47 protein-coding genes (1 of these 47 cut by a window edge) are annotated in these 56,181 nt (G+C 71.6%); 27 read left to right on the top strand and 20 right to left on the bottom strand.

Annotation, left to right across the window (positions count from 1 at the left end; all coding sequences use genetic code 11):
- Positions 1-2,366 carry the 5' portion of an AMP-binding protein gene (locus ACWGKJ_RS06395; RefSeq protein ID WP_385033370.1) on the bottom strand. Its footprint begins 652 nt before the window's first position, so 2,366 of the gene's 3,018 nt are visible here — the first part of the coding sequence; its start codon is at positions 2,364-2,366; its stop codon lies off the left edge, out of view.
- A 1,150-nt stretch (positions 2,367-3,516) separates the two neighbouring features.
- Between ACWGKJ_RS06395 and ACWGKJ_RS06390 the strand changes: the two genes are divergently transcribed.
- On the top strand, positions 3,517-4,404 hold the full coding sequence (locus tag ACWGKJ_RS06390) for a GNAT family N-acetyltransferase (RefSeq protein WP_385033367.1): 888 nt from the start codon (positions 3,517-3,519) through the stop codon (positions 4,402-4,404).
- A 132-nt stretch (positions 4,405-4,536) separates the two neighbouring features.
- Here the strand turns inward: ACWGKJ_RS06390 and ACWGKJ_RS06385 are convergent, their stop codons facing one another.
- Positions 4,537-5,766 carry an MDR family MFS transporter gene (locus ACWGKJ_RS06385; RefSeq protein WP_385033364.1) on the bottom strand — a complete coding sequence of 410 codons (1,230 nt, stop codon included), beginning with the start codon at positions 5,764-5,766 and terminating at the stop codon, positions 4,537-4,539.
- A 553-nt stretch (positions 5,767-6,319) separates the two neighbouring features.
- Here ACWGKJ_RS06385 and ACWGKJ_RS06380 point away from each other — a divergent pair.
- On the top strand, positions 6,320-6,553 hold the full coding sequence (locus ACWGKJ_RS06380; protein ID WP_385033361.1) for a hypothetical protein: 234 nt from the start codon (positions 6,320-6,322) through the stop codon (positions 6,551-6,553).
- A 155-nt stretch (positions 6,554-6,708) separates the two neighbouring features.
- On the opposite strand, the gene ACWGKJ_RS06375 is transcribed toward ACWGKJ_RS06380, so the two are convergent.
- The gene (locus ACWGKJ_RS06375) at positions 6,709-7,899 is read right to left on the bottom strand and encodes a lipid-transfer protein (protein WP_385033358.1); all 1,191 of its coding nucleotides are present in this window, start codon (positions 7,897-7,899) and stop codon (positions 6,709-6,711) included.
- A 344-nt stretch (positions 7,900-8,243) separates the two neighbouring features.
- Between ACWGKJ_RS06375 and ACWGKJ_RS06370 the strand changes: the two genes are divergently transcribed.
- Positions 8,244-9,389 carry a hypothetical protein gene (locus ACWGKJ_RS06370; RefSeq protein WP_385033355.1) on the top strand — a complete coding sequence of 382 codons (1,146 nt, stop codon included), beginning with the start codon at positions 8,244-8,246 and terminating at the stop codon, positions 9,387-9,389.
- A 15-nt stretch (positions 9,390-9,404) separates the two neighbouring features.
- Here ACWGKJ_RS06370 and ACWGKJ_RS06365 read toward each other — a convergent pair whose 3' ends face one another.
- Entirely contained in the window at positions 9,405-11,720 is a 2,316-nt protein-coding gene (locus ACWGKJ_RS06365; protein ID WP_453315676.1) for an acyl-CoA dehydrogenase, read from the bottom strand.
- Between the two features lie 192 nt (positions 11,721-11,912).
- Between ACWGKJ_RS06365 and ACWGKJ_RS06360 the strand changes: the two genes are divergently transcribed.
- The 4 genes from ACWGKJ_RS06360 (at position 11,913) to ACWGKJ_RS06345 (ending at position 16,519) form a co-directional block, all read left to right on the top strand.
- Complete coding sequence (locus ACWGKJ_RS06360) at positions 11,913-13,733, top strand: MFS transporter (RefSeq protein WP_385032278.1); 1,821 nt, start codon at positions 11,913-11,915, stop codon at positions 13,731-13,733.
- A 210-nt stretch (positions 13,734-13,943) separates the two neighbouring features.
- Complete coding sequence (locus ACWGKJ_RS06355; protein ID WP_385032281.1) at positions 13,944-14,585, top strand: class I SAM-dependent methyltransferase; 642 nt, start codon at positions 13,944-13,946, stop codon at positions 14,583-14,585.
- Between the two features lie 38 nt (positions 14,586-14,623).
- Positions 14,624-15,538, top strand: coding sequence for an N-acetylmuramoyl-L-alanine amidase (locus ACWGKJ_RS06350; RefSeq protein WP_385032285.1), 915 nt, complete (start codon positions 14,624-14,626; stop codon positions 15,536-15,538).
- 111 nt (positions 15,539-15,649) lie between these two features.
- The gene (locus tag ACWGKJ_RS06345) at positions 15,650-16,519 is read left to right on the top strand and encodes a DUF5336 domain-containing protein (protein WP_385032289.1); all 870 of its coding nucleotides are present in this window, start codon (positions 15,650-15,652) and stop codon (positions 16,517-16,519) included.
- Positions 16,520-16,733: 214 nt separating this feature from the next.
- Here ACWGKJ_RS06345 and ACWGKJ_RS06340 read toward each other — a convergent pair whose 3' ends face one another.
- Positions 16,734-18,137 carry a DUF7507 domain-containing protein gene (locus ACWGKJ_RS06340; protein WP_385032292.1) on the bottom strand — a complete coding sequence of 468 codons (1,404 nt, stop codon included), beginning with the start codon at positions 18,135-18,137 and terminating at the stop codon, positions 16,734-16,736.
- A 448-nt stretch (positions 18,138-18,585) separates the two neighbouring features.
- Here ACWGKJ_RS06340 and ACWGKJ_RS06335 point away from each other — a divergent pair, with 448 nt between their 5' ends.
- Complete coding sequence (locus ACWGKJ_RS06335) at positions 18,586-19,596, top strand: LLM class F420-dependent oxidoreductase (protein ID WP_385032295.1); 1,011 nt, start codon at positions 18,586-18,588, stop codon at positions 19,594-19,596.
- A gap of 112 nt (positions 19,597-19,708) precedes the next feature.
- Here ACWGKJ_RS06335 and ACWGKJ_RS06330 read toward each other — a convergent pair whose 3' ends face one another.
- Both ACWGKJ_RS06330 and ACWGKJ_RS06325 read right to left on the bottom strand, forming a co-directional pair.
- Complete coding sequence (locus tag ACWGKJ_RS06330; protein ID WP_385032298.1) at positions 19,709-20,485, bottom strand: maleylpyruvate isomerase family mycothiol-dependent enzyme; 777 nt, start codon at positions 20,483-20,485, stop codon at positions 19,709-19,711.
- 112 nt (positions 20,486-20,597) lie between these two features.
- Positions 20,598-21,425 carry an SCO6745 family protein gene (locus ACWGKJ_RS06325; RefSeq protein ID WP_385032301.1) on the bottom strand — a complete coding sequence of 276 codons (828 nt, stop codon included), beginning with the start codon at positions 21,423-21,425 and terminating at the stop codon, positions 20,598-20,600.
- Between the two features lie 148 nt (positions 21,426-21,573).
- Between ACWGKJ_RS06325 and ACWGKJ_RS06320 the strand changes: the two genes are divergently transcribed.
- Positions 21,574-21,864 (top strand): hypothetical protein, encoded by a 291-nt coding sequence (locus ACWGKJ_RS06320; RefSeq protein ID WP_385032304.1) that lies wholly within the window; start codon positions 21,574-21,576, stop codon positions 21,862-21,864.
- Positions 21,865-21,907: 43 nt separating this feature from the next.
- Here ACWGKJ_RS06320 and ACWGKJ_RS06315 read toward each other — a convergent pair whose 3' ends face one another.
- Genes ACWGKJ_RS06315 through ACWGKJ_RS06305 form a run of 3 tightly spaced genes read right to left on the bottom strand, consistent with a single transcriptional unit; the run spans position 21,908 to position 25,089 of the window.
- Entirely contained in the window at positions 21,908-22,987 is a 1,080-nt protein-coding gene (locus tag ACWGKJ_RS06315; RefSeq protein WP_385032307.1) for a prenyltransferase/squalene oxidase repeat-containing protein, read from the bottom strand.
- A complete protein-coding gene (locus tag ACWGKJ_RS06310; protein WP_385032310.1) occupies positions 22,984-23,715 on the bottom strand; it encodes a class I SAM-dependent methyltransferase in 732 nt (243 codons plus the stop codon). The genes ACWGKJ_RS06315 and ACWGKJ_RS06310 overlap by 4 nt, the downstream gene beginning before the upstream one ends.
- A gap of 51 nt (positions 23,716-23,766) precedes the next feature.
- Positions 23,767-25,089, bottom strand: coding sequence for a glycosyltransferase family 4 protein (locus tag ACWGKJ_RS06305; protein WP_385032313.1), 1,323 nt, complete (start codon positions 25,087-25,089; stop codon positions 23,767-23,769).
- Positions 25,090-25,366: 277 nt separating this feature from the next.
- On the opposite strand from ACWGKJ_RS06305, the gene ACWGKJ_RS06300 reads away from it, so the two are divergent.
- Positions 25,367-26,020: a TetR family transcriptional regulator gene (locus ACWGKJ_RS06300; RefSeq protein WP_385032316.1), complete on the top strand. Its 654-nt coding sequence runs from the start codon at positions 25,367-25,369 to the stop codon at positions 26,018-26,020.
- Between the two features lie 67 nt (positions 26,021-26,087).
- Here ACWGKJ_RS06300 and ACWGKJ_RS06295 read toward each other — a convergent pair whose 3' ends face one another.
- Positions 26,088-26,321 (bottom strand): ferredoxin, encoded by a 234-nt coding sequence (locus ACWGKJ_RS06295; RefSeq protein WP_385032319.1) that lies wholly within the window; start codon positions 26,319-26,321, stop codon positions 26,088-26,090.
- Positions 26,321-27,796 (bottom strand): aldehyde dehydrogenase, encoded by a 1,476-nt coding sequence (locus ACWGKJ_RS06290; RefSeq protein ID WP_385032322.1) that lies wholly within the window; start codon positions 27,794-27,796, stop codon positions 26,321-26,323. The genes ACWGKJ_RS06295 and ACWGKJ_RS06290 overlap by 1 nt, the downstream gene beginning before the upstream one ends.
- Positions 27,797-28,013: 217 nt before the next feature.
- Here ACWGKJ_RS06290 and ACWGKJ_RS06285 point away from each other — a divergent pair, with 217 nt between their 5' ends.
- The 8 genes from ACWGKJ_RS06285 (at position 28,014) to ACWGKJ_RS06250 (ending at position 36,776) form a co-directional block, all read left to right on the top strand.
- Positions 28,014-29,051: an MBL fold metallo-hydrolase gene (locus ACWGKJ_RS06285; protein WP_385032325.1), complete on the top strand. Its 1,038-nt coding sequence runs from the start codon at positions 28,014-28,016 to the stop codon at positions 29,049-29,051.
- 192 nt (positions 29,052-29,243) lie between these two features.
- On the top strand, positions 29,244-29,504 hold the full coding sequence (locus ACWGKJ_RS06280; protein WP_385032328.1) for a hypothetical protein: 261 nt from the start codon (positions 29,244-29,246) through the stop codon (positions 29,502-29,504).
- Positions 29,505-29,515: 11 nt separating this feature from the next.
- Positions 29,516-30,709: an SPFH domain-containing protein gene (locus ACWGKJ_RS06275; RefSeq protein WP_385032331.1), complete on the top strand. Its 1,194-nt coding sequence runs from the start codon at positions 29,516-29,518 to the stop codon at positions 30,707-30,709.
- Positions 30,710-31,089: 380 nt separating this feature from the next.
- Positions 31,090-32,289 carry a prenyltransferase/squalene oxidase repeat-containing protein gene (locus ACWGKJ_RS06270; RefSeq protein ID WP_385024127.1) on the top strand — a complete coding sequence of 400 codons (1,200 nt, stop codon included), beginning with the start codon at positions 31,090-31,092 and terminating at the stop codon, positions 32,287-32,289.
- On the top strand, positions 32,289-33,035 hold the full coding sequence (locus ACWGKJ_RS06265; protein ID WP_385024125.1) for an SCO2322 family protein: 747 nt from the start codon (positions 32,289-32,291) through the stop codon (positions 33,033-33,035). Before ACWGKJ_RS06270 ends, ACWGKJ_RS06265 begins: the two co-directional genes overlap by 1 nt.
- A complete protein-coding gene (locus ACWGKJ_RS06260) occupies positions 33,032-34,195 on the top strand; it encodes an energy-coupling factor transporter transmembrane component T (protein ID WP_385024123.1) in 1,164 nt (387 codons plus the stop codon). The genes ACWGKJ_RS06265 and ACWGKJ_RS06260 overlap by 4 nt, the downstream gene beginning before the upstream one ends.
- Positions 34,192-35,793: an ABC transporter ATP-binding protein gene (locus ACWGKJ_RS06255; protein WP_385024121.1), complete on the top strand. Its 1,602-nt coding sequence runs from the start codon at positions 34,192-34,194 to the stop codon at positions 35,791-35,793. The genes ACWGKJ_RS06260 and ACWGKJ_RS06255 overlap by 4 nt, the downstream gene beginning before the upstream one ends.
- Positions 35,757-36,776 carry an ECF transporter S component gene (locus ACWGKJ_RS06250; protein WP_385024137.1) on the top strand — a complete coding sequence of 340 codons (1,020 nt, stop codon included), beginning with the start codon at positions 35,757-35,759 and terminating at the stop codon, positions 36,774-36,776. The genes ACWGKJ_RS06255 and ACWGKJ_RS06250 overlap by 37 nt, the downstream gene beginning before the upstream one ends.
- Here the strand turns inward: ACWGKJ_RS06250 and ACWGKJ_RS06245 are convergent.
- Complete coding sequence (locus ACWGKJ_RS06245; protein WP_385024119.1) at positions 36,760-37,929, bottom strand: steroid 3-ketoacyl-CoA thiolase; 1,170 nt, start codon at positions 37,927-37,929, stop codon at positions 36,760-36,762. The two genes, ACWGKJ_RS06250 and ACWGKJ_RS06245, sit on opposite strands and share 17 nt — an antisense overlap.
- Before the next feature lie 307 nt (positions 37,930-38,236).
- Between ACWGKJ_RS06245 and ACWGKJ_RS06240 the strand changes: the two genes are divergently transcribed.
- The gene (locus ACWGKJ_RS06240) at positions 38,237-39,481 is read left to right on the top strand and encodes a cytochrome P450 (RefSeq protein WP_385024117.1); all 1,245 of its coding nucleotides are present in this window, start codon (positions 38,237-38,239) and stop codon (positions 39,479-39,481) included.
- A gap of 94 nt (positions 39,482-39,575) precedes the next feature.
- Here the strand turns inward: ACWGKJ_RS06240 and ACWGKJ_RS06235 are convergent, their stop codons facing one another.
- Both ACWGKJ_RS06235 and ACWGKJ_RS06230 read right to left on the bottom strand, forming a co-directional pair.
- A complete protein-coding gene (locus ACWGKJ_RS06235) occupies positions 39,576-40,214 on the bottom strand; it encodes an NAD(P)-dependent oxidoreductase (RefSeq protein ID WP_453315675.1) in 639 nt (212 codons plus the stop codon).
- Complete coding sequence (locus ACWGKJ_RS06230) at positions 40,214-41,233, bottom strand: EamA family transporter (RefSeq protein WP_385024113.1); 1,020 nt, start codon at positions 41,231-41,233, stop codon at positions 40,214-40,216. Before ACWGKJ_RS06230 ends, ACWGKJ_RS06235 begins: the two co-directional genes overlap by 1 nt.
- Positions 41,234-41,467: 234 nt before the next feature.
- Between ACWGKJ_RS06230 and ACWGKJ_RS06225 the strand changes: the two genes are divergently transcribed.
- Complete coding sequence (locus tag ACWGKJ_RS06225; RefSeq protein ID WP_385024111.1) at positions 41,468-42,001, top strand: MarR family winged helix-turn-helix transcriptional regulator; 534 nt, start codon at positions 41,468-41,470, stop codon at positions 41,999-42,001.
- Positions 42,002-42,070: 69 nt separating this feature from the next.
- Here the strand turns inward: ACWGKJ_RS06225 and ACWGKJ_RS06220 are convergent, their stop codons facing one another.
- Entirely contained in the window at positions 42,071-44,221 is a 2,151-nt protein-coding gene (locus ACWGKJ_RS06220) for a phosphatase PAP2 family protein (RefSeq protein WP_385024135.1), read from the bottom strand.
- A gap of 671 nt (positions 44,222-44,892) precedes the next feature.
- Here ACWGKJ_RS06220 and ACWGKJ_RS06215 point away from each other — a divergent pair.
- The 3 genes from ACWGKJ_RS06215 (at position 44,893) to ACWGKJ_RS06205 (ending at position 47,124) form a co-directional block, all read left to right on the top strand.
- Positions 44,893-45,906: a DUF2330 domain-containing protein gene (locus ACWGKJ_RS06215; protein ID WP_385024133.1), complete on the top strand. Its 1,014-nt coding sequence runs from the start codon at positions 44,893-44,895 to the stop codon at positions 45,904-45,906.
- Between the two features lie 160 nt (positions 45,907-46,066).
- Positions 46,067-46,753, top strand: coding sequence for an O-methyltransferase (locus ACWGKJ_RS06210; protein WP_385024109.1), 687 nt, complete (start codon positions 46,067-46,069; stop codon positions 46,751-46,753).
- Positions 46,754-46,797: 44 nt separating this feature from the next.
- Positions 46,798-47,124 (top strand): antibiotic biosynthesis monooxygenase family protein, encoded by a 327-nt coding sequence (locus ACWGKJ_RS06205; protein ID WP_385024107.1) that lies wholly within the window; start codon positions 46,798-46,800, stop codon positions 47,122-47,124.
- Positions 47,125-47,229: 105 nt separating this feature from the next.
- Here ACWGKJ_RS06205 and ACWGKJ_RS06200 read toward each other — a convergent pair whose 3' ends face one another.
- Together ACWGKJ_RS06200 and ACWGKJ_RS06195 are read right to left on the bottom strand one after the other, a co-directional pair.
- Entirely contained in the window at positions 47,230-47,886 is a 657-nt protein-coding gene (locus ACWGKJ_RS06200) for a hypothetical protein (protein WP_385024105.1), read from the bottom strand.
- Complete coding sequence (locus tag ACWGKJ_RS06195; RefSeq protein ID WP_385024103.1) at positions 47,886-48,509, bottom strand: hypothetical protein; 624 nt, start codon at positions 48,507-48,509, stop codon at positions 47,886-47,888. The genes ACWGKJ_RS06200 and ACWGKJ_RS06195 overlap by 1 nt, the downstream gene beginning before the upstream one ends.
- A 101-nt stretch (positions 48,510-48,610) precedes the next feature.
- Here ACWGKJ_RS06195 and ACWGKJ_RS06190 point away from each other — a divergent pair, with 101 nt between their 5' ends.
- Positions 48,611-49,087, top strand: a complete 477-nt coding sequence (locus tag ACWGKJ_RS06190; protein ID WP_385024101.1) for a GNAT family N-acetyltransferase — start codon at positions 48,611-48,613, stop codon at positions 49,085-49,087.
- Positions 49,088-49,128: 41 nt separating this feature from the next.
- Here ACWGKJ_RS06190 and ACWGKJ_RS06185 read toward each other — a convergent pair whose 3' ends face one another.
- Positions 49,129-51,174 (bottom strand): MDR family MFS transporter, encoded by a 2,046-nt coding sequence (locus tag ACWGKJ_RS06185; RefSeq protein ID WP_385024099.1) that lies wholly within the window; start codon positions 51,172-51,174, stop codon positions 49,129-49,131.
- A 242-nt stretch (positions 51,175-51,416) separates the two neighbouring features.
- On the opposite strand from ACWGKJ_RS06185, the gene ACWGKJ_RS06180 reads away from it, so the two are divergent.
- The gene (locus ACWGKJ_RS06180; RefSeq protein WP_385024097.1) at positions 51,417-52,070 is read left to right on the top strand and encodes an HAD-IA family hydrolase; all 654 of its coding nucleotides are present in this window, start codon (positions 51,417-51,419) and stop codon (positions 52,068-52,070) included.
- A 226-nt stretch (positions 52,071-52,296) separates the two neighbouring features.
- On the opposite strand, the gene ACWGKJ_RS06175 is transcribed toward ACWGKJ_RS06180, so the two are convergent.
- Entirely contained in the window at positions 52,297-52,878 is a 582-nt protein-coding gene (locus ACWGKJ_RS06175) for a TMEM165/GDT1 family protein (protein WP_385024095.1), read from the bottom strand.
- Between the two features lie 767 nt (positions 52,879-53,645).
- Here ACWGKJ_RS06175 and ACWGKJ_RS06170 point away from each other — a divergent pair.
- Positions 53,646-54,305 carry an HNH endonuclease family protein gene (locus ACWGKJ_RS06170; protein WP_385024093.1) on the top strand — a complete coding sequence of 220 codons (660 nt, stop codon included), beginning with the start codon at positions 53,646-53,648 and terminating at the stop codon, positions 54,303-54,305.
- 132 nt (positions 54,306-54,437) lie between these two features.
- The gene (locus ACWGKJ_RS06165) at positions 54,438-56,171 is read left to right on the top strand and encodes an alkaline phosphatase D family protein (protein WP_385024091.1); all 1,734 of its coding nucleotides are present in this window, start codon (positions 54,438-54,440) and stop codon (positions 56,169-56,171) included.
- Positions 56,172-56,181: the final 10 nt, after the last annotated feature.

Below are 56,181 nucleotides of genomic sequence, written 5' to 3'. Positions count from 1 at the left end.
TGCCGGTTGTTCCCGGCTCCGGACCGCCAGGGGAGGCGCATCCCGGTCAGCCGCCGCAGGCGTTCGTCCCAGTAACCTGACCGGTCCGGCCACAGCGGCCGCTGTTCTGCCTCCCAGGCCGCGTAGGCCGAGAACCGCAGCGCCTCGACCGGCTCCTCACCCGCGTAGACCGCGCAGACCTGCCGGAGGTACCGCTCCTTCGTCCAGCCGTCCGAGGCCAGGACGTGGTTGACGAGCACCAGTGCCGTCTCGTCGGGCCCGAGGGGGTAGATGCGTACCCGCATGAGGGGTTCGGTGCCGAAGGCGAAGGGGCGGACGGCGGTCCGTTCGGCGTCGGTCCTGCACCAGCTGTGCGGATCGGCGCCCTCCGGGGGCCGTACGACCTCGACCGCGGGGTGCGGCCCGAACGAGGACTGGCGTACCCGGGTTCCGGAGCCGGAGAAGGCCAGCCACTGGCCGTCGGCGCCGCGCAGTACGGTGTCGGCGGCTTCCGCCAGCCGTGCGGTGTCCACCGGCCCGCTGAGCCGGGCCGCCCACAGGAACTGGAACCGGACCGGTTCCTCGTCGCGTCCGATCCACTCCCAGAACCGCTCCTGTGCGCCGGTGAGCGGCTGGGGGCCGGTGGCCGGGAGGGAGCCGAGCCGTGTCCTGGACGGTCGTGGACCCCCCTGGACCGCGGCGATCCGGGCGGCGATCCGGTACGGCGTCTGGAGGTCGAGAAGGTCACGGAGTCCGAGGGCGGCACCGAACTCGTCCTCGATCCGGTTGAGCGCCTGGACGGCTTCGATGGACTGGCCTCCCGCGTCGGTGAAGGAGGAGTGCGCGCCGAGTCCCGGCGCCAGTGGCATGACCTCTCGCCAGATACCCAGGAGGGTGCGCACCGAAGGGTCCTGGTCCGCCGTGTCGTCCGTGGTCGCTTCGCCGGCGGTCAGGGCGGGCAGGGCGTTCCGTTCCAGCTTGCCGGAGTGGGTCCTGGGCAGTTCTGACACGGCTCTCCAGGCGCCGGGCCTGGGGCCTTGCAGATCCGTGGGCAGCTCGTGGGCGATGTCCTGCACCGGCCGGTCGGTGACCACGTAGGCGGCGATGACAGCCGGACCGGTGGGCGGGGTCGCCACGTTGACCCCGGCGTCCCGCACGCCCGGCACCCGCCGGATCGCGTCCTCGATGAGGCCGAGGTCGACGCGGACACCGCGGAACTTGTACTCGGCGTCGAGCCTGCCCTCGACGACCAGCCTGCCGTCGGGGAGTTGATAACCGAGGTCACGGGTCCGGAAGACACGCACCGGATCCTCCGGCGCGAAGGGGTTCCGGACGAACCGCGCCTCGTTCAGATCCGGCATGTCCCAGTAGCCGTTGGAGGCGTGCGGCGTACGGATCAGCACCTCCCCCACCTCGTACGGGGCACATCTGCGGTCTCCGTCGGCCACGAGGATCCCGCACTCCGGGAGCGGTGGCCCCACGACGGCCTTGCCTTCGGACACGGCCTCCTTGATGAGGGTCAGATCGATGCGCTGTGCGCACTTGGCCAGCGTCGTCTCGGAGGGGCCGTAGAGGTTGTAGAGGGTGGCGCCGGTCCCGAAGCGGTCCGCCCAGGCGTACAGGTCGCCTTCGTACAGTGGCTCGCCTGCCAGGAGGAGGGCACGCAGCGAGGGCAGTCCGGTCCGCGAGTTCCCCGAGCACCACAGCCGGGCGAGCGTGGGAACGGCGTGTACGAGGGTCACTCCCGTACGGGCCAGCCAGTCCAGCGCGGCCGGTGAGCGTACGAGTCCGGCCCGGTCCTCGGGAACGGCGAGGCGGGCGCCCGCGACGAGCGGCACCAGCACCTCGCGCAGAACGGGGTCGAACGTCGGTGCCGTGAGCTGGGCGCAGATGTCATCCGGGCCCGCCCGCAGTTCCTCGATCTCCCAGGCGACGAAGTGGTCCAGGCCGTGCAAGGTGCCCTGGATCCACTTGGAACGGCCGGTGCTGCCGGAGGTGGGCAGCAGATAGGCGGTCCCGTCCGTGAGCCGGGTCGCATCAGCTTCTGCCCGGCCCGCCACGGCCGGCCCTCCGGGTGCTGAACAGTGCACCGTCAGGCGTGGCCAGGGGGCGTGCTGTGCCGGGTCGGGGGTGGTCTGCGGCAGGAAGATCCCGCCCGAGCGCCAGATGCCGAGCATGACGGCGATCCACTGCCAGTCGTCGCAGTCGCGCACCGCGACGACGTCCCCCTGCCGCAGGCCCGAGTCCGAGAGCTGCTCGGCGACGCGGCGGACGAGTGCGGCGAATTCCCCCCGGGACACGGTCTTTTCACCGAACTCGACGACCGGGGTGCTGTCCTCGTACCAGTCGTGGATTCCCGCGACCAGCGCACTGACCGGGCCGCCCATCAGAGTCCTCCCGCCGTGCGGCGTGCCGGCACGTCACAGGGGTCGAAAGGGCGATCCGGCAGAGGGAAGAAGCTGAATAAATCGGAGCCGGGCCATTCATCAATGACTATCGAAGCGGAACGGTTCAAAGTCGGTTCGTCGCGCCATGCACCGAATAATTTCCTCAGGCACATACATTCTCTCAACTCGACCGAGTGCGGACCTGTGTGATCTCGATGAGATCCCTCTCAAGTTCGCACACGGAATGCGGTAAGTCCAACGTGACGAAGACCATGCCAATCCGCCCTTCCATCCCCGACACGACCGCGCTACGCGCGCGTCTTCTCATTCTGGCTGGTCACCATGGACGGCCTCGCACGGCCACGATTCGTCACGCGCAAGGAAAGGAACCACGCCAACAAGCCAGCCGACGCGTTGTTTGAGCCACCGAGACTCATTTCTATCGATGGCTCGAATCAGTCGGCTTAGCACACGTCAACAATTACCAACTGGTCAGTACATGCACGGCCGGTACACATTTCACCGGCCGAACCGGGGTACAGAGGGCGGGGTAGAGACGGAACGGCCCCCGGGGGCGTCGGTGAAGAGCCGATACGGAGACGCATGGACAGCACCGAGCGGAACCGGACACGGGGCCCTCCCCGGGCACCGGATCCTCGCGGGAGATCCCCCCCTGCATCCTGCACATTGGATATTTCACCGTGGTAACGTCCACAGCCGACCGCGGAACTCGCAACGTGAACGTCGCTACATGAACGTCGGCGAAACGGGTTCCGAAATCGCGAAGGCATCCACACAGGCGGCGCGGATTCCGGAGCAATGGCGTTTCAGCGATTCCTGGCCGGGCAATGACGGTTACTTGCTGGTTTTGTTCACCGTCCATCCCTGCTGTCACCGCGATATTCGGACCTGCCCTCACCTCTTTTCGGCCACGGATCCAACTCCGCGCACGCGCGGCCCGTCTCTTCCCGAGCGGTGCCGACGCGGTATCCACCCGTACGGACGGGCCGTCGTCAACTGCGGAGTGGCCGATCCTTTCCAGCCGTCAGGGGTACGGAAGCCGTCCGGCCCATTCGGGCGCCCCCGGCCGGCCGCACCTGCGCACAACCGAAATCAACCAGCCAATCCAGCCAATACGTAAGGAGAGAACATGTCCATGCAAGCGGGAGTCGTTCTGACGGTGGACCTCGCGGTACTGGCCCCCGGCGCCGACGGGTGGGAGGTACTGCTGGTCGAAAGGGGCAGGGAACCCTACCGAGGAGACTGGGCGCTGCCCGGTGGCAAGGTCGAGCGCCACGAGTCGCCCGAGGACGCGGCCTGCCGGGAACTGGCCGAGGAGGCAGGGCTGCCCCTGGAGCGCTTCGACCTGACTCCACTGTCCTGGTACGCGGCTCCGGACCGCGACCCGCGTGGCCGGTATGTGAGCCTCGCCTACGCCTGCCTGCTGCCGGAGCGCCCCGCCGTGAAGGGCGGCAGCGACGCGACGGAGGCCCGCTGGTGGCCCCTTGCTCTCTCCGGACTGCCTGAGCTCGCGTTCGACCACGGTACGATCCTCGGCGCCGTGCGCCGGATCGCGCCGAACGGCTGCACCGGTCCCCTGACGTTGCGCAGGCCCGTACCCGCCGACATCCCCGGGATCGCCGGCCTGCGTGACACCGCGCCCGGCACCGGCACCGGCCCCCGCGATGAGGACCTGGAGAACTTCTCCGCCCGCTGTCTGCACGACGGGAGCGATGCGGTCATTGGCTCACTCGGCGGGTTCCTCCTGGCCGCGGGAGCCGTGCGCCCCGCCGCGGGCGACGCCGGGAGGATCGAACAGATACGGGTCCACCCCCGGTGGCGGGGCCGGGGCTTCGGCGGCAGGGCACTGGAGCACCTGGAGCGACGGGGTTCCGAACTCGGGTACCGCCGACTGGTCCTGGAGACCAGCGCGGACCAGCCTGCCGCTCTCGCCCTCTGCCGGCGCCACGGCTACCGGCAGACCGGCACGAGTGCCGACGCGGGCCGGTCTGCACTGCTCTTCGAGAAGCAGTTGTAGCGGCTCCTCCACATCGGTTCGGGACCTCGGCGGTGCCGGACCTCGGCGTCATCGCTCTCCCCCGGAGGCGGCGGGCACTGCCCGCCGCCTCCGCCGTGTCCCGGCAGCGGCGGACCGGGCGGGCCGGCCGCTTCACGAGCTTTTGGTCAGAGGGTCCAGCGCGGTCTCCTCCCGGGGGAGTTGGCCTTCGGCCGGTACGCGGCGCAGAAGCAGCCAGTATCCGGCGCCCGCCACGGTGCCGACGACAGCACAGGCCGCCCACAGCACCTGGGGCCCGTAGCCGTCGATCACCAGGCCGCCCAGCAACGGGGCCACCAGCGAGGCGGTCGCCCAGGACAGTGTGTAGACACCCTGATAGCGGCCCTTGGCGTGGGCGGGAGAGAGCCTGGTGACCAGGTCCATGTTCACCGGCGCGTGCAGGACCTCGGCCAGCGTCCACACCACAAGGGCCAGCGAGTACCCGACAGCGGAACTCGCGAACGCGTTAAGCCCGAATCCGTAACCGCACAGCAGGGTGGCGAGCACCAGCAGGCGCATCCGGTCCGGGCGGGCCAGCAGCCGGGTGACCGGGATCTGCAGCACCACGATCAGGAGCCCGTTCCCGCTGATGACCCACCCGTACTGGGCGGCTGACAGCCCGTCACGGGTCATGGCGATGGGCAGCGCGGTGGCCGACTGCTGGGTAATGGTGATCACGAGGAAGGTCAGGCCCGCCACGGCCATGAACCGCCCGTCGCGCAGGACGCTGCCGAGCCCGGTGCCTCCCCGTGTCTCCTCGTCCTCCGCGGCCGGTCCGGGTCTGGTCTCCGGCAGCTTCCGGAAGACGATCAGAGCGCAGGCCAGTGTCGCCGCGGCCTCACCGAGGAAGAGCCACAGGTATCCGTGCGCGACGATGAGCCCGGCCGAGGCCGAGGCGACCGCGAAACCGATGTTGATCGCCCAGTAGTTCAGCGAGAACGCCCGGCTGCGGTCCTCCGCCGGCACCATGTCGGCGATCATCGCCTGGATTACGGGTCTGGAGGCACCGGAGGCGGCGCCGAGCAGGCACGACAGCACGGCGATCATCAGTGGCTGGGAGGCCAGTCCCAGGGCGACGGTCAGGGTGGCCGTGGCGAGTTGCGCCAGCAGCAGCGTCGGGCGCCGCCCCACCCGGTCCGCGAGGACTCCGGCGATCACCGATGCGACGGCGCCCCCGGTCCCGTACGACGCGACGACCAGCCCGGCGAAACTGGCCGAGTATCCCTTGACCGCGGTGAGATACAGGGCCAGGAAGGTGGCCACGAACGAGCCGAGGCGGTTGACCAGCGTGCTCGTCCACAGCCACCAGAAGGCTCGTGGCAGACCCGAGAGCGCGCCCTTCACCGCATGACGGAGGGGGCGGGCGGCCTGATGGACAGATACAGGGGCACGAAGCATCCTTCCCGGGATCGGACTGGAACAGGGCGGTGTCGCCGGGGCCGCTGCGTGCGCGTGGGGGAACACCCCTGTTCACTGGGCAGCAGGCCCGGAACCGGAATCAATTCTCCCGCGCGTCACCCCGGCACCACGCCCCTACTATCGGCCAACTCTTCTCCGCCCGGCGCCCCTCCGCTTACGTATCTGTGGCTGCGGGTCTTCCCGCTACGCGTAGACGGTGTACTTGCGGGAGCACCACGTAACACTTTGCGGATGGTCAGCCTGGGGCTGTTGATTGATGTCGTCAGCGAATTCACTTGTGCAGCAACGGAGTTGTGGCCCACGACCATGAGCCACCTCTCTTGACGTCGCAGGGGGGATCTGCTGACTCCCCCTGCTGGAAAAACGCTAGGGACCCCCGCCAACAGAACGCCAACAGCCGCGGCGTGCGCCCGCCGTCCCCCGAGGCGCGGAGACCGGGCAGGCCGCCGGCGTCGCAGGACCGGGCAGACTGGTGACCATGAAGAGGCGCAGCACACGGCAGACGCTGGTGGTTGACGGGGAGAAGTTCGAGGTGGTCAAACGCCCCGGGCAGCGGGGCACGTACGACTTCACGTGGCTCACCGGGCCCAACCCCGGATACGGCTTCACTTCTGCGGTGCAGCCGGCCAGAGCCTTGAGCGCATCGGAATGGGAAAAGTCAGCACGGGACTTCCTGAACCAGGTGGATCCGACTACCGGGTATATCGAATAGAGCGCCCCTCGGCGCAGGGGCGCATCCGAGAGGCAGCGCACACCAGCGGACCAAGGGCTGTCCCGCTCCGCCAGTGCCGTCCCGGCCGGACAGAACACACGGAAGCCGTCGCCGTTCAGCTCGCCGCTGCCGGTCCAGGGCCGCCCAGTCCCGCCTCACCCCCTCCGCAGCACCGTCACCACCGCCGCCCCGCCCAGTCCGATGTTGTGCGCGAGGCCGACCCGGGCCCCGGGTACCTGCCGGGCTCCGGCCTCGCCGCGCAGTTGCCAGACCAGTTCGGCCGCCTGGGCCAGGCCGGTCGCGCCCAGTGGGTGGCCCTTGGAGATCAGACCGCCCGACGGGTTCACCACCCACCGGCCGCCGTAGGTGGTCGCCCCGCTCTCCACGAGCTTGCCCGACTCCCCTTCGGCGCACATGCCCAGCGCCTCGTACGTCAGCAGTTCGTTGACCGAGAAGCAGTCGTGCAGTTCGACGACGTCCACGTCCTCGATACCGAGCCCGGACCGGCCGTACGCCTGCCGGGCCGCCTCGCGTGACATCGGCCGGCCCACCACGTCGATGCAGGACCCGGAGGCGAAGCTCTCCTCGGTGTCCGTCGTCATGGCCTGTCCCGCGATCTCCACCGCCTTGCCGTGCAGACCGTGCTCGATGACGAACCGCTCCGACACGACGACCGCCGCCGCTGAGCCGTCCGATGTCGGTGAGCACTGGAGTTTGGTGAGCGGCCGGTGGATGGTCTTCGCCGCCAGGATCTCGTCCACCGTGTAGACGTCCTGGAACTGGGCGCGCGGGTTCTGTGCCGAGTGCCGGTGGTTCTTGGCGCCGACCGCGGCCAGCTGGGCGGCGGTCGTCCCGTAGCGCTCCATGTGCTCGCGGGCCGCGTTGCCGAAGATCTGCGCGGTGGGCGGTGTCATCTCGAAGCCGTGTCCGGCCGCCATGACCCCGTAGTGCCTGGCCACCGGCGATGTCTTGAAGTCCCCGCTGTCCGCGCCGCCGCCGAGTGCGCCGCGCTGCATCTTCTCGAAGCCGAGGGCGAGCACACAGTCCGCGACACCGCCCTCCACGAACTGCCGTGCCATCATCAGCGCCGTCGATCCGGTGGCGCAGTTGTTGTTGACGTTGTAGACGGGTATCCCGGTGAGCCCCAGTTCGTATGCGGCGCGCTGGCCGGCCGTGGAGGGCTGGAAGCAGTAGCCCACGGGGAGTTGCTGCACCTGTCCGTAGGTGACCCCGGCATCGGCGAGCGCCTGGGTGCCCGCCTCCTTCGCCATGTCCCAGTACTGCCAGTCGCGGCTCTCCGGCTTCTCGAACCTGGTCATCCCGACGCCGACGATGTACGCCTTCATGGTCCTGTCCCGCCTCCCGGGTCCGCTGCCCCGGTCGCACGCCCGGCAGCACCGCCGGGCGCCCGTGTCCGGTCTCGCGTCCCACGCTCGTATCCGACACTCATATCGGCACGCGTACTCCGACACTCACATCCGACACCTCACACCTGACACACCGTCAGATAAATGCATAGTGGCAGCGGGAAGCGGTCAGCGGAAGGCCGCGGGCCCGGATGTCCAGGAACCCAGCCACCGGGACCTGCCTCTTCAGGCGGCAGCCGCTGCCCCTGCGCCCCTGGCGCCGCCACCCCCGCGCGGGGTATGCAGGAAGGGTTATCCGCGTCCCGCTGCCGGAAGAGCCCCCCATGCGTCCCCGAGAGACCGCCAGGACACCCGAGAGCGCGCACGCCGGCCGGGCGCCGGCCCGTCCGCCCGCCGCCCGGCCGTCCGCCTCCGCATCCGCCGAGGGCCCCGGCTCCCCGCAGCGGCTGGCCGCCCTGCAGCGCAGCGCGGGCAACGCGGCAGTCGTCCGGATGCTGCGCGGGACCGGCCGGTCCGGCGGGAGCGGGGAGCAGGCCGGGGCGGGCGGCCCGCGCGAGGCGGCCGGGGCGGACGTACAGCGTGCGGTGTCCTCGGCGCCCACGGTGCAGCGGATGCGGGTGGCCAGCGGCACCGTCGCGTTCACCAACGTGTCGGCCAAGTACCCGGAGTACCACGAGAAGGCCACCCGGATCATCCAGCTCCTCACGTCACACACCGAGATCATGCGGTACGTGGGTGGCCGCCCCTGCGAGATCACCCTGGAGAAGCGCACCACGGAGACCCCGGCCGAGGTGAGCGACAAGGGCGAGCGGGGGGTCTTCGTCACCCTGGCCTCCTACTACTTCGAGAACTACGGCATCGGGCACATCGCCGGAATGCTCTGCCACGAGTTCGGCATCCACCCTCTGGCGGAGAGCAAGCCGGGCCTGCGGGGCGAGGAGGAGGGCTTCCGGGGTCTGCCGATGCCGGTACCCGGGCTGGAGCAGGAGGAGCGGGGAACGCCCGGCGAGATGCCCACGATGAACTCGGACAAGGCCAAGCAGCCGGACCATGTGCTCGGGGCGATCCCCGGCAGCCCGCGCTTCAACATCTACCGCGATGTCACCCTGGAGATGGCGGACCTGCTGCTGAGGGATGTACAGAACCGGCAGCCGGGCGCCCGGGAGCAGGACGTCACGGACCTCATCGACTGCTTCCTGATGGACATCGCCTCCATCGCCGCGACCAATGACGCCCGCACGCGCGGCCTGCCCATCGTCGGCAACTCGGAGGGCGGGCAGGTACGGAGCGACATCGCGAAGGTCTACAACCGGTACAAGCAGCGGCTGTCCGGCGAGGCGCTCGGCCGGCAGCGGCTCCTGCCGCTGTTTCCGCAGGACAAGACACCGCAGACCGTCAAGGACGACTTCAACCGGCTCCTCAAGGCCATCGCGAAGGGGAAGCTCTGGGCCTGGAGCATCGCGGGGTAGCCCCGCCCGCGGGTCTCACGGATCGCGCGGCAGACCGAGCAGGCGCTCCGCGACGACATTGAGCTGCACCTGTGTGGTCCCGCCCGCGATGGTCAGACAGCGCGACATCAGAAAGCCGTGCACGGCCTGCTCCCCCGCCCCTTCGCGGAGCGCACCGGCCGGGCCGAGCAGTTCGAGCGCCAGCTCGGCGACCTTCTGCTGGTGCGGGGTCTGCACCAGCTTCCGTACGGAGGCGCCCGCGCCCGGTTCGACTCCGGAGACCTGCTGGAGCGTGGTGCGCAGCCCGATGCAGGCGAGGGCGTGCGCCTCGGCGGCGAGCGCTCCGATCCGGACCCGCTGGGCGCCGTCGAGCCCTTCGGACCGGGCGATCAGCGCTTCGAGACCGGTGGGGAAGGTCAGCTGGTCGGCCATGTGGACGCGTTCGTTGCCGAGCGTGTTGCGGGCCACCCGCCAGCCGTCGTCGACCGCGCCGAGTACCGCGTCGTCGGGCAGCAGTACGTCGTCGAAGTACACCTCGTTGAAGAGCGAGTCGCCGGTGATCTCCTTCAGCGGCCTGATGTCGATCCCCGAGGTCTGCTTCATGTCCACCAGGAAGTAGGTGAGCCCCTGGTGCCGGGGTGCCTCCTGGTCCGTACGGGCGAGCAGGATTCCGTGGTCGGCCCACTGTGCGGCCGATGTCCAGAGTTTCTGGCCGTTGACCAGCCAGCCGCCTTCGACCCGGTCCGCGCGGGTGCGCAGCGAGGCGAGGTCGGATCCGGCGCCGGGCTCCGAGAAGAGCTGGCACCAGAGCAGATCGCCGCGGAGCGTCGGGGCCAGATACCGGGCGCGCTGCTCGTCCGTCCCGTATGTGAGCAGCGAGGGCACCACCCAGGTGGCGATCCCGAGGTCGCTGATCCGCACCCCGGCGGCGGCCATCTCCTGCTGTACGGCGAGCTGTTGGACCGGCCCCGCGCCCAGACCGTACGGCTCCGCCAGGTGCGGCGCGGCGTATCCGGTGGGGGCGAGGGCGCGGCGGGCCCCTGCGGGATCGAGGCCGCGGGCCGCCCCCAGCGCCTCACGGGCCCGCTCCCGGTACGGCTTCGCATCGGCCGGCAGCTCCAGGCGCAGTTCCCGGCGCGCACCGGATGCGGCGTACCGCACGGCCCGCGCGCGGTGGGTGTCGCCTGGGCCGAGCAGCTGCCGGGCGACGACGGCGCGGCGCAGATGGAGATGGGCGTCGTGTTCCCAGGTGAAGCCGGTGCCGCCGAGGATCTGGATGCAGTCCTTGGCGCAGCTGTACGCGGCGTCCAGCGCGGTGGCAGCGGCGAGCGCGGCGACCAGCCCGCGCACGCCCGCCGAGGTGGCAGCGGCCACGGACCCGCCCGCGCACGCCGCCCCGCCGCCGGGGACGCCCGCCGTTCCTCCGTCGGGGACGTCCGCCGTTCCTTCGTCCGGGACGTGCGCGGTCCCCCTCTCGGGCGCGGGCGTCCCCGGCGGCGGGACGCCCGCGTCCGCCGCTTCCGTGCCCGCCGTATCCGCGCCCTCTCCGGCGGCCCGCGCCGCGTCCCAGGTCAGCGCCCTGGCCTGCTCGACCCGTAGCAGCATGTCCGCGCAGAGGTGCTTGACCGCCTGGAACTGGCCGATGGGCCGCCCGAACTGCTCGCGTACTTTGGCGTGTTCGGTGGCGGTGTGCAGCGCCCAGGCCGCGGTGCCGCAGGCGTCGGCGGCGAAGAGGACGGCCGCCAGATCGGTGACGAGTGTGGCGTCGAGCGTCAGCAGCCGGTCGGCGGGGATCTCTCCCCGCAGCCGTACCCCGGCGGTCGGCCGGGTCGGGTCCACGCTCTGCTGGGGGCGCACATCGAGCCCGTCGGCGTCCACGGCGGCCCAGCGCCCCTCGTGGCGCAGCAGGACCAGATCGGCCTCCGCACCGCCGAGCACCGGATCGTCCGGGTTTCCCAGAGCCACCGCGCCGGTACGGCGGCCGTCCGCGAGCGGCGCCGCGAGATCGGGGCGGCCCGCCCGGTGCAGTACGGCGGAGGCCAGCACGGTCGGCAGATACGGGCCGGGGAGCGCCGCCCGGGCCGCCTCCTCCAGGATGACGGCCTGCTCGACGAGGCCGCCGCCCCCTCCCCCGTACTCCTCGGGGAGGTGCGCGCCCAGCAGCCCCTGCCCGGCGAGCACGTCCCAGTGGGCCGGCCGCGCACCCGGGCGGCCCCCGGTACCGCCACCACCGTCACCGCCGGGTGGCGCGTCGAGCCGTGCGCGGGCCTTCCCCGGCGGCACCTCGCGCGCCAGCAGCCCCCGTACGGCTTCGGCCAACTCCCTCTGCTCCTGCGTGATTCCGATGCCCATGCGCAACGAGACTAGAACACGTTACATTCTGACGGAAGGTCAGATACCGAGGCGGGGCCGGGTGATACAGATCACGCGGCACTTATATGGCGTTTACCGGAATACACGGCCGCCTCCGGAAGCTTTCACGATGCAACCACCTGGACGCCCGGCCCGCTGCCGGCCCGTCTTACGCCCCCGGAGGCTTCACGTATGACACAGGCCGCTGCCTTGCTGCCCGAGACAATCGCCGAGGATCCGCGCTCCCCCCGTGGCAGGGGCGGCATCGTCCCCGTACTCGCCTTCGCAGGCATCGTCGTGGCCGTCATGCAGACGCTGCTCGTCCCGGTCATCAAAGATCTGCCGACGCTGCTGAGCACCGCCCCGTCGAACGCCACCTGGGTCATGACCGCCACGCTGCTCGCGGGTGCGATAGCCACGCCGATCATGGGACGGCTCGGCGATCTCTACGGCAAGCGGCGGATGCTGCTCGTCAGCCTCTCCGTCATGGTGATCGGCTCGCTGATCTGCGGGTTCACCGAGAACCTGCTGGTCATGATCGTCGGCCGTGCGCTCCAGGGCTTCGCCATGGGCGCCATCCCGCTCGGCATCGGGATCATGCGCGACGAACTCCCGCGCGAGAAGCTCGGCTCGGCGATGGCCCTGATGAGCTCCTCCATCGGCGTCGGCGGCGGACTCGCGCTGCCGGCCGCCGCCCTGGTGGCCCAGCACGCCGACTGGCACGCCCTGTTCTTCGGCGCCGCCGGGCTCGGTGTCCTCTCGATGGCGCTCACTCTCGTCTTCGTACCGGAGTCGTCGACCCGTGCCCCGGGCAGCTTCGACACCTTCGGCGCGCTCGGCCTCTCGGCCGGTCTGGTCTGCCTGCTGCTGCCGATCACCAAGGGCTCCGACTGGGGCTGGACCTCGGGCACCACGCTCGGGCTCTTCGGCGGGGCGCTCGCCATCCTGCTGCTGTGGGGCGTGATGGAGCTGCGGATCGCCGCACCCCTGGTGGACCTGCGCACCACGGCCCGCCGTGAGGTGCTGCTCACCAACCTGGCGTCGATCATGGTCGGTGTCGCCTTCTACGCCATCTCGCTGGTCCTGCCGCAGCTGCTCCAGCTGCCGAAGGCGACCGGTTACGGCCTCGGGCAGTCGATGGTGGTCGCCGGCCTGTGTGTGGCGCCGCTCGGCCTCACGATGATGCTCACCGCACCGGTCTACGCCAGGATCGCCGCGAAGTTCGGCCCCAAGGTCTCGCTGATGATCGGCATGCTGATCATCGCGGTCGGTTACGGGGCCGGGCTCGCCCTGATGAGCGCGCCCTGGCAGACCATCATCATCTCGGTCGTCGTCGGCGCGGGCATCGGTCTCGCCTACTCCTCGCTCCCCGCGCTGATCATCGGCGCGGTCGACCCCTCCGAGACGGGCGCGGCCAACGGACTGAACACGCTGATGCGCTCCATCGGTACCTCGGTGTCGAGTGCGGTGATCGGCATGGTGCTCGCGCACTCGTCGGTCGCGATGGGCCCGGTGTCCGTACCGAGCATGAGCGGCTTCCGCACCTCGTTCATGATCGCCACGGGTGCCGTGGTCATCGGCCTGGTGTTCGCGGTCTTCCTGCCCTCGCGCAGGCGCACGGCCGCGCTGCCGCAACCCCCCCGGCCTCTCGCCACCAGTGAGGGGATCACGGCGCCGGTCGCCGAGGCGGCCGAGGCCGTCAACGGCGCCCACGGCATCGCGGACTTCCGGGGGTTCCGGGGCCGGGTGCTCGACGCCGACGGCACTCCGGTACCGCGCGCCACGGTGACGCTGATCGACCACCGCGGCCGGCAGTCGGGGATCGTGGTCGCGGACGGCGCGGGCGCCTTCGCCCTCGCGGTGCGGTCGGCCGGTACGTACATCCTGGCCGCCACCGCACCCGGCCGGCCGCCGCTCGCCACCCATGTCGCGTACACGAGCGTGGACGAACGGGTGACGGTGGACCTGAGGCTGGGAGCGGCCGTACCGGAGAGGGAGAACGCGAACCGGTAGGCGGCGGCCCTGGCCCCGGACGCCTGGCGGCCGGTTGCGGGGCCACGCGCGGCAGGCGGGCGGTTGCGCGGGCGGGCGGTTGCGGGGCCCCTGCGCAACCCCCCGGCCTCCGCATCTACCATGAGCCGCCCGGCCGCCCGGCCGGGCAAGCACCCGTCCCACCCGCCCGGTTCCGCACAGCTCCGTTCCATTCCGTACAGGAGGATCCCCATGGCCGCCCCCACGCCAGCGACCCTGGCCGCGTTCGAGGCCGCCAAGGGGTTCATGCCCGTGGACGAAGGGCTCGCGCTGTACGACGCGGCGGCGCTGGCGGCCGGGCTCGGCCTGCCGCTCCTGGAGGTCGGCACCTACTGCGGCCGCTCCACCCTCCTCATCGCCGACGCGGCGCGCGCGGCCGGGGTGCCCGCGATCACCGTCGACCACCACCGCGGCAGCGAGGAGCAGCAGCCCGGCTGGGAGTACCACGACCCCTCCGTCGTGGACCCCGATGTCGGCCTGATGGACACCCTCCCCACCTTCCGCCGCACCCTGCACAAGGCGGGTCTCGAAGACCATGTGATCGCGATGGTCGGACGTTCCCCGCAGATCGCGAGGGCCTGGAGCGGGCCGCTCGGCCTGGTGTTCATCGACGGCGGCCACACCGACGAGCACGCGAGCGGCGACTACGAGGGCTGGGCCCCGCACCTCGCGGACGGCGGACTGCTGCTCGTCCACGACGTCTTCCCCGACCCGGCCGACGGCGGCCAGGCCCCGTACCGCGTCTACCTCAGGGCCCTCGCGTCCGGCGCCTTCACCGAGGTCTCCGTGACCGGCTCGCTCCGGGTCCTGCGCCGCACCGGAAGCGGAATCTGAGCCACCCGGCGCACCACGACAGCGCTTAAGCTCGGGTGGTGCTGTACGACGATGACGACCACCGCCCCGCCCGCTCACGCCGCCTCCGCACCTCCCCGGGGGTGATCACAGCCGCCGCCCTGGTGCCCGCCTGTCTGGCGGGCTGGCTGGTCTGGCATGCCGTGGGCCCGGACGACAGCACATCGACGAAGCCCCCGGCGCCGGTGAGCCAGTCCCCCGGCGGAGCCGCACACTCCCAGGACGACAAGCCGGGCGGCGGTGCTCCCGCCGGTCACCGGTCGATCGCCGGGAAGGTCGTCGTACTCGACCCCGGGCACAACCCGAACAATTACCGTCACCCGACCGAAATCAACCGTCCGGTGAATATCGGTAACGGCACAACAGAATGCGACACCACCGGCACTTCGACCAATAGCGGTTATGCGGAGGCCCGGTTCACCCTCGATGTCGCGCACCGGGCGCGCACCCTGCTGGAAAAGCAAGGGGTAAAGGTCAGACTGACCCAGAACGACGACCACAGTTTCGGCCCCTGTGTGCCCGAACGGGCCGCCGCCGGCAACAAGGCGAAAGCGGACGCCGCCGTCTCCGTGCACGCCGACGGTTCGTCAGTCGGCCACCGCGGCTTCCATGTGATCCTTCCCGCCCTGTTGAAAGCGGGCGCGGCCAACACCACTGACATCGTGGCCCCGTCGCGCGGTCTCGGAACCCGTATCGAGAAAAAGTTCGCCCGGGACACCGGAACCGCGCCCTCCAACTACATCGGCAACGGTACGGGGTTGGACACCCGGAGCGATCTCGGCGGGCTCAATCTCTCCACCGTGCCCAAAGTGTTCATCGAATGCGGCAATATGCGTGATCCCAAGGACGCCGCTCTGCTGACGAGTCGGAGCTGGCGCCAGAAGGCCGCACAGGGGATCGCGGACGGCATCAGCAGCTTTCTCCACGCGGAGTGACGAGACCCGACACACGACCCGCCCGGGCAGACGATAGATTCACCCCTACGATGGGGAGCCGCCCCCGAGCTCCACGCCGCCCCGACGAGCCGACCTACTAAGGACTCCTACGTGAACTTCCGCTCCCTCACACGAGGCGACGGCGTGGTGATCGGAGCAGCGGTGGTGCTGTTCATCGCCTCGTTCCTCGATCTCACCTCTTACGGCAAGCAGTGCAGCGGTTCCTACTGCGCCAATCTGAACAACCCCAGCGCATGGGACTCACTGGGCACACTGATGGCCATCTATCTGGCCGGCGTCATCGGGGCCGCCCTGATCACCGTGGCGCGCACCCTGCCGCAGCCTCGCAAGGTCGCCGGACTCGACATGGCCCAGTTCGGTGTCGCGTTCACCGTCTTCGCCGCGTGGACCGCTTTCTGGACCCTCATCGACGCGTCGAGCCGGGGGGCCGGTCTGATCCTCGGGTTCATCGCCTCGCTGGTGCTCGCGGGTGCGGCCGTGGCCGGTCCGCTCGTCCCGGCGCTCCAGGGCCCGCTGCTGAGTGCGCCGAAGCCGGCCGCCGTGACGCCGTCGCCGTACGGGGTGCAGGCGGCCGGTGTACCGGGCCAGGGGTACGGATACCCGGGCGCCCAGGGCCAGCAGCCCTACGGTGCGCAGCCGGGGCAGCCGCAGCCCGCGGCGTTCGGAGGCCAGGCCGGGCACCCCGGCCAGCCGCACGACACCCAGCAGCCCGCGGCCACCCAGCACTCCCAGCCGCAGCCCTCGGCCGAGGCCCCCGCCGGGGAGTTCGCCCCGTTCTGGTTCGCGGTTCCGGTGGCCCGCCCGCTGTACGCGGAGGACGGCTCACCGGCCCCCATCGCCGAACTGGCCCCGGGCACCTGGTATCTCGCGGTCGAGCAGCGCGGCCCTGGCCTGATCGCACAGACGCAGGACGGCCGGCGCGGCGTGCTCCAGGACACCACGGGTATCCAGCGCGGCTGAGGCCGTTCGCCCCCTCCGGGGCGGCATCTCCTCCCGTACGCTCCTCCCTTCGAACTTTCGAACCTTCGAACCTTCGAACAGGACACCGCAGGCGGGCCTTCCGGGTCACCGCAGGCGAAATCCGGGCCGCCGAGCTCTGCTCGGCGGCCCGGAGGTCTGTCCGGCGGGCCGGATCCGGCGTCGCCGACCGTGGCCCCGTGACACCCGCCCGGGGCTACTTCCGTGGCGGGCAGGGGTCGCAGCAGGACGGGGCCGGTTCGACACAGACGCTGACGGTGCCGGTGTTGTTGGTGGGGTCGGGATCCTTCTCGTTGGCGGCGGCGGTGGCGGTGTTGCCGATCAGGCCGGTCCTGGTCGCCCTGCCCCGCAGTACGAGGGTGGCCGTCGCGCCGTCGGCCAGGTCGCCCACGGCCCACCGCCCGGTGGCCGGGTCGTAGCTTCCGGTCGTGCCGTCGGCGGACAGGAAGGCGAGGCCGTCCGGGAGCCGGTCGGTGACGGTGACACCGGTGGCTCCGTTCGGGCCGGTGTTGTGGACGGCGATGCGGTAGGTCACCGTCTGGCCGACGGTGACGGTGGTGGCGTCGGCCGCCTTCGTCACGGCCAGATCGGCAGCCGGCCTGACCTGCGTGACCTGCTCGTTGGATGTGGCCGTCAAGGGCTCCGGCGTGTCACCCAGCCGGTTTTCGTAGGAGGCGGTCGCGGTGTTGCTGAGCTGCCTGCCGCCACTGGCCCGGTCGATGACGACCCGGTACTCCACCGTGGTCCCGGCCGGCAGGGTCCCGGTGTTGGGCAGACTGCCGCCCTTCGCCCCGGAGGCGCCGTCGCCGAGATGGAAGACGGCCTTGTTCGCGACGGCGTCGTAGTACGCCTGGTCGTCGCCCTGCGCGTCGCTCTTCACCCCGGCGTTCGGGCCGTCGACGATCCGCAGGGAGCCGGGCAGATACGTCGTGCCCTGCGGAAGGACGTCGGTCAGGACGAGGTTCTCGGCCGCGCCGCCGCCCTCGTTCCTGGCCGTGATGCGGTAGGTGATGACGTCGCCCACCTCCAACGGCCCCATGGGAACGGCGGTCTTGGCGAGCTCCACGGAGGGGGCGGTGCCGAAGAAGACACCGTCCAGGAAGTTGCCGATGCTCTGGTTGCCTCCGGCGGCGGAGACGGAACGGAAGGCGAAGCGGGTCAGCGTCTGCCCCGCCGGGACGGTGTAGGTGCCCGTGTAGTAGCCCCAGGCGGTGTTGCCGTCGGTGCAGCGCCTCTGCTCCACCGTGGATGCCGGGCCACCGATGTCCAGCGCCATGGTGTCGTCCCCCAGACGGCCACGGTGGTACAGCCGCCAGTACAGCTTCGTGCCGGGGGTGGTCGGCAGGTCCTGGTAGAGGGTGGAGACCTGATTCGCGTTGAGTTCCGCGAACTGGACGCCATCGGCGGCCGGTACACCGTTGAAGCCCGAGTGCCACAGCTCGATCCTGTGGTCGGTGGCGGTGGTGAGCCAGCCCGGGACCCGCTTGGACGCCTGCGTCTGCGAGGCGTCGGGCAGGATCTCCACACCGGTCACGGTGGGCTGTTCGAAGCTGCCGTTGGCCAGGGCGACCCGGAGTGGAGCAACAGGAGGTGTGGCCATGGTTCTTCCCCTTGAGTCGACGTTGCCTGCATGCGCCGTCCGGCAGACCGCACCTCTGCGCGCCGTGGCGGGGAGCCGGAACGCCGACAGCCCACCGCATCCACTCGAACACGTAAAGTGACGGTCGCGCGGGTTCGGCCAATCCCGCGCGACGGGTTTGCGGGGCCCGTCCCGGCGCCGCCCCGCCGCGCCGCCCCGCACGGCCCCGGAGGTGCGTCGCTCCCGGCGCACCCGCCTCCAAGCCCCCTTCCGTCCAGCGCGTCACGACCGAAAACCCCCGCCGCATCCCTTGGGTGCACCCTTACTCAGGGTGAATCGGCCGCCGGTGAAGTTGACGCCTCCGGAACGGCGGACCCGGTTCGTCCGCGACTCCCCTTCCGGGCGGGCACCCTTACGCCTACAGTCATCTGACAGACCGTCAGGATTCGTACGCCCGGGAGGCTTTGCGATGCGGCTAGGACTCGCCCTCGGCTACTGGGGCCGCGGCCCGACCCCCGGTCATCTCGAACTCGCCCAGGAGGCAGAGCGTCTCGGCTACGCGTCCGTCTGGACCTCCGAGGCCTGGGGCTCCGACGCCTTCACCCCCCTGGCCTGGATCGCCGCCCACACCTCCCGTATCCGGCTGGGCACGGCGATCGTGCAGATGGCCGCCCGCACCCCCACCGCCACCGCGATGCACGCCCTCACCCTGGACCACCTCTCCGGCGGCCGGATGATGCTAGGTCTCGGGCTCTCGGGCCCACAAGTGGTGGAGGGCTGGTACGGACGCCCGTTCCCGAGCAGCCCGCTCACCGCGACCCGTGAGTACGTCGACGTCATCCGCCAGGTCCTCAGGCGGGAGGCCCCGGTCGAGCTGGACGGACGCTTCCACCAGCATCCGTACCGGGGGGCGGACGGCACCGGGATCGGCAAACCGCTCAAGCCGATCACGCATCCGCTGCGCGCCGGGCTGCCCGTGCTGCTGGGGGCGGAGGGACCCAAGAACATCGCCCAGACCACCCGCATCGCGGACGGCTGGCTCCCCCTGTACTGGTCCCCGACCCGCTCCGACGTGTACGAGGCGTCGCTCACCGGCCTCCCCGAGGACTTCATGATCGCGCCGATGGCCCGAGCGCACGTCTGCGACAGCGTGACGGACGGGCTGCTCCCGGTGAAGGCGATGCTCGGCTTCTACATCGGCGGCATGGGCCACGCGGCCCGCAACTTCCACGCGGATCTGATGGCGCGGATGGGGTTCGAGGCCGAGGCCCACCGGATCCAGGAACTGTTCCTGGCGGGCCGCAAGGAAGAAGCGGTGCTGGCGGTCCCGGACGCCTTCGCCGACGAGATATCCCTGGTGGGGCCACGCCAACGGATCGCCGAGCGGCTGGAGTTGTGGCGCAAGGGGCCGGTGACGGACCTGCTGGTCACGGCACCGGACCCCACGACACTGCGGGTGCTGGCAGAGCTGAACAGCTGAGCGGCGTCCACGGCCCTGCCGCGCCGGCCCGGGACCGCGGGCGGGGACGGGCCGGCGCAGGGCGGTGTGCCGGCCGTCCGGGCCCGGCACCCTGGAACGACGCCCGCTCCCGCTAGAACGACGCCCGCTCCAGCCAGAAGTCCAGCAGTTCCCGGTCCCCCAGCACCTCCACCCGGTCGCTCCCCGCGGGCAGCCGCCGGTAGAAGACCTGGAGGACGTCCGTGAGCGGACCCCGCAACGCCACCGTCGCCTTCTCGTGCCCACGGCGCCAGCTGAACCCGTCCTCGCCGAACTCGATCAGCCACTCCGCATCGGCCGCGTCCGTGGCGTGCAGATGGATCGAACGGCCCGCGCCGCGCAGACCGGCCACGTCCTCGTCGCCGGACGCCTGGGCGAAGGCCAGGATCTCCAGCCACTCGTCGATGGTGTCCGCTGCGACCTCCGGCTCCACCTCGAACGGCACACCGGCCGTCAGGGCCGCGTCCGCCCGGTGCACGGCCGTCTCATGGACCATCCGGCGCGCCCAGAACCCGGCGTGCTGATCGTCCATCCACGTCCAGACCCCGGCGTCCGGACCGGCCGCCCGCAGGGTCGCGGCGAGCCGCGCGGCGCCGGCGGCCAGCCAGGCGTCCAGAGCCGCCGGATCGTCGTCGCCCGCCCCGGCGCTGTCCGGCACCTGCCCGCTCGGGACCCTCTCGGTGGCCTTCGTCCGTACGATCGTCTCGACCCAGCGGTGTGCACGGCCCAGATGGCGGGTCAGCTCCCCCAGGGTCCACTCCGGGCAGGTCGGCACCGTGGCCGTCAGATCCGCCCCGGCCAGCGCCTCCCTGAACAGGCTTGTCTGCCGCAGCAGTTCATCGCAGTAGCGGTCGTGTCCCAGTGACGTCATGCCCCCACTCTAGGGAGGACCGGCGCCGCGGAGACCACCCATTCCGGCGGGCATCCGGGCCGGCCGGTACTCCCCCGTACCGGCCGGGCCCCGTCCCGTCAGCCGCCGCCCGTCACCGCGATCCCGCGGCCACAACCGTCGCGGTGAGGGGTTCGAGGACGGCGGCCAACTCGTCGAGCTCGGCGGGGGACAGGGCGTCGTACGGCGCGGCGGCCAGCTCGTCCGTGGCGTCCTCGATGCGTTGCTTGGTCGCGCGGCCCTCGTCGGTGAACCGACCGCCGGTGTCGACGAGTCCGCGCTCGCGCAAGCCGTCCATGACCGCGGCCAGCCGCTCCTTCGGCAGATGATGGACGCGTCCGAACGACTCCGGCGGGTGGATGCCCCGGGCCAGCGCGTCGAGGATGTGGGCTTCCGTGCCGCCGACGCGCGCGCCGACCAGAGCGGCGACATGTCCGTCGCAGCGGTGCTCGCGCAGCATGGTCGCGGAGTGCCACAGCCGGGCGACCGGGTCGTCCGGCACCGGCAGGGTGCGCATCCCGGCGTACATCACCCGGCCTTCCGTGGGGGCGTTCACCGCGGCCCTGGTGGTGAGGTCTGCGGCGCGCACCAGGCCCGGGGAGCCGGCCCGCTCGTCACCGAGGATCCGCCGCAGGGAGGCCGCGCTGCCCCGCTCCCGCGCGGCGGCCGACGCCTCGGGCGGGATCGTCTCCCACGCGCTCGGGATGTGTCGCGCGACCTCCCCTTCGGCGAAGCTGTAGAAGGCTGCGTGCACCACCTCCGCCGGTACCCGCCCCAGCGGCGCGGCCCGGCTGGCGAAGTAGCCGTCCCAGTAGGTGCGGTGGCCGAGCGCGGCCAGCTCCTGATTGCTCTCGTCGGCGAGGAAGGTGACCAGGCAGATCGGCTCCAGGAGCTCGAACATGCGGCGGGAGGTGTGAGCCATGGCCGCCATCATGCCCGCGGACGCCCCGGGGAGGGGTAAGGACCGCAGCGGCGCGTATCGAAAACACGGGCGGGCCGGGGTCAGGTCAGGCCCCCGGGTTCCATGTGCCGAGGGTTTCACGCAAGCACAAGCGGCAACACGTTCGACCATGTCCAGATATTCGAACGGAAGCAGCCCCGCGGCGAACATCATCATGGTCATCGCCGATGTCATGGCCTTCATCCTGGGCCTGTGGATCCTGATGTACCTCCTGGACGCGAACCGGGCCAATGACCTGGTGACGTTCGTCCACCACGCGGCGGACTGGCTGGCCGGCTGGTCCCGCGACCTGTTCACCTTCGACGAGGCGTGGGCCCGGGTCGTCGCGGGCTACGGTCTCGCGGCTGTCGTGTACCTCTTCATCGGGCACCTCCTCGCGGGCCGGGTCCGCAGGCACTGAGCCGCCACCGGCCACCGGCCGCGGCGGCCGTACAGGCCAACTGTCAGCGGCAGCAGTCCGGTTCGAGCCCGGACGGCAGCCGCTCCGCCCCGAAGACCGCGGTGGTCGCCTCGTCCCCCCCGAGCGCGGCCACCGCGAGCAGCAGCGACCCCGCGGTCCAGCTGGTGCGCTCCAGCGGCCACAGCACCCGGTCGTCGAAGACGTACCCCGTCCAGTACATGCCGTCGTCGGCCCGCAGATGCCCGATCGACTGGAGGATCTCCAGCGCCCGGTCGGACTCCCCCATCACCCAGAGCGTCAGGGCGAGTTCACAGCTCTCGCCGCCGGTCACCCAGTTGTTGGGCAGCACACAGCGCACTCCGAGGTCCGGCACGACGAAGCGGTCCCACTCCGCGTCGATCCGCTCCTTCGCCGCCGCCCCGCCGAGCGCACCGCCGAGGACCGGGTAGTACCAGTCCATCGAATAGCGGCTCTTGTCCAGGAAGCGCTCGGGGTGGCTGCGGATCGCGTGCCCCAGCGCTCCGGCCGCCAACTCCCAGTCGGGCTGCGGCTCTTCGCGCTCATCGGCGAGCGCGAGCGCACAGCGCAACGCCTGGTAGACGGACGAGGAACCGGTCAGCAGCGCGTCCTTGACATCCGCCCCGCCCTCGTCGGCGGGCTCCCTCTTCCAGCCGATCTCGCCGCCCGGCTGCTGGAGTTGGAGCACGAACTCGACGGCGGCGTACACGACGGGCCACATCCGGTCGGCGAACGTGTCGTCGCCGGTGGCCAGAGTGTGGTGCCAGACGCCGACAGCGACATACGCGCAGAAGTTGGTCTCCCGGCCGCGGTCGGTGACCCGGGCCGCGTCGCCGTCCTGGTAGGCGGCGTACCAGGAGCCGTCCGCGTTCTGGTGCCGGGCGAGCCAGTCGTACGCGCGCTCCGCGGCCTCGTGCTCCCCGGCGGCGTCCAGCGCCATGGCTGCCTCGGTGTGGTCCCACGGGTCGAGGTGGTGCCCGCGGAACCACGGGATCGCACCGTCCTCGCGCTGCACGGCGAGGATTCCGGCGACCGTGCGTGCGGCCTGCTCGGCGGTGAGGACCCCGGGCAGGACCAGATGTTCCGTACGGCCCGGTGAGGTCACGCGCCCACCCGCGGCGTGTGCGGCTTGGTCGCGTACGCCACGAAGCTCTTGCCGACGACCGGGTTGAGCGCGCGTTCGGCGAGCCGGGTGGCCAGCGGCTTCTTCATGATGTCCCAGACGAGGAGCTGGTGGTAGGCGCGGACCGGCAGCGCCTTGTCGTTGTCGACGCCGAAGGCGCACTTGAGCCACCAGTACGGGGCGTGCAGCGCGTGCGCGTGGTGGCTGCCGTACGGGCGCAGCCCCGCCTCCCGGATCCTGCCGAGGAGTTCGTCGGCCTTGTAGATCCGGATGTGGCCGCCCTCCACCTCGTGGTAGGCGTCGGAGAGCGCCCAGCAGACCTTCTCGGGTCCGTACCGGGGCACGGTGATCGCGATCCGGCCGCCGGGCTTGAGCACCCGCACCATCTCGGCGAGCACGCCCTTGTCGTCCGGGATGTGCTCCATCACCTCGGAGATGATCACGACGTCGAAGGAGGCGTCGGGGAACGGCAGGTTGAGCGCGTCGCCCTGCATGGCGGTGGCGGTGGCGCCCGCGGGGGCCTCGCCCTCCTGCTTCATGGCCGCGAACCACTTGGCGACCTCGCGGATCTCCTCGCCGTTCTGGTCGAGCGCCACCACCTGCGCACCACGCCGGTAGCACTCGAAGGCATGCCGGCCCGCGCCGCAGCCGAGGTCGAGCACACGGTCGCCCGGAGCGAGCGGGAAGCGGGTGAAGTCCACGGTCAGCACGGGGGTCTGCCTTCTTCGCTAGGAGGATGGGAGGGGTACGGCGGTACGGGCCTACGCCGGCACGGACGGGGCGCCGGGACCGCGGGCGGCGATGGCTTCGCGGTAGCGCTCGGCGGTGCCGATGGCGGCCTGCTTCCAGGTGAAGCGGGCCAGGACGCGTTCCCGTCCGGCCGCGCCGATGCGGGTGCGGAGTACGGGGTCGTCGAGCAGCCGGGACAGCGCGCCGGCCAGCGCGCCCGCGTTGCCCGGTGGCACCGCGAGGCAGGTCTCGCCGTCGGCGCCGGTGACCTCGGGGATGGCTCCGCCGGTCGTCGCGACCAGCGGGGTGCCGGTGGCCATGGCCTCGGCTGCGGGCAGCGAGAAGCCTTCGTAGAGCGAGGGGACACAGGCGATCTGGGCGCCGCGCACCAGGTCGACCAGCTCCTGGTCGCTGACGCCCTTGACGAACCGGACCGCGCCGTCGAGTCCGTACCGCTCGATGGCCTGCGCGACCGGCCCGTCCTCGGCCCGTTTCCCGACGACGACGAGATGGGCTTCGGGATGCTCGGTACGGAGTTTGGCGAGCGCCTCGATCAGGTGGACCAGGCCCTTGAGCGGTACGTCGGCGCTCGACGTCGTCACGATCCGGCCGGGCACCTCGGCCACCGACGGGTCGGGCGACCAGAGTCCGGTGTCGGCCCCGATGTGTACGACATGGATACGGTCCTCGCGCACCCCGAGGTCCTCGATGATCTCCTGCTGCGATGAGCCGGAGACGGTGAGGACCGATGGCAGCCTGCGGGCGACCCGCTTCTGCATCCGGGTGAAGCCGTACCAGCGGCGCACGGAGGCGCGGCGGCGCCAGCCGTCGGCGGCCGCCAGGTCGAGCCGCCGGTCGACCGTGATGGGGTGGTGGACGGTGGTGACCAGCGGCGCCCCGAGGTCGCCGAGCAGCCCGTATCCGAGGGTCTGGTTGTCGTGGATGACGTCGAACTGGCCGCGTCTGGCGAGGAGATGGCGCCGGGCGCGCAGCGAGAAGGTCAGCGGCTCCGGGAAGCCGCCGGTCCACATGGTGCCCACCTCGACGGCGTCGATCCAGTCGCGGTACTCGTCGCGTTTGGGGGTACGGAAGGGGTCCGGGCTGCGGTAGAGGTCGAGGCTGGGCAGCTCGGTGAGGGGGACGCCCTCGTCCAGCACCGGGAAGGGCTGGGCGCCGATCACCTCGACGCTGTGGCCGAGCCGGGCCAGTTCCCGCGAGAGGTGGCGGGCGTAGACGCCCTGACCTCCGCAGAAAGGATTGCCCTTGTACGTGAGGAGCGCGATGCGCAGCGGGCCCCGGGGGCCGGCGGCGGATCCGCCGGCCAGGGGGTCCGCTTCTATGGCCTCAGCGGTCACACTCGGCCCCCTTCTCGCAGCAGTCCCGGCGGAGCGTAGTCGCTCACGCTAATCTAGAACAAGTTCTCGCAAGCCTGGGGCCCGAGGGCACCCCTGGAGGACTCAGCCAGACCTGATCGTTCAATGCGCGTCGTTCAATGAGCATCGTTCGATGAACATTGCTCCATGCGCATCGTTCAATGAGTTTCGTTCAATGAGCTTCGAATCTACCGGCAGGTAGCACCGTCGTAACAGCCGGATCGGGTGATTCGCGCCACGGCGGGATCGGATGGGACAGATGACTGTGGAAGCCAGACCGGCATCGCCACCCCTGACGGAGCGGCAGGAGGCGCGCCGCCGCAGGATCCTGCACGCGAGCGCCCAGCTGGCGAGCCGCGGCGGGTTCGACGCGGTGCAGATGCGGGAGGTCGCCGAGGACTCGTCGGTGGCGCTCGGCACGCTCTACCGGTACTTCCCATCGAAGGTCCATCTGCTGGTCGCCACCATGCAGGACCAGCTCCAGCATCTGCACACCGCCCTCCGTAAACGCCCGCCCGCGGGCGACACCGCGGCCGAGCGCGTCTCCTCGACCCTGATGGGAGCCTTCCGCGCGCTCCAGCGCGAGCCGCACCTGGCGGACGCGATGGTGCGGGCGCTGACCTTCGCGGACCGCAGCGTCAGCCCCGAGGTGGACACCGTCTCCCGGCAGACGACGGCGATCATCCTGGACGCCACGGGGCTTGAACACCCCACGCCCGAGCAGCTGTCGGCGGTCCGGGTCATCGAGCACACCTGGCACTCCGCCCTGATCACCTGGCTGTCCGGGCGGGCCTCGATCGCCCAGGTGAAGATCGACATCGAGCTGGTCTGCCGGCTGATCGACCTGACCGGCGCGGACGGCACCCCGGACGGCGGCCCTGACCGCGCCCCGGGCCGGACCGCGTCGTCCTGACCACACCCCGGGCCGGACCGCGTCGTCCTAGGACCACCGGGTCGCGAGGCACCGCACCGCACCGGCGCTACTCGTCGGGCGGGAAGACCGTCTCGCCGCTCTCCAGGAGTGTGATCGTGATGGCCTCGACCGGGCAGCCCTCGGCGGCGGCCAGCACCTGCTCGTTGGCGTCGGTCTCCGGCGACCGCGGATGGGACTGGCGTGCCGTGTCGAGCGCGAAGCCGTCCGGGGCGTGGTTCACACACATCCCGGAGCCGATGCAGACGGACCGGTCGACCTCCACACGCCAGCGGTCCCCCATTACTCCGCCTCGCTCACGGCCGGTTCGTACCCGGCGGGGAGGTGGATCATCTTGTGCTCGAAGTACTCGCCGTACCCCTCGGGCCCGAACTCCCGGCCCACCCCGGAGTTCTTGTAGCCGCCGAACGGCCCGAGCATGTCCAGGCTGAACGTGTTCACGCTGTACGTCCCGGTCCTGATCCGGCGGGCGATCTCGATGCCGTGCCCGGTGTCCGCCGTCCACACACTGCCGCTGAGCCCGTAGTCGGAGTCGTTGGCGATCTTCACGGCCTCCTCCTCGTCGCCGTAGGGCAGCAGGCAGATGACCGGGCCGAAGATCTCCTCGCGGGCGATCCGCATGGAGTTGTCGACATCCCCGAAGAGGGTCGGCTCCACGTACCAGCCGCTGTCCAGGGCGGCCGGGCGGCCGCCGCCGGTGAGGATCTTGGCGCCCTCCTCCTGGCCGATCCGGATGTACTCCAGTGAGCGCTGCTGCTGACGGCGGGCCACCAGCGGGCCGACCTCGGTCGCCGGGTCCAGCGGGTCGCCGACCTTGAGCGCGCCCGCCGCGGCGGCGAACGCTTCGGCGATCTCGTCGTACCGGCTGCGCGGGACCAGGATCCGGGTCTGGGCCACGCACGCCTGCCCGTTGATCATCCAGGCGAACGGCACGATGCCCGCGACCGCCGCCTCCAGGTCGGCGTCGGGCAGGATGACCGCCGCCGACTTGCCGCCGAGCTCCAGGGTCACCCGGGTCAGATTGCGCGCCGCCACCTCCATCACGCGCTTGCCCGCCGCGACCGATCCGGTGAACGACACCTTGTCGACGCCGGGGTGCCCCACCAGGTGCTCGCTGACCTCGCGGTCGGCCGGGAGGATCGAGAGGACGCCCTTGGGGAGCCCGGCCTCGCTGACGATGTCGGCGAGCAGATAGGCGTCCAGCGGGGTCTCGGGCGAGACCTTGAGGATCGCGGGGCAGCCCGCGAGCAGTGCCGGGGCGAGCTTGGCGGCGGCCGTGAACTGCGGGACGTTCCACGGGACCACCGCGGCCACCACGCCGACCGGTTCGCGGCGTACGAGCAGCTTGCCGAGTGCGCCGTCCCGGCTCTCCTCGTACGGGAAGGCGCGGGCGGTCGTGATCGCCGCGTCCCACACCATCATCGCGGCGAGCGCCTGCACCATGGTGCTGGACGTGTACGGGGTGCCGTTCTGCGCGCTGATGACCCGGGCGATCTCCTCGTACCGCACGGCGAAGGCGTCCTTGATCCGGGTGATCACCTCGATCCGCTCGTCCAGCGGCATCCGGGGCCAGGGACCCTCGTCGAACGCCTGCCGCGCCACGGCGACCGCACGGTCCACATCGGCGGCCGAGGCGTGCGGCACGCGCCCGATGACCTGCTCGGTGTGGGGCGAGACGACGTCGATGACGTCGGTGCCGAGTGGTGCCGCCCACTCCCCGCCGATGAAGAGCTGCCGGTGTTCCACAAGCTCGGTCATGACTGACTGCCTCCCGACTGACTGCCTTCCGACGGCCACTTCCTGACGCTGTATCAGAAACTGATACCAGTTCTACTTCGCATCCGGAACCCCCGGGCGCCGCCGGGACCGGGACCGGCTCCGCGCCCCGCCCCGTTGGAACCCGTTCTAGTTATAGTGAGCCGCGAGCAGTGAGCCGCGAGCAAGGGGCCTTGCCCCGAGGAGAGTTGAGGACACCATGGCGCAGGTGACCGAGCACGGCGGAGGCGTCTGGTCCATCGAGGTCCCGATCCCCGACAACCCGCTGGGCCACACCCTGGTCCATGTGATCGAGACGGACCGCGGGCCGGTACTGATCGACACGGGCTGGGACGACCCCGCCTCCTGGGACGCGCTGGCCGGGGGCCTGGCCGCCCTCTCCCTCTCCGTCACGGACATCCACGGCGTCCTCATCACCCACCACCACCCCGACCACCACGGCCTCTCCGGCCAGGTCCGTGAGGAGTCCGGGGCCTGGATCGCCATGCACGCGGCCGACACCGAGGTCGTCAAGCGCACCCGCGGCGCCGAGCCCGGGGTCTGGCTGGAGTACCTCGCCCGGAAACTCGCCACCGCGGGGGCGCCCGACGAGCACATCGCACCGCTGCGCCGGGCCCGCGCCTCCGGCCGCACGGGGACGCTTCCGGGACTGCGCGCCGCCGTGCCCGACCGGGAGATCGTCCCCGGCGACCTGCTGCCGCTGCCCGGCCGCCGGCTGCGCGCCGTCTGGACGCCCGGCCACACCCCGGGCCATGTCTGCCTCCACCTGGACGAGGAGCACCCGGCGAACCGGCCGGGCAACGGCAGGCTCTTCTCCGGCGACCACCTGCTGCCCGGCATCACCCCGCATATCGGGCTCTACGAGGACCCGGACGACGCCACTGTCACGGATCCCCTCGGCGACTACCTCGACTCGCTGGAGCGGATCGGCAGGCTGGCACCGGCCGAGGTGCTCCCCGCCCATCAGTACGCGTTCACCGACGCGGCCTCCCGGGTACGGGAGTTGCTCGCCCACCACGAGGACCGGCTCCGCGATCTGCTATCCCTGCTGGCCAGCCCGCGCACCCCCTGGCAGGTCGCCGAGCGGATGGAGTGGAACCGCCCCTGGGAGCAGATCCCGCACGGCTCGCGCAATATCGCGGTCTCGGAGGCCGAGGCCCATCTGCGGAGGCTGGTGAAGCTGGGGCGGGCGGAAGTGCTCACCGGCAGCGACCCCGTCACCTATGTGGCGGTATAACAGGAAACATCACCCCGGAGCCGCCCGCTCCGCCACAGGATCACCGCGCCCGCCCCGCGCCCGGCCGCACCCCGCCCGTTCCCGGCTCCCCTGCCGTGCCCGAACTCGGAACGGGCGCAGGATAGTCCGCTGGTCGGAGTAGCGTTAGGGTCATGCATTCAGTACCGCACATCACGAGGGGGGCGGCCGCCGATGGCGCCGGACGAGGCTGTGATCGGCTGCACGGGGAAGCTGATCCTGGCCACGCGCGGATCTGCCGGCCCCGGTGAGGTCCTGGTCCAGGTCAGAGGCGGCTGGGAGGCCTTCCTCGCCTGGTCGGCGGAGCCACTGTCGTACGGGGCGACAGTGCTCGTGATCGAATCCCGCGGTACTCGCCAGGTCGACGTCATCGAGTGGACCGATCCCGTGGATCCGCTGGATGCGCTGACCCTCGACCCCGGCGACACCGACTAAGGAGACCAAGGATGTTGGGTTATCGCGTTCCAGCGCCGGACGAGGCCATGCTGATCTCCGGAGGCAGGCGTGGTCTGGGCGGTGCGCCCTTCAGGGTCGTGACCGGCCACGGCAAGTTCGTCCTTCCGGTCTTCCGCAAGACCCGCTTCCTGACGCTCGCGATGTGCGAGGCGGAGGTCGCCGAGACCTGTGTGACCCGGCAGGGCATCGTGCTGACGGTGCGGGCCGTCATCGCGTTCAAGGTCGGCAACGACACCGAGAGCATCGTCAACGCCGGTCAGCGCTTCCTCTCCGACCAGGACCAGATGTCGGTACTGACCGGCCGGATCTTCTCAGGGCATCTGCGCTCGATCATCGGCTCGATGACCGTCGAGGAGATCGTCACCGAGCGCCAGAAGCTCGCCACCGAGGTGCTGGAGACCTCCAAGACCGAGATGGCCAAGATCGGTCTGATCGTGGACTCGCTGCAGATCCAGTCGATCGACGACGGCGAGACGGGCTATATCGCGGCGATGTCGGCGCCGCACACGGCGGCCATCCAGCGGCAGGCGCAGATCGCCCAGGCGCAGGCCACCCAGCAGTCCGTGGAGGCGCAGCAGGAGGCCACCCGTAACCAGGCCGAGTACCAGCGGCAGACCGCCGTCGTACAGGCCCAGTACACCGCCGAGGTGGACCGGGCGCAGGCGCAGGCCGCCCAGGCCGGTCCGCTCGCCCAGGCCCACGCCCAGCAGGAGGTGCTCGCCGCCCAGACCGAACTGGCCGAGCGGGCCGCCCAGTTGCGCCAGCAGCAGCTGGTCGCCGAGATCGTGAAGCCCGCCGAGGCCGACGCGGAGCGCATCAGGGTGCTGGCCGTGGCCGAGGCCGAGCGGATGAAGATCCAGGCCGCGGCCGCCGCCTCGTACGACCGGGTGGCGCTCGACCGGATGCTGATCGACCAGCTCCCGCAGATCGTCAAGGAGGCCGCTTCCGGTCTCGCGGGCGCCAATGTCAACGTGCTCAACGGCGCGGACGGCCTGGGCGAGATCGCCGCCGGGCTGGTCGGCCAGGGCCTGACGATCCTCGACTCGGTACGGAAGAACCTGGGCGCGCAGGACGACGACGCCCATCAGGGCGGCGGCCGGGGCGCGGAGATCCAGCGCTACCTCGGCGGCAAGTCCGGCAGCGGGAACGACAACGGCGACAACGGGCCGGTCGACATCAAGTAGGACAGCGGCACCGAGCAGGGCCGCACAGCGGGTGAACGGACGGCGGCGCACCGGATCCAGCGGTGCGCCGCCGTCCGTTTCCGCGCTGCGGTGCGGAGCGGCCGCGGAGCCACCGGCCACTCCGGGGGCGCTCGGGCGCGGCCGGTACAGTGGGAAGGTCGTCATCACACCCGTACAGGGAAAGCCGGTGCAATTCCGGCGCTGACCGCGCAACCGTGAACCGCCCGTACAGGCGGTGAGCCGGACCGCCTGTACGGAAGTGACCGGCTCGCGCCACCGGAAGCCTCCGGTGGCCGGCACCGTCGAGGTATACGGAGCCGGAGCCCCGGTGCCCGAGCGGGCCCGTGTCCCGGCTTCCCGCAGGAGAGGCCCCGCCCGCCATGACCCTTCGCCGCAGCGCCACCGCGCTCGCCGCATCCGCCATACTCTGCGCGGCCGCTGCCCCGGCGGCCTCGGCCGCCTCGCCGTCGCCCTCGGCGTCCCCGGTGCTCCCCTCCGGTCTGTACGGCAAGGCGGACCCCAAGTACGACGGAGTCTGGCGGCAGTCCCTCGCGATGGTCGCGCAGGACGCCGCCGGGGTGCGCCCCGCGGCGAAGGCGGTCGACTGGCTGACCGGCCAGCAGTGCGCCAACGGCGCCTTCACCTCCTTCCGCGCCGATGTGACGAAGCCGTGCGGCGACAAGGAACTCCTGGACACCAACGCCACCGCGGCCGCCGTGCAGGCGCTGCACGCGCTCGGCGGACACGACGCCGCTGTGAAGAAGGGCGCCCAGTGGCTGAAGTCGGTGGCGGGCAAGGACGGTGGGTGGAGCTACAACCCGGGCGGCGCCAGCGACGCCAACTCCACATCGGTGGTGATCGGCGCACTCGCCGCTGCCGGTGAGCCGACCGCGAAGGCCAAGAAGGTGCTGGTCTCGCTCTCGATCCCGTGCGACGCGAAGGAGGGCGGCGGCGGCTTCGCCTACCAGCCCGACAAGAAGTCCGGGAAGCTGTTCGCGAACGCCGACGCGACGGACGCCGCCGTGCTGGGCACCCTGGGCGCCGGTCTGGCACCGCGGGCCGGCTCCAAGGATGTCGGCGGTACGGGCTGTCTCAACGCGTCGACCCCCGCCCAGGCCGCGCACAACGGCGCCACCTATCTCGCCGGGGCGACCGCGGGCAAGGCCTATCTGAAGTCCGCGATGCCGGGCGCCGACGACCAGCCCGACTACGGCAACACCGCCGACGCGGTGACCGCGCTCGGCGCCGACGGTCTCACCGCACAGGCCAGGCAGCCGCTCGCCTGGCTGGAGCAGCACGCCGCGGGCTGGGCACGGCAGAGCGGTCCCGCCGCGTACGCCCAGCTGATCTTCGCGGCCCGTGCGAACGGTGTCGATCCGCACGACTTCGGCGGCGCCGACCTGGTCAGGCAGCTCAACGCGACCGGGCCCGCCCCCGCGGCCACGGCACAGGCCGCCGACTCCAAGAAGGACAGCGACAGCTCGGGTGTCAGCGTCTGGTGGATCGTCGGCGTCGGCCTCGTCGCCGGAATCGGCATCGGCTTCCTGCTCAGCATGCGCGGCAGGAAGCGTCAGCTCTGATGCGCCGCCGCCCGATACCCCGTCCGCACCCGGTGAGCGCTGTCTCCCTACGGCTGACCGTCCTCGCCGTCGTGGTGGGCACCGCGCTCACCGCGCTCACGGCCTTCGGCGCGGCCCCGGCGCAGGCCGCCGGATACCGGTACTGGTCGTTCTGGGACCGTACGGGCAGCGGCTGGCAGTACGCGACGCAGGGCCCGTCGACGGCCCGGCCCGCCGACGGGGACGTACAGGGTTTCCGCTTCGCGGTCAGCGCGGACTCCCAGGACGCGAGCAAGCCGCGGGTCCCCGCGGGCGGCGGCCTCACCTTCGGCGCCATCTGCGCGAAGACCCCGGCGAAGGGCGGCTCCAAACGGATCGCGCTGGTCGTCGACTTCGGTACGGCGGCCGACGCGCCGGGCGGCGAGAAGCCGCCGGCCGAGCGCACCGTGTGCGCGCGGGTCGGCGGGGACGCGACCAGCGCGGAGGCGCTCGCCGCCGTCGCCAAGCCGCTGCGGTACAACAGCGACGCGCTGCTCTGCTCGATCGCGGGCTACCCCCGGACGGGCTGCGGTGAGCAGGTGTCGGGGACCGGTAAGGGCGGCGGCGGGAAGGCCGCCGACAGCACGGCACACGGCGACAGCACCGCACAGAGCGACAGCGGCGACGGCGGCGGGCCGTCCGCGGGGCTCGTCGGCGGGATCGCCGCGGTGGTCGTGCTCGGCGCGGCCGGTGTGTGGCAGGCGCGCCGCAGGCGCAACGGCGGATGACGGTGTCGCTCCGCGCCCCCGCCGTCGGCCGCGGCAACGCCCTGCACGCGGGCGCCTGGTGGCTGTGGGCCCTCGGGCTCGCCACCGCAGCGTCCCGTACGACCAACCCGCTGCTGCTCGGCCTGCTGGTGGGCGTGGCGGGCTATGTGGTGGCGGCCCGGCGCACGGACGCCCCGTGGGCCCGCTCGTACGGCACGTTCGTACGGCTCGGGCTGTTCGTCATCGGCATCCGGCTGCTGTTCTCGGTGGTGCTCGGCTCGCCGGTCCCCGGCTCGCACCCGCTGTTCACGCTGCCGGAGGTACCGCTGCCGCACTGGGCACAGGGCGTGCGGATCGGCGGCCGGGTGACGGCGGAGCAGCTGGTCTTCGCCGCGTACGACGGTGCGAAGCTGGCCACCCTGCTGATCTGTGTGGGCGCGGCCAACGCCCTCGCCAACCCGGCCCGGCTCCTCAAGTCCCTGCCGGGCGCGCTGTACGAGGTCGGGGTGGCCGTCGTCGTCGCGATGACCTTCGCACCGAACATGGTCGCCGACGTGGTGCGGCTGCGGACCGCGCGGCGGCTGCGCGGCCGCCCCACCGGCGGGATCAGGGCCGTCCTCCAGATCGGGCTGCCGGTCCTGGAGGGCGCCCTCGAACGGTCGGTCGCCGTGGCGGCCTCGATGGACGCGCGCGGTTACGGAAGGACGGCGCAGGTGCCGCCCGCGGTCCGGCACACCACGACCGTACTGACGCTCGGCGGGCTGCTCGGGGTCTGCGCGGGGACCTACGGCCTGTTGGCCGCCGAGGGTGCCTCGTACGGTCTTCCGGTGCTCGGTGTGGGGCTGCTCGCCGCGCTGGCCGGGCTCAGGCTGGGCGGTCGCCGTTCGGTGCGGACCCGCTACCGGCCGGACCGGTGGGGCCCGCGCGCCTGGCTGGTCGCCGGTTCGGGGGTCGCCGTGGCCGCGCTGATGATCTGGGCGGGCGGGCGCGACCCCGCGGCCCTGCACCCCGGTGTGGTCCCGCTGGTCGCACCGGTGCTGCCGCTGTGGCCCGCGGCGGCCGTGCTGGTCGGTCTCGTCCCGGCCTTCGTGGCGCCGGTGCCCGTGCCCGTACGCGTATCAGCACCCAGATCCGTACCCGCGTCCATGTCCGTGTCCATGTCCGATGAGGGGCGCAAGTGATCCGGTTCGAGCAGGTGTCGGTCACCTACGCCGATGCCAGGGAGCCCGCCGTCCAGGGCGTCGATCTGACGGTGCCCGAGGGCGAACTGGTGCTGCTCGTCGGCCCCTCCGGGGTCGGCAAGTCGACGCTGCTCGGCGCGGTCTCCGGACTGGTGCCGCACTTCACGGGCGGGGTGCTGCGCGGCCGGGTCACCGTCGGCGGCCGGGACACCAGGACCCACAAGCCCCGCGAACTCGCCGACCTGGTGGGCACGGTGGGCCAGGACCCGCTCGCGCACTTCGTGACGGACACCGTCGAGGACGAGCTGGCGTACGGCATGGAGTCGCTGGGCATCGCCCCGGACGTGATGCGCAGACGGGTGGAGGAGACCCTCGATCTGCTGGGCCTCACCGAGCTGCGCGACCGCCCGATCGCGACGCTCTCCGGCGGCCAGCGGCAGCGGGTCGCGATCGGCTCCGTGCTGACCCCGCACCCCAGGGTGCTGGTGCTCGACGAGCCGACGTCGGCGCTGGACCCGGCAGCAGCCGAAGAGGTGCTGGCCGTCCTCCAGCGGCTGGTGCACGACCTGGGCACGACGGTGCTGATGGCCGAACACCGGCTGGAGCGGGTGGTGCACTACGCGGACCAGGTGATCCTGCTGCCGGGCCCCGGCGCGGCCCCGGTCATCGGCGCGCCCGCCGAAGTGATGGCGGCGTCCCCGGTCTTCCCGCCGGTCGTGGCGCTGGGCAGGCTCGCGGGCTGGGATCCGCTGCCGCTCTCCGTACGGGACGCCAGGCGCCGGTCGGCGGCGCTGCGCGAGCGGCTCGCGGACCGGGTCCGCACGGACCCGCCCGCTCCCCCGCCCGCGGAACCCGTCGCCACCGCCGACCGGCTGGGCCTGCGGCGCGGGCGGGTCGAGGCGCTGCGGCAGGTCTCGCTCTCGGTGCGGCCCGGCGAGACGGTCGCCCTGATGGGCCGCAACGGCGCGGGGAAGTCCACGCTGCTCGGCACGTTCGTCGGGATGCACGAGCCGTCGTCCGGCTCGGTCCTGGTCGGCGGCCGCACCCCGCACCGGACCCCGCCGCGCGAGATGATCCGCCGGGTGGGGCTCGTACCGCAGGAGCCGCGCGATCTGCTGTACGCGGACACGGTCGCCGCCGAGTGCGCGGCGGCCGACGCGGACGCGGGCGCGGACTCCGGCAGCTGCCGGGCGCTGGTCTCCGAGCTGCTGCCCGGGGTCCCGGACTCCACCCACCCGCGTGATCTCTCCGAGGGGCAGCGGCTGGCGCTGGCGCTGGCCGTCGTGCTGACCGGCCGTCCCCCGCTGCTGCTGCTCGACGAGCCGACGCGCGGTCTGGACTACGCGGCGAAGGCCCGGCTGGCCGGGGTACTGCGCGCGCTGGCCGGGGACGGGCACGCCATCGTGCTCGCCACCCATGATGTGGAGCTGGCCGCCGAACTCGCCCACCGGGTCGTCGTCCTGGCCGACGGCGAGATCGTCGCGGACGGGCCGACGCCGGAGGTCGTGGTCGCGTCGCCGTCCTTCGCACCGCAGGTCGCGAAGGTCCTCGCGCCGCAGGACTGGCTGACCGTTTCCCAGGTGCGGGAGGCGCTGTGAGGGCCGTCGGTCTTGGGCCGCGCTCGGTCGCCGCGCTCGTCCTGATCACCGTGATCGGGGTGTTCGCCTTCGGCTGGCCACTGCTCGCCGACTCCGCTTCGGGGCTCGCGCACTCGCAGGACGCGCCCTGGCTGTTCGCCGCGCTGCTTCCGCTGCTCGTGGCCGTGGTGGTGGCGACCATCGCCGACGCCGGGCTCGACGCGAAGGCGGTGGCGATGCTCGGTGTGCTGGCGGCGGTGGGCGCCGCGCTGCGCCCGCTCGGCGCCGGTACGGCGGGACTTGAGCCGATGTTCTTCCTGATGGTGCTGAGCGGGCGGGTACTCGGTCCCGGATTCGGCTTCGTGCTCGGCTCGGTCACGATGTTCGCGTCGGCCCTGCTGACCGGCGGGGTCGGCCCGTGGATGCCGTTCCAGATGCTGGCGATGGGCTGGTTCACGATGGGCGCCGGGCTGCTGCCGGGCGCCCGCCGGCTGCGCGGGCGGGCCGAGGTGGTGATGCTCGCGGGGTACGGGTGCCTGGCGGCGTTCGCGTACGGCACGGTGATGAACCTGCAGGGCTGGACGTACATCGGCGGGCTGTCCTCCGGGGTCTCCTTCCATCCCGGTGACGCGGTCGGGGCGAATCTGACGCGCTTCTTCGCCTACTGCGCGGCCACTTCGCTCGGCTGGGACCTGGGCCGGGCGGCCGTGACCGTCGTCCTGACCCTGCTGGTCGGCCCGGCCGTCCTCAAGGCACTGCGCCGGGCGACCCGGCGCGCGGCCTTCGACGCGGAGGCGGTCTTCGACGCGGGGGCGGCCTTCGACGCGGGGGCCGCGATCGATACGGAGGCGGCGTTCCCTGCAGAGGCCGCGTCCGGTGCGGCGACAGAACCCGGCGTACAGGCCGGGTCCGGGGCAGAGCCGGATCCCGGCCCCGCCCCAGGGACAGAGCCGGATTCGTCCGGCCCCACCCCCGCCCCCGGCTTCCCTACAGCCGCTGAATGATCGTGCCGGTGGCCAGCGCGCCGCCCGCGCACATCGTGATCAGCGCGAACTCCTTGTCCCTGCGCTCCAGTTCATGGAGCGCGGTGGTGATCAGCCGGGCCCCGGTCGCCCCCACCGGGTGTCCGAGCGCGATCGCCCCGCCGTTCACATTGACCTTCTCCAGGTCCTGCTCGAAGACCTGGGCCCAGCTGAGCACCACCGATGCGAACGCCTCGTTGATCTCCACGATGTCGATGTCCTTGAGCGACATCCCGGCCTTGCCGAGCACCGCGCGCGTCGCGTCGACCGGCCCGTCCAGATGGAAGTGCGGGTCCGAGCCGACCAGCGCCTGGGCGACGATCCGCGCCCGTGGCCTGAGCTTGAGGGCCCGCGCCATCCGCTTGGACGCCCACATGATCGCGCAGGCACCGTCGGATATCTGCGAGGAGTTCCCCGCGGTGTGCACGGCGACCGGCATCACCGGCTTGAGCCCGGCGAGCCCCTCCATCGTGGTGTCGCGCAGCCCCTCGTCCCGGTCGACCAGGCGCCACATGCCCTGACCCGCGGCCTGTTCGTCCTCGGTGGTGGGGACCTGGACGGCGAACGTCTCCCGTTTGAAGCGCTCCTCGGCCCAGGCGGCGGCAGCCCGCTCCTGCGAGATGAGGCCCAGCGAGTCGACGTTCTCGCGGGTCAGCCCCCGGTGGCGGGCGATCCGCTCGGCGGCTTCGAACTGGTTCGGCAGGTCGACGTTCCACTCGTCGGGGAACGGCTTGCCGGGTCCGTGCTTGGAGCCGCTGCCCAGCGGCACCCGTGACATCGCCTCGACCCCGCAGCTGATACCGATGTCCACGACACCGCCCGCGATCATGTTGGCCACCATGTGGCTGGCCTGCTGCGAGGACCCGCACTGACAGTCCACGGTGGTCGCGGCCGTCTCGTACGGCAGCCCCATCGCCAGCCAGGCGCTGCGCGCCGGGTTCATGGACTGCTCGCCCGCGTGGGTGACCGTACCGCCGACGATCTGCTCGACGCAGTCGGCGTGGATGGCGGTGCGGCCCAGGAGTTCACGGTAGGTCTCGCCCAGCAGATAGGCGGGATGGAGATTGGCGAGGGCGCCTCCGCGCCTGCCGATGGGGGTACGTACGGCTTCGACGATGACGGGTTCCGCGGCCATGAGCTCGTCCTCTCCTCCACGTCCGCTGGGGCGTCCCGGCGCCCTCACGGAAGAACTGATACGCGTTCTAGTTCTCTGTGCAGTCTTATGAGTGCTACCCCCGGTACGCAAGGCCCGTGCACGGGTCTTGGCCGTTCCTACGCCCCCTTGGCACGCAACAACTCCGTCCACGACCCTTGCTCCTTGTAGAACTCGTTACTATCTTCGGACCACTTCTGATGGGTCGTCAGACGGTCGGCGGCCAGACCACGGCCGGCCGGACACAGCCTGAGAGCACAGTCAGCCAGACCTGGAGTTGGAGGAGCCGATGCACTGCCCCCATCTGCCCGAAGGGTTCGACTTCACGGATCCGGATCTGCTCCAATCCCGGGTACCGCTCCCGGAGTTCGCCCAGCTCCGGCAGACCGCGCCGGTCTGGTGGTGCACCCAGCCGGCCGGGATCGCGGGCTTCGGCGACGAGGGGTACTGGGCCGTCACCCGGCACGCGGACGTCAAGTACGTCTCCACGCACCCGGAGCTGTTCTCGTCCCACACCAACACCGCCGTCATCCGGTTCAACGAGTCCATCAGCCGCGACCAGATCGACGTACAGCGGCTGATCATGCTCAATATGGACCCGCCGGAGCACACCCGGGTCCGCCAGATCGTCCAGCGCGGTTTCACCCCGCGTGCCATCCGGTCCCTGGAGGACGCCCTGCGCCACCGGGCCCGTTCGATCGTCGAAACGGCGCTGGCGGGCGCGGCGGACGACGGTTCCTTCGACTTCGTCACCAACATCGCGGTGGAGCTGCCGCTCCAGGCCATCGCGGAGCTCATCGGCGTACCGCAGCAGGACCGGTCCAAGATCTTCGACTGGTCCAACAAGATGGCGGCGTACGACGATCCGGAGTACGCGATCACGGAGGAGGTCGGCACCGAGGCGGCGATGGAGATCGTCTCGTACGCGATGAACCTCGCCGCCGACCGCAAGCAGTGCCCGGCCAAGGACATCGTGTCCACCCTGGTCGCGGCGGAGGGCGAGGGGAACCTGTCGTCCGACGAGTTCGGGTTCTTCGTCATCCTGCTCGCCGTCGCGGGCAACGAGACCACCCGGAACGCCATCAGCCACGGGATGCACGCCTTCCTCACCCACCCCGAGCAGTGGGAGCACTACAAGGCGGAGCGGCCCGACACGACGGCCGAGGAGATCGTGCGCTGGGCCACCCCCGTGGTCTCGTTCCAGCGCACCGCGACCCAGGACCTGGAGCTGGGCGGGCAGCAGGTCAAGGCCGGTGAGCGGGTCGGCATCTTCTACTCGTCGGCCAACAACGACCCGGAGGTCTTCGAGAACCCGGAACAGTTCGACATCACCCGCGACCCCAACCCGCACCTCGGCTTCGGCGGCGGCGGCCCGCACTTCTGCCTGGGCAAGTCGCTCGCCGTACTGGAGATCAACCTGATCTTCGACGCCATCGCGGACGTACTGCCCGGTCTGAGGCTGACCGGCGACCCGCGACGGCTGCGCTCGGCCTGGCTGAACGGGATCAAGGAACTCCAGGTGAACCGGGGCTGAGCGGGCGGGCCCATACCTCGCTGCCCGTATGGGCCCCGCGCCTCGCTACCCCTACGAATACGGGCCCGCCGCCTCATTGCCGTACAGGCCGCTCTCAGTACCCCGCGGTGAATCTGACGCGGTGATGCCGGGGCGTCTCGGCCTCGTCGAGCAGCACGACCGCCAAGTCCTCCAGGGAGATCGATGAGGTGCCGTCGGCGCCGACGACCAGTTCGTCGGCGCCCAGCCGGTAACGGCCGGTACGGATGCCCGGCTCCAGCAGCGCAGCCGGGCTCAGGCAGGCCCAGTCGGCTGCGGTGTCGGCACGGCACACGGCCAGTTGTTCGTCGCAGGCCAGAGCAATGGGCCGCCAGTCCGGCGGGAAGTCCGGCCCGTCGATCACGGTCGCCCCACCCGTACCGGGCACGGTCAGGCTGCCCGCGCCACCGACGACGAGCACCCGCACCCCGGCCCGCGCCGCTCCCGCCAGCACCGCGGCCGTCGCGGTGACCAGCTCGCGTTCACGGCCGACGGGCGGGCGTACGGCGCTGATCACCAGGTCCTGGCCCGCGCTCAGGGTGGCCACGTCGTCGGGGTCCCCGGCATCCCCGGTCCGTACGCGGACGGCGGCGGGAAGGGCGGTCGCGCGGGCCGGATCCCTGACGGCGGCGGTCACTTCATGGCCCCGGGACAAGGCTTCGGCCACCACTCTGCCGCCCACATTCCCGGCTGCTCCGAACACGGTGATACGCATCATTCTTCTCCACTCCGGCCGGGTCGTTCGGCCGTCGGGTCGGGGGTCGGGATGGTGGCCACGGCGTTCCGGCGAGAGGTCACGGTGTCCCGGCTGCCGGCCCCACGTCGGCCGAGCGCCACGCTCACCACCACCAGGACCAGGCCGCCGGCCTGCCAGGCCGTCATCGTCTGATCGAGCAGCAGCAGTCCGGCGAAGGTCGCGACGACCGGATTGGTCAGCCCCAGGAAGGCGACCGACGAGGCGGGCAGCCGCTCGATGCCCCGGAACCACAGGGCGTACGCGAGGGCCGTGCCGATCAGGCCGAGATAGGCGAACCCTGCGATGTTTCTGCCGGTCAGCGCGGGCGGCACACCTTCAAAGGCCAGGGCCAGAGGGGCCAGCACCAGGCCGCCCGCGGTGAGTTGCCATCCGGTCAGGGCCAGCAACGAAATCCCTTCGGGCCGCCCCCAGAGCTTCGCGAGCAGCACGGCCAGCGCCATGAGAGCGGTGGCGGCCAGCATCGCGCCGATGCCGAGCGGATCCACGCGGGCCGAGCCGCGCAGGACGAGCAGGGCCACTCCGACCACCCCCACCACGCCCGCAAGCAGGGTCCCACCGATGGGCCGGACGCGCAGCACGAAGAAGCCCAGGACGGCCACGAGCAGCGGCAGTACCGCGCTGACCGTGCTGGCCACACCGCCCGGCAACCGGTAGGCACCGAGGAAGAGCAGCGGGAAGAAGGCGCCGAAGTTGAGCAGGCCCAGAACGGCGGACCTCCACCACCACACCCCGCTGGGCAACCGCCGGGTGACGGCCAGCAGGACCAGCCCGGCAGGCAGCGCCCGCAGGGCCGCCAGTAGCAACGGCCGGTCGGGAGGCAGCAGTTCGGTGGTCGTGACATAGGTGGTGCCCCAGGTGAGCGGACCCAGGGCGGCGAGCGCCGCGGTCAGAGCGGCTCCGCCGCGGGTGCGGCGGGGCGCCGACGCCCCTGGAGCGGCCCCGGGAGCGGGCACCGTGGCCGGTGCGGTGAAAGACATGAATCCCCCTTGGCGTTGACCACCACCTCAGGGCATTTACCTCAAGGTTGATAATCTCAACGTTGAGGTAAATATGGCTGAGCAGTCTACGGGCGTCAAGTACTTCAACGTTGAGAGATACTGGGGGGGCGCAAGGACACCAGAGGCCCCGAGTACCGAAGCGCCAAGGCTCCCGAGGCCCCACAAGGCCGCGTGAGGTGCAGGAGACACGAGAGACACAGGAGCGTGCGCGTGATGGCAGCACCGGGGAACAGCGAGGAGCACCCCACCGACGCCGTCGACATGATCGCGGCCCAGTGGCACCGCGAGCGGGCCGACCTCGGCCACCTCGACGCGATGGCCCTGGTTGGCCGCATCACTCGCGCGAGCGGCCTTCTGCAGAAGAGGATGAAGCCGGTCTTCACTCAATTCGGCTTGGAGTTCGGCGAGTTCGATGTCCTGGCCACGCTGCGTCGGGCAGGTGCACCCTATGAGCTGACGGCCGGGGGGCTGCTGCGCTCCGCGATGGTCACCTCAGGGGCGATCACCAACCGGCTCGACCGCCTGGAGAAGAAGGGGCTGATCACCCGGGGCGCCCACCCCACCGACCGGCGTGCGGTCAACGTACGGCTCACCGCCGAGGGGCTCGGCCTGGTGGACGCCGCGGTCGTGGCGCATGTCGAGAACGAGGCCCGGATGCTGTCCGGCCTCACCGCGGCCGAGCGGACCGCCCTCGGCACCGGGCTGCGCAAGCTGCTCGTCTCGCTGGGAGACACCGAACTGGGCTGACCGGCCCGGCCGGTGGGCGGGGACCGCCCCGGCGGGGACGGGGCAGGCGGTGTACGAGCCCCGTCCCCGTCAGCCGGCGCCCGCGGCCTCGGGCTCCGGTTCGGGGTCCGAGGAGGGGGGCCCGGGCTTCGGCTGCTGCCCCGGCTTCCGGTCCGGTTCGGGCTTCGGCTGCTGCTCGGCCTCCGGCTCCGGCCGGGCGGCGGGTCGGGCGGCGTCGGGCCCGTTCGCGTCCGTCGCGGTGCCCTTCGCCGTTGCGGCGTCGCCCGCCGTCCCGTCCCCCGCCGGAGCACCGGGCGCCAGGGCGTCCGCCGCCAGGGCGTCCGCCGCCAGGGCATCGGGCGCCAGCAGGGTGCGCGGCCCGGCCAGCAGATAGGTGAGCCCGAAGCCGAGTGCCACCACCGTGGCGCCGCCGATCGCGTCGAGCACCCAGTGGTTGGCGGTGGCGATGATCGCGCTGACCGTGAAGGCCGGGTGCAGCAGCGCGAGCGCCTTCATCCAGCGCTTCGGGACCAGCACGGCCACCGTGACACCGCACCACAGCGCCCAGCCGAAGTGCAGCGAGGGCATCGCCGCGTACTGGTTGGTCATCGCGGTCATCGCCCCGTAGTCCGGGTGCGCCAGGTCCTGCGCCCCGTGGACCGAGTCGATGAAGCCGAGGCCCGGCATCAGCCGGGGCGGTGCCAGCGGGAAGAAGTAGAAGCCCACCAGGCCGAGCAGGGTCGCGAACGAGAGCGACGTACGCGCCCAGCGGTAGTCGCTGGGCCGCCGGACGTACAGCACGGCGAGGATCGCCAGCGGCACCACGAAGTGGAACGACTCGTAGTAGAAGTTGAAGAACGATTCGAGCCAGTGGACCTTCACCACCGCGTGGTTGGCCCAGTGCTCGATGTTGACGTGCAGGGCCTTCTCGATCGAGACGACCGTACGGCCGTGCGCCTCAGCGGTGGACCGGCCGCCGGTCGCGGCGGCCCGGATGTGCGAGTACACCGAGTAGCCGACCCGGATCGCCAGGAGTTCGAGCAGCAGATTGGGGCGGGTCAGCACCCGCCGCCAGAACGGCAGCAGCGGTACCCGGCTCCAGCGCGCCGGGACGGGCGTGGCGTACACGGTGGGCTCGGGCGCCTCCCAGCCGGGCGCGGTACGGCCGAGGAACGGCACGGCACAGGCGGCAGCCAGCGCGGTCAGCAGCACCGCGTTGTCCCGTACCGGGTAGAGCGCCGCCATGTTGGGCAGCAGCATCGTGCCGGGCAGCGTGCTCACCAGCACGACCACGGCGGGCCAGACCATCCGGTCCGCGACGCGCCGGCCGACCCGGCCGACGACCGCGAGCAGCACCCACAGCAGCTGGTGCTGCCAGGCGGTCGGCGAGACCGCGACCGCGGCGCAGCCGGTCACCGCGACGGCGAGCAGCAGCTGTCCGTCCTTCGCGTACCCCACGGCGCGGCGCAGCGCGAGCACCGAGACGGCCACGGCGAGCACCAGGAAGACCACGATCTCCAGCGGGCCGTGCAGCCCGAGGCGCAGCAGTGCGCCGTGCATGGACTGGTTGGCGAGCCCGTCCGGGTGCGAGCCGAGTCCGGCCCCCGCCACATGGTGGATCCAGTACGTCCAGGAGTCACGCGCCATCAGGGCCCAGGCGAGTGCGGTGCAGACGGCGAAGGCGGCGGTGGCGGAGAGCGCGGCGCGGCGGCGGCCGGTCAGCCAGAGCAGCGGCACGAAGAGCAGCACGGTGGGCTGGAGCGCGGCCCCGAGCCCGATGAGCACGCCCGAGCCGCGTTCGTCCCGTACGGCGAAGCACCCCAGCAGAACGAGCAGCACCGGGATGATGCTGGTCTGGCCGAGGTGGAAGGCGTTGCGCACCGGCAGCGAGAGCATCAGCAGGCTGATCGCGAGCGGGGCGGCGACCAGCGACGTACGCCGGGAGACCTCACCCGGCAGCGCGCGTGCCGCGACCATGCCGAGGATGACGACGAGCAGCAGCGAGCCGAAGGTCCAGGCGACACCGAGGCTCTGCTCGGCGGAGCGGGTCAGCGGTTTCAGTACGAGGCCGGCGAAGGGCGTACCGGTGAACTTGCCGGTCGCGTAGAGCGGGCCCCCGATGTGCAGCACACCGTCGGCGCCCGTCCAGGTCTCCAGGTCGGTGAGGCGTCTGCTGGGCGGCAACCGCAGTATGGCCGCCACCTGCCGGACCGCCAGTGCCGCGACGACCAGCCAAAGCACCGCCCGTGCCCGCTCGATTCCCACGCCTGCGCCCACCGCAGTCCGCGCCCCGCTGTGCCCGTCATTCGCCACGCCGCGCCGGCCCTCCACCCGTCCTCGTCGCCGGAAATACCCGGTCCCTCTGTCTGATAGAGACTCGCACTGCTCCGGGGTAGGGACGCAGGCAACCCCCTGTTCACCTGACCAGGCCCATACGGTTCCGGCCAAGGGTCGCGGTGAGGACGACCGTTGGGCGGGTACGGAGACACCGCCACCGGGGGCGCTCCCCCGGGCGGCCGGTGCCCGGTCCCCGGGGCCTGTCCGTCCGGGCCATTCAAGCACTGCCCGCGCCCGCCCGCAGGCCGCTCCGGTCCGTGGACCCCGCGCCCACGGGCCCGGCAGGGGGTAACGGACCCGCATACGGGGTTGACCGGAACCGACCTCATCCGCAGGCCGTCTGTGCTCGTGCCGGACGGTGCGGGAGCGCGCGGTCCGGCAGCGCGCGGCAGCGGTCCGGCAGCGGGCGGCAGCGGGACGACGGGGAGAGGCCACGGGGAATGCGGGGGCTACGGGTGCGGGGGCTACGGCTGTACGGGACACGGCTGGGCGGGATACCGGTGCCGGGAGCACGGGGGCGGAGCAGGGCCCTGGTCGTCGTGCTCGCGCTGCTGGCGGTGCAGTTGGGTTCGCTGATGGCACCGGCGTACGCCTGCGGATGCGGTGCGCTGGTGCACGACCCGGCGACCCGGCTGGCGGTGGACCGGGAGACGTCGGCGGTCCGCTGGGACGGCCACAGCGAGCAGATCGTGATGAGCCTGACCGTCACCGGGAACACGGCGCGGGCCGCCTGGATCATGCCGGTACCGCACCGGTCGACGGTGACGCTCGGCGACAACGCGCTCTTCGACGCGCTGGATTCGGTCACCGCACCGGTGCACAGGACCCGCGACCACTTCTGGCCGCGCGGCGGCGACTGGCCGTTCGGCTCGCCGTCGGACGACGCCGGCACGTCCGCCGCCCCGAACCCGGGCGCCCCCGCTGTCGGTGTCGTCGGCCGGGAGCGGCTGGGGCCCTTCGATGTCGCCCGGCTGACGGCCAACGACCCCGGGGCGCTGGACCGCTGGCTCCGGCGCAACGGCTTCCGGCTGCCCGGCGGGATGGCGGACGACCTCAAGCCGTACACCGACCGGAAGTGGGAGTACGTGGCGGTGCGGCTGGCCCCCGGCCGCAAGGGCGGCACGCTCGCGGGCGTCCTCGATCCACTGCGGCTGAGCTTCGCCAGCGACCGGCTGGTCTATCCGATGCGGCTCTCCCGGCGTGCGAAGAACCCCCAGACGCTGGGTCTGTACATACTGGCCGCGCACCGGATGGAGCCACGGGGGACCATCGGCGGGCTGACGCCCGATGTGACGTACGCCGGAGAAGTCCCTTCCACCGGCGCGCTGGGCCGCTTCGCGGCCGGGGAACGGTATCTGACCGCGCTGGAGCAGAGCTTCCCCGTCCCCTCACGTATCGACGGGGACCATGAGCTGCGGCGCGCCGCCTCCGACCGGCCCTACCAGCGGGTGGTCCACGAGGAGAGGCTGCTGACCGTGGGCGGGGTGCTGGTGGCGCTCGTAGCGGCGCTGCTCCTCGTGGTGCTGGTCCGGCGCCGGCGCCCGCTGGTGCCCCCGCGACCGGTGCACGTGCCGCCGCCGCTCCGCTGATCCGCCTCCGCTGATCCGCCGCTCCGCTGATCCGCCCGGACGTACGGGACCTCCCGGACGTGCGGGCGACCCGCCGGAGGCGGACGCGAGGCCCCGGGGTAGATTGACGTCAGTTCCCAGAGGGAACTCAGGTTTCCGCGGACCCGTGGGAGGAAAATCCATGCCCGAGAGCCAGCACCAGGCGCAGGACCGGTGGACCGAGGTCGACCAGTACTTCACCGACCATCTGGTCCCTGCCGACGACGCCCTGGAGGCCGCTCTGGCCGCGAGCGACGCCGCCGGTCTCATCCCGATGAACGTCGCCCCGAACCAGGGCAAGCTGCTGCATCTGCTGGCCCGCGTCCAGGGCGCGCGTACCGTACTCGAACTGGGCACGCTCGGCGGCTACAGCACCATCTGGCTGGCCAGGGCGCTGCCGTCGGACGGCCGCCTCATCTCGCTTGAGGCGGACCCGGCAGCGGCCGATGTGGCCCGTGCCAATCTGGCGCGCGCCGGGCTCGCCTCCGTCGCCGAGGTCAGGACAGGCGCGGCCCTCGACACCCTCCCGAAGCTGGCAGCCGAGGGCGCAGGCCCCTTCGACCTGGTCTTCATCGACGCCGACAAGCCGAACAACCCGCACTATCTGGAGTGGGCCCTGAAGCTGACCCGGCCGGGCAGCCTGATCATCGGGGACAACGTGGTGCGCGACGGCGCGGTCGTCGACCCGGCCAGCACCGACCCGCGCGTCCAGGGCACCCGGGCCATGATCGAGATGATCGCCGAGCACCCGAAGCTCAGCGCGACCGCGCTCCAGACGGTCGGCAGCAAGGGGTACGACGGCTTCGTCCTGGCCCGGGTACTCGACTGACCCGGCCGCCACCGACGGGCGGCCGGTACGGCAGGATGGGCGATATGAGCATCGTGAAGATCAATGTCCTGACCGTGCCCGACGAGCAGCGCGAGGTTCTGGAGAAGCGGTTCGCGTCGCGCGCGGGCTCCGTGGAGAACTCCGACGGCTTCGAGTGGTTCGAGCTGCTGCGCCCGGTCGAGGGGACCGACCAGTACCTCGTCTACACCCGCTGGGCGACCGAGGCCGACTTCGAGAAGTGGATGGCGACGTCCATGCGCGGCGCCCATGCGGGCGGCGGAGAAGGCGGCGAGCGTCCCAGGCCCGCCGCCTCCGGCTCTTCGCTGTGGTCCTTCGAGGTCGTCCAGCAGGCCGCCCCGAAGAACGGCTGAGCGACCGCTGCCGAACGGGGCTGCCGGTCGTAGCTGCTGAACAGAGCCGCTGGACAGGGCTACTCGCCGGAGCCACTGGCCAAGGCTGCCGGCCAGAGCCACTGGTCAGAGCTCCAGCAGGCGCTCCGTGACCTCGCGGTAGGTACGGAGCGCCTGCCGCAGCTCCTCCGTACCGGCCTGCCCGCCCTCACCGTGCCAGGACAGCCGCAGGCTGTTGGACCGCTCGGTGAGGAGGGCGGTCACCGGGGCGACCGTCTCGCCGAGGACGCGGTCGGCCTCTTCGACCGCCGCCCTCGGCTCATCGACGAAACCGCTGACCGCTCCCTGGAGACGCCGCTCCAGCCTTTCGCGTTCACCGGCGGACAGCAGTGCGTCGTCCACCGCGCCCGTGTCGGCCGGGCCGGCACCCACCGGGCCGGGTGCGGCGGAACCGGGTGCGGCAGGGGCTGCGGACGTCCGGTCGGGGCCAGAGGTGTGCCGGCTCGCCTCCTCGGCCTCGAAGCCGCTGCCCCGTACATCGGCGGCGGGACCGGGGCCGGCCTCCGCGACGGAGTCCCGCACCGGCGCGGCCCCGTGCGCGCCCGCCGTGCCTGCTTCGAACCCGTCACCGCGCGCGTCCGGGACCCGCGCGCCGGTCACGCGCGGGTCCGAACCCGCCCCGTGGCCAGGCGTGTTGCCGGCCCCTTCAGGGGTGTTCCCGACCACAGGGTCCTGGACGCCTGCCGTCGGATCCGGCACCTTCCGCTCCTGTTCGTACGCCATTACGCGCCCTCTCCCTTCGCCTGGTGCCGCGTCGGCAGCACCTTCCGGCGGGCATTGGCCGGTTCGGGCCTGCGGTCCGGGTCGTGGTCCCGTACGGCCACCAGCTCACCGAAGAGTCCGCGCGCCTCCAGAAGTGCGGCCCTGAGGTCCTCGGTGCCCGCGCCGCTCTCCGCCTGCGCCGAACTGTGCAGCATGCGGTATCCGTTGACATGGTGCGGATGGTGCACCGACAGCGCGTCGACATGGTTCTCGTGGTCCTCCGGAGCCGGGAAGCCCCGCTCCTGGGCCAGCGCGCCGACCAGTTGCACGGCTCCGGCGACCGCCTGCTGCGGTGCGTCCACGAACTGCTCCTGGAGCCCGGTCCACCGGGACACATACCGTTCACGCGTCTCGGGTGTCAGCGGGCGCGTCTCCAGCGAGCCGTACCGCTTCATCCGCTCGCCGAGTTCCGCATGGGTGGCCTTGGTGTCCCCGCCGTGGCGGGCCAGTACCCGGTCGTACTCGGGACCGAAGCGCTGCCGCAGACTGCCGCGGCGGGGCCCCCTGCCGGGTGCGAAGTACAGAAACGCGGCGACAACGGCGACGAACACCACGATCACTGCGACGATCAGGACTGTGGGCATGAGTACCTTCCTCCTCGCGGACGGGGTGCCTATTTCGTACGCCGTTCGAGTGTCCCGGAATCCGGGTGCCAAACGAGGGCGCCACAGCCACACTTGCTCCGGTGACCTGGACCGTGGCCCCCGAGCCCTTCGACACACCTGACGCATACGCGCTGCGCCGCTCCTACTACGACGAGGTGGCCAGCCGTTACTGGCAGCGGCCCGCCACCGGGCAGGAGATCGACGACGGCCTCGCGGACGACGGTGTGGAACAACTGGCTTTTCCCACCGGGGAGTTCCTGGTCGGGCGGCACGAGGGCAGGCCCGCTTCCTGCGGCGGGGTGCTGCTGCTCGGGCCGGCGACCGCCGAGCTCACCCGGGTGTACACCCGCCCCGGGCAGCGCGGCACCGGCGGCGGCAAGATCCTGATCACCGCCCTGGAGGACGCGGCCCGGCGGCTCGGGGCGGCGAAGATGGTGCTGAACACCCGCCTGGACCTCGTCGAGGCGCGCGGGCTCTATGTGCGCCAGGGCTACCGGGAGATACCGGCGTACACAACCGGCCCCTACATGGAAATCTGGTACGGCAAGGATCTGTGACGGCCGGCGGGGACCGGAGGTTTCCCGCGGAGCCGGTGGTGTCACACCGCCCGGTGCTCGTGCTCGTGCTCGCGCGGCCATTCGGCGTCCGAGCCGCACAGCTCACCGTTCAGCTCCTCGACCAGGACGACCAGATCGGTGGGGCGTTCGGGCCCCCACCAGTCACCGAGCAGTTCGGCCAGGGAGTCCTCGCGGGCCTTGGCGAGCCGGGCGGCGGCGTTCACGCCCGGCTCGGTCAGCGCGAGCTCCACCCCTTCGCGTACGGCGAGACCGCGCTCCTCGGCCTGCCGGGCCGCCTCGGTGACGGCACGCAGCGGGACCGGCGTCATCTCGGCCAGCTGGGCCGGTTCGACCAGACCGTGGCGTTTGATGCGCAGCAGCAGCCAGCTGGTGGCCGGGAGCAGGTCGTAGCCGGCCTTCGCGGTGATCGTCTCGTAGATCTCGCGGCGTCCCTCCCGGCTGCCGAGCACCGAGAGCGCCCGCATCACCTCGTCGTACGAGGACCGCTGGACCGGGTTGGAGGCGAGCGTCTCGGACACTTCCGGGGTGGTGACCGAGCCGCGCAGCTTGTCCTCCCTGAGGAACCAGGCGACGACGAACGCCAGGAGCACCACCGGGACCGCGTACAGGAAGACGTCGGTGATGGACGAGGCGTACGCGTGCAGCACCCTCGGGCGCAGCCCCGGCGGGAGCGAGGCGATGGCGCGCGGGTCGGCCTGGAGGCGGCCCGCGCTCACCCCGGGCGGCAGCGGGAGTCCGGCCAGGGCGTCGCTGAGTTTTCCGCGCAGCCGGGTGGTGAAGATGGTGCCGAAGATGGCCACGCCGAAGGAGGCGCCGATGGAGCGGAAGAAGGTCGCGCCCGAGGTGGCGACGCCCAGGTCCTGGTAGCTCACCGCGTTCTGTACGGCGAGGACGAGGACCTGCATGACCAGCCCGAGCCCCACGCCGAACACGAAGAACGCGGCGCTCATCGACCAGGTGGAGCTGTGCTCGGTCAGCCGGTGCAGCAGCGCGAGACCGATGGCGGTGATGCCGGTCCCGGCGATCGGGAAGACCTTCCAGCGGCCGGTGCGGCTGACGATCTGGCCGGACGCGGTCGACGCGAGCAGCAGTCCGAGGACCATCGGCAGCATATGCACACCGGACAGGGTCGGTGAGACGCCCTGGACGACCTGGAGGAAGGTCGGCAGATAGGTCATCGCGCCGAACATCGAGAAGCCGACGATGAAGCTGATGAGCGAGCAGAGGACGAAGGTCCTGATCCGGAAGAGCTTCAGCGGCAGTACGGGTTCGGCGGCCCGCCGTTCGACGTACACGAACGCGGCGAGCAGGACGACGGCGAGCACCGCAAGGCCGATGACCGGCGCCGAGGCCCAGGCCCAGGTGGAGCCGCCGAGCGAGGCCACGAGCACCAGACAGGTGGCGACGGACGCGATGAGGAACGTACCGAGGTAGTCGATGGTGTGTTTCGCCGAGCGGACCGGGATGTGCAGCACGGCGGCGATGACACCGAGCGCGATCACGCCGATGGGGAGGTTGACGTAGAACACCCAGCGCCAGCTGAGGTGTTCGGTGAAGACCCCGCCGAGCAGCGGTCCCAGGACGCTCGTCGCACCGAAGACGGCACCGAAAAGACCCTGGTACTTGCCGCGTTCGCGGGGCGGGACGATATCGCCGACGATCGCCATCGAGAGCACCATCAGACCGCCGCCGCCGAGCCCCTGGAGGGCGCGGAAGCCGATGAGCTGCGGCATGCTCTGGGCGACCCCGCAGAGGACCGAGCCGACCAGGAAGATGACGATGGCCGTCTGGAAGAGCTTCTTGCGGCCGTACTGGTCGCCGAGCTTTCCCCAGAGCGGCGTGGCGGCGGTCGATGCCAGCAGGTACGCCGTGACCACCCAGGACAGATGCTCCATACCGCCGAGGTCGCTGACGATCGTGGGGAGCGCGGTGGAGACGATCGTCTGGTCGAGGGCGGCGAGGAGCATTCCGAGCAGCAGGGCGCCGATCGCCACGAGGACGGACCGCTGGGGTTGCCCGCCGGCCGCCACCGGCGCCGCCGGGGGTGCCGGGGTTTCCTGAGCCATGCCTCCCATCCTGGTGCTGTGCCATGGTCGCCGCGAGTTCAAGGGGGCGGCCGTGGTGAAGCGGGGCCGTGGCGTGTGTCCGAAGGGACCCGGACGGTTGCCGGGTCGCCGGGGTGTGACCAGGACGGGTGGCGCGGAGCCCGCATTGTTTTGTACCCTGACGAAACAAAGTGGTTCCGCCCGTACTCCCTGACCGGCGGGCGGGACCGCCTTGTTCCTGCTCCCGCACCTCTGGAGTCCTGATGACCACCCTGCCCGCACGCGCCCTGCTCCTCGACATGGACGGGACGCTGGTGAACTCGGACGCCGTGGTCGAGCGCATCTGGCACCGCTGGGCCGTCGATCACGGCCTGGACCCGCATGAGGCGCTCAAGGTGGTGCACGGCCGCCAGGGGTACGCGACGATGGCCATCCTGCTCCCGGAGCGCCCCGTCGAGGAGAACTACGCCGACAACCGCGCGATGCTCGCCCTGGAGACCGCCGACACCGAGGGCGTCGTCCCGGTCCCCGGCGCACCGGCCTTCCTGGCCTCCCTGGCCGGCCTGCCGCACGCCCTGGTCACATCGGCCGACGCGGCGCTCGCACGGGCCCGGATGACGGCGGCGGGTCTGCCGATGCCGGAGACCCGGATCACCGCGGAGAACGTCGGCGCCAGCAAGCCGGACCCGGAGGGCTTCCTCAAGGGCGCCGCAGGACTGGGCTTCGGCCCCGACGAGTGCATCGTCTTCGAGGACTCGGGGGCGGGTATCGCCGCAGGACAGGCCGCGGGGATGCGGGTGGTGGGGGTGGGCCCGCGCGCCGCCGCCCACCGGCCGACCGTCCAGGTGCCCGACCTGACGTGGATCCGGGTGGAGACGGCGGACGACGGCACCCTGCTGGTCCACACCACGGCCTGAGCCTCCCCGGGTGGGGCCGCACAGTCCGGGCCTCCGGGCGGCACAGCACGGGCCGCACACTCCGGGCCGCACAGCCTGGGTCGCACAGTCCGGGCCGCGCACCCCGGGCCGCACGGCCTCCGCACACTCCGGGCCCCGCGCGGGCGAAGCCGTTACGCTCCGGATCCGGCCCGCGGCGGCCGCATGCCCCGGGTCCGGCCCGCGACAGCCGCGTACGGCTCCGGGCTCAGCCCGCGGCCGCCTCGTACAGGCTGAACCCCGCGAGCACCACCATCAGCGCGGCCGCGATCTTCGTGATCAGCCGCAGCGGCACATGGTTCATCAGCTTGCGGCCGCCGAGGATCCCCAGGCCGCCCACGGCCCAGAGCGCAAGCACCGCGCCGATGCCCACCGAGACCGGGCTGTCGTAGCGCGCCGCCAGGTTGGCCGTCATGATCTGGGTCAGATCACCGAACTCGGCGACGAGAATCAGCATGAAACCGGCTCCCGCCACCTTCCAGAAGCTCTGGTCGGCGGGGGCCTTCACCTCTTCCTCCTCCTCGTCCTTCTTGAAGAGCAGCATCGCCGCGCCCGCCAGGAAGAGCGCGCCGACGATCGCCTGGAGCAGCCGGTGCGGAATCAGGGTCAGCACGCTGCCCGCGGCGATGGCGAGTACGACATGGACGGCGAAGGCCGCCGCGACCCCCACGAAGACGTACGAGGCCCGGTAGCGGGTACCCAGCATCAGACCGGCGAGAGCGGTCTTGTCGGGGAGTTCGGCGAGAAAGACCACGCCGAAGGTGATCGCCAGGATCGTGAAGCTGATCACGGGTTGATTCCTTCATCGGTTCGGGCTGACCGCACCGGGAGGACCTGACTCAAGGAGAAAAGGGGTCTCTTCGGCACGGCAGCGTCTATCAGGACACTGCTGCCGAAGGTCTCGCTGGCGGGTCCCCGAGAAGTCTTCGAGAAGACTCCTGGAAGATCCGCCTCCGGGCGCCGGCCGGACCGAGGTCCGGCAGTATGTCGACGTTCCGGCGAAGAGCTACTCCCCTTCTGCGCCCCCAAGGTTACGGCACAGGCCGGCGGCCGGAACACCCGAGCGCCCGGCGCACTCCCCACACCATGGGGCACCGCCTCCCCCGCCCCGGGCCCCGGCTTCCGGGATTCCGCTCCGCCCAGCCATGGGCCTCCACTCCCCCGCCCCGCCCGCACCAGTAGCCACACATCCCGGACAAAAGCCACGTTCGGGCGACACCACGGCCAAAAGTGCGACAACCGCCACCGGAACCCTCACGCGCGGCCCAGCAGCGCGGACCCCGCCACCGCGACCCCATCCGCCGGGGCCGTCCGCCGGGGCCCGCGACCAGCGGAAGCACGCCCCGGGACGAGCCGGGAGGCGGACCGGGCGGCGACGGAGGAGACCAACCGCACACCCGTACGGAAAATCTGTCGGCGCGTCAAACATCGACAGCCCTCTTGATGTGACGTGCCCATGTCGCCAGGCTGTTACCCGGCGCCCACCCCACGGCAATCCGGCGCCACCACGATGGCTGAGCCGGATCGGCAAAGCCCCTCCACCCCACGGGAGTTCGTATGTCAGGTGTCTCAGGTTCCTCAGGTGTCTACGCGCGTCGAATAGCGGTACTCACCGCGACCGCGGGAATCACCCTCGCCGGTCTCGTCACCGCCCCCTCCGCCCAGGCCGCCCTGCCCACTCCGGTGAGCGCGGCCACCGCGCGGACCTATCTCAGCTCCCTCACCGTCGCGGCCGAAGGCTCGTCCAGCGGCTACAGCCGGGACAAGTTCCCGCACTGGATCACCCAGTCCGGCGCCTGCGACACCCGCGAAGTCGTGCTCAAGCGCGACGGCACGAATGTCGTCCAGAGCTCCACCTGCGCCGCCACCAGCGGCAGTTGGTACTCCGAGTACGACGGCGCGACCTGGACCGCGTCGTCCGACGTGGACATCGACCACATGGTCCCGCTCGCCGAGGCGTGGCGTTCGGGAGCCAGCGGCTGGACCACCGCACAGCGGCAGGCGTACGCCAACGACCTGACCCGGCCTCAGCTCATCGCGGTCACGGACAACGTCAACCAGTCCAAGGGCGACAAGGACCCGGCCGAGTGGCTGCCTCCGCGCGCCGCCTACAAGTGCACCTACGTACGGGCCTGGGTGGAGGTGAAGCACTACTACAAGCTCACGGTGGACTCGGCGGAGAAGACAGCACTCCAGGGCGTCCTGAACGGCTGCTGAGCGGCCGCACGGAGACCAGCCCACGCAGTCCGGCCACTGGCCGGGCCCCACCCCCGGCCACGGGCCGGACCGGGAACCCGGCCATGATCCTTCGTCGTTCCGTACCGTACGGGGCGACGAAGGAGGGCATTCATGGCCGGGCTGCGCCTGGGACCACTGCTGAGGTATGTCGACTGGGACCGCGGGGACGCGGCGACCGTCTGGGTCGAGACCGACCGGCCCTGTACGGCCGAGGTCCGGTGTCCGGACGGCGCGAGCGGCGAGTCCCGTACGTTCCTGATCGCCGGGCACCACTACGCACTCATACCGGTGACCGGACTCACGCCGGGGACGGAGACCCCGTACGCGATACGGCTGGACGGCGAGCAGGTGTGGCCGCCGCCGGACTCACGTTTCCCGCCGAGCACCATCCGTACCCCCGACCCCGCGGCGGAGCCGGACGGCCCGGACGGCCCCGCGGGCGTGCGGGTCACCTTCGGGTCCTGCCGCTGGGCGGCCCCCGCCCACGGCGAGCCCGATCCGGTGGGGCCCGACGCGCTGGACACCCTCGCGGCCTCGCTGGCCGCCGGGCCCTTGGACGACCGGCCCGACGTCCTGCTGCTCCTCGGCGACCAGGTGTACGCGGACGAGGTGTCGGACGACACCCGCGACTGGCTGGCCACCCGCCGCGATCTGCGCCGGGCGCCGGGCGCCGAGGTCGCGGACTACGAGGAGTACACCCGCCTCTACTACGAGTCCTGGCTCGATCCCGAGGTGCGCTGGCTGCTCTCCACCGTGCCCAGCTGCATGATCTTCGACGATCACGATGTCATCGACGACTGGAACACCAGCGCGGCCTGGCAGCAGGAGATCCGCGCCACGGACTGGTGGGAGGAGCGGATCCTCAGCGGGCTGATGTCGTACTGGGTCCACCAGCACCTCGGCAATCTCTCCCCCGCCGAGCTGGCGGCCGACGAGCTGTACGCGGAGGTGCGCTCGGCGCGGGACGGGACCGAGACGCTGCGGAGGTTCGCCGCCGCGGCCGACGCCGACCACGCCTTCACCCGCTGGAGCTACCGCCGCGACTTCGGCCGCACCCGGCTGCTGATGGTCGACTCACGCGCCGCGCGCGTCCTGGACGAACAGCACCGCGCCATGCTCGACCCCGCGGAGTCCCAGTGGCTGCACGACCAGCTGCGGGACACCCCCGGCTCCTACGACCACCTCCTGATCGGGACGTCGCTCCCCTGGCTGCTGCCCCCGCTGATACATGACGCGGAGAGCTGGGACGCGGCGCTCTGCGCCGGGGTGCGCGGACCTCGCTGGGCGCGGTTCGGCGAGAAGCTGCGCAGGACGGCGGACCTGGAGCACTGGGCCGCCTTCCCGGACTCCTTCGGCGAGTTGACCCGGCTGATCGCCGACGCGGGCACGGGCGAAGGGGCGCCCGCGACGATCTGCGTACTGTCCGGCGACGTCCATCACGCGTACGTCGCCGAGCCGCGCTGGCCCGACGGAACGGAGCAGCCGGGGACACCGCCGGGACAGCGGCCGTCCGGGCCGCGGCCGGGACCGGCACCGGACTCCCTGGTGCTGCAGCTGACCTGCTCCCCCGTGCACAACAGCGTTCCCGCGTACGTCCGTTTCGGCTTCCGGTTCGGCTGGAGCCGTACGGGAAGGGCGCTCGGCCGGGCCCTGCGCAGCCACGGGCGGCTGGCGGATCCGCCGGTCGGCTGGCGGAAGGACGGCGGCGGCCCCTGGTTCGGGAACCAGCTGATGACCCTCGATCTGCGCGGCCGGTACTCCAGGCTGCGCATGGTGCAGACGCGGCGCGACGGGGAGGGCGGCCGGCTGGAGACCGTACTGGACCGTGAGTTGACGCGGGACTGACAAGGAGTCG

The organism is Streptomyces sp. NPDC054757 (assembly GCF_053612185.1).
Note: the sequence above shows the minus strand (reverse complement) of the source record. Positions and strands in the feature narration are given on the sequence as shown.

What these genes read in the sequence shown, in the direction of transcription:
- ACWGKJ_RS06215 (WP_385024133.1), top strand. Translation starts at nt 44,893, where the DNA reads ATGGCACCGGCGTACGCCTGCGGATGCGGTGCGCTGGTGCACGACCCG.
- ACWGKJ_RS06390 (WP_385033367.1), top strand. Translation starts at nt 3,517, where the DNA reads ATGTCCATGCAAGCGGGAGTCGTTCTGACGGTGGACCTCGCGGTACTG.
- ACWGKJ_RS06180 (WP_385024097.1), top strand. Translation starts at nt 51,417, where the DNA reads ATGACCACCCTGCCCGCACGCGCCCTGCTCCTCGACATGGACGGGACG.
- ACWGKJ_RS06200 (WP_385024105.1), bottom strand. Translation starts at nt 47,886, where the DNA reads ATGGCGTACGAACAGGAGCGGAAGGTGCCGGATCCGACGGCAGGCGTC.
- ACWGKJ_RS06265 (WP_385024125.1), top strand. Translation starts at nt 32,289, where the DNA reads ATGCGCCGCCGCCCGATACCCCGTCCGCACCCGGTGAGCGCTGTCTCC.
- ACWGKJ_RS06165 (WP_385024091.1), top strand. Translation starts at nt 54,438, where the DNA reads ATGGCCGGGCTGCGCCTGGGACCACTGCTGAGGTATGTCGACTGGGAC.
- ACWGKJ_RS06370 (WP_385033355.1), top strand. Translation starts at nt 8,244, where the DNA reads ATGCGTCCCCGAGAGACCGCCAGGACACCCGAGAGCGCGCACGCCGGC.
- ACWGKJ_RS06320 (WP_385032304.1), top strand. Translation starts at nt 21,574, where the DNA reads ATGTCCAGATATTCGAACGGAAGCAGCCCCGCGGCGAACATCATCATG.
- ACWGKJ_RS06375 (WP_385033358.1), bottom strand. Translation starts at nt 7,899, where the DNA reads ATGAAGGCGTACATCGTCGGCGTCGGGATGACCAGGTTCGAGAAGCCG.
- ACWGKJ_RS06205 (WP_385024107.1), top strand. Translation starts at nt 46,798, where the DNA reads ATGAGCATCGTGAAGATCAATGTCCTGACCGTGCCCGACGAGCAGCGC.
- ACWGKJ_RS06210 (WP_385024109.1), top strand. Translation starts at nt 46,067, where the DNA reads ATGCCCGAGAGCCAGCACCAGGCGCAGGACCGGTGGACCGAGGTCGAC.
- ACWGKJ_RS06230 (WP_385024113.1), bottom strand. Translation starts at nt 41,233, where the DNA reads ATGTCTTTCACCGCACCGGCCACGGTGCCCGCTCCCGGGGCCGCTCCA.
- ACWGKJ_RS06185 (WP_385024099.1), bottom strand. Translation starts at nt 51,174, where the DNA reads ATGGCTCAGGAAACCCCGGCACCCCCGGCGGCGCCGGTGGCGGCCGGC.
- ACWGKJ_RS06235 (WP_453315675.1), bottom strand. Translation starts at nt 40,214, where the DNA reads ATGCGTATCACCGTGTTCGGAGCAGCCGGGAATGTGGGCGGCAGAGTG.
- ACWGKJ_RS06380 (WP_385033361.1), top strand. Translation starts at nt 6,320, where the DNA reads ATGAAGAGGCGCAGCACACGGCAGACGCTGGTGGTTGACGGGGAGAAG.
- ACWGKJ_RS06335 (WP_385032295.1), top strand. Translation starts at nt 18,586, where the DNA reads ATGCGGCTAGGACTCGCCCTCGGCTACTGGGGCCGCGGCCCGACCCCC.
- ACWGKJ_RS06275 (WP_385032331.1), top strand. Translation starts at nt 29,516, where the DNA reads ATGTTGGGTTATCGCGTTCCAGCGCCGGACGAGGCCATGCTGATCTCC.
- ACWGKJ_RS06285 (WP_385032325.1), top strand. Translation starts at nt 28,014, where the DNA reads ATGGCGCAGGTGACCGAGCACGGCGGAGGCGTCTGGTCCATCGAGGTC.
- ACWGKJ_RS06270 (WP_385024127.1), top strand. Translation starts at nt 31,090, where the DNA reads ATGACCCTTCGCCGCAGCGCCACCGCGCTCGCCGCATCCGCCATACTC.
- ACWGKJ_RS06290 (WP_385032322.1), bottom strand. Translation starts at nt 27,796, where the DNA reads ATGACCGAGCTTGTGGAACACCGGCAGCTCTTCATCGGCGGGGAGTGG.
- ACWGKJ_RS06355 (WP_385032281.1), top strand. Translation starts at nt 13,944, where the DNA reads ATGGCCGCCCCCACGCCAGCGACCCTGGCCGCGTTCGAGGCCGCCAAG.
- ACWGKJ_RS06170 (WP_385024093.1), top strand. Translation starts at nt 53,646, where the DNA reads ATGTCAGGTGTCTCAGGTTCCTCAGGTGTCTACGCGCGTCGAATAGCG.
- ACWGKJ_RS06360 (WP_385032278.1), top strand. Translation starts at nt 11,913, where the DNA reads ATGACACAGGCCGCTGCCTTGCTGCCCGAGACAATCGCCGAGGATCCG.
- ACWGKJ_RS06195 (WP_385024103.1), bottom strand. Translation starts at nt 48,509, where the DNA reads ATGCCCACAGTCCTGATCGTCGCAGTGATCGTGGTGTTCGTCGCCGTT.
- ACWGKJ_RS06225 (WP_385024111.1), top strand. Translation starts at nt 41,468, where the DNA reads ATGGCAGCACCGGGGAACAGCGAGGAGCACCCCACCGACGCCGTCGAC.
- ACWGKJ_RS06330 (WP_385032298.1), bottom strand. Translation starts at nt 20,485, where the DNA reads ATGACGTCACTGGGACACGACCGCTACTGCGATGAACTGCTGCGGCAG.
- ACWGKJ_RS06245 (WP_385024119.1), bottom strand. Translation starts at nt 37,929, where the DNA reads ATGGCCGCGGAACCCGTCATCGTCGAAGCCGTACGTACCCCCATCGGC.
- ACWGKJ_RS06300 (WP_385032316.1), top strand. Translation starts at nt 25,367, where the DNA reads ATGACTGTGGAAGCCAGACCGGCATCGCCACCCCTGACGGAGCGGCAG.
- ACWGKJ_RS06340 (WP_385032292.1), bottom strand. Translation starts at nt 18,137, where the DNA reads ATGGCCACACCTCCTGTTGCTCCACTCCGGGTCGCCCTGGCCAACGGC.
- ACWGKJ_RS06295 (WP_385032319.1), bottom strand. Translation starts at nt 26,321, where the DNA reads ATGGGGGACCGCTGGCGTGTGGAGGTCGACCGGTCCGTCTGCATCGGC.
- ACWGKJ_RS06280 (WP_385032328.1), top strand. Translation starts at nt 29,244, where the DNA reads ATGGCGCCGGACGAGGCTGTGATCGGCTGCACGGGGAAGCTGATCCTG.
- ACWGKJ_RS06325 (WP_385032301.1), bottom strand. Translation starts at nt 21,425, where the DNA reads ATGGCTCACACCTCCCGCCGCATGTTCGAGCTCCTGGAGCCGATCTGC.
- ACWGKJ_RS06365 (WP_453315676.1), bottom strand. Translation starts at nt 11,720, where the DNA reads ATGGGCATCGGAATCACGCAGGAGCAGAGGGAGTTGGCCGAAGCCGTA.
- ACWGKJ_RS06260 (WP_385024123.1), top strand. Translation starts at nt 33,032, where the DNA reads ATGACGGTGTCGCTCCGCGCCCCCGCCGTCGGCCGCGGCAACGCCCTG.
- ACWGKJ_RS06240 (WP_385024117.1), top strand. Translation starts at nt 38,237, where the DNA reads ATGCACTGCCCCCATCTGCCCGAAGGGTTCGACTTCACGGATCCGGAT.